Annotated in this window: 52 protein-coding genes and 1 tRNA gene (1 of these 53 only partly in view); 17 read left to right on the forward strand and 36 right to left on the reverse strand. The window is 57.3% G+C overall.

Translation table 11 applies throughout. The features are described from left to right. On the reverse strand, positions 1–644 hold the 5' portion of the coding sequence (agaR, locus tag ACJ8OK_RS17290; RefSeq protein WP_004931804.1) for a transcriptional repressor AgaR. The gene continues 130 nt to the left of window position 1, outside the view; only the first 644 of its 774 coding nucleotides appear in the window; the start codon lies at positions 642–644; its stop codon lies beyond the left edge, outside the window. Positions 645–1,147: 503 nt separating this feature from the next. Here agaR and ACJ8OK_RS17295 point away from each other — a divergent pair. Next, entirely contained in the window at positions 1,148–2,368 is a 1,221-nt protein-coding gene (locus ACJ8OK_RS17295; protein ID WP_085058846.1) for a CynX/NimT family MFS transporter, read from the forward strand. Here ACJ8OK_RS17295 and ACJ8OK_RS17300 read toward each other — a convergent pair. From ACJ8OK_RS17300 to ACJ8OK_RS17310, 3 genes are all read right to left on the reverse strand, one after another. Further along, positions 2,361–2,528, reverse strand: a complete 168-nt coding sequence (locus tag ACJ8OK_RS17300) for a hypothetical protein (RefSeq protein WP_021505683.1) — start codon at positions 2,526–2,528, stop codon at positions 2,361–2,363. The two genes, ACJ8OK_RS17295 and ACJ8OK_RS17300, sit on opposite strands and share 8 nt — an antisense overlap. 23 nt (positions 2,529–2,551) lie before the next feature. Further along, entirely contained in the window at positions 2,552–2,665 is a 114-nt protein-coding gene (locus ACJ8OK_RS17305; RefSeq protein ID WP_049232362.1) for a YmiA family putative membrane protein, read from the reverse strand. A gap of 388 nt (positions 2,666–3,053) precedes the next feature. Next, entirely contained in the window at positions 3,054–4,706 is a 1,653-nt protein-coding gene (locus ACJ8OK_RS17310; RefSeq protein WP_033633588.1) for a multidrug ABC transporter permease/ATP-binding protein, read from the reverse strand. A gap of 363 nt (positions 4,707–5,069) precedes the next feature. Between ACJ8OK_RS17310 and ACJ8OK_RS17315 the strand changes: the two genes are divergently transcribed. Beyond that, on the forward strand, positions 5,070–5,621 hold the full coding sequence (locus ACJ8OK_RS17315; protein WP_033632210.1) for a tyrosine-type DNA invertase: 552 nt from the start codon (positions 5,070–5,072) through the stop codon (positions 5,619–5,621). Positions 5,622–5,842: 221 nt separating this feature from the next. Here the strand turns inward: ACJ8OK_RS17315 and ACJ8OK_RS17320 are convergent, their stop codons facing one another. From ACJ8OK_RS17320 to ACJ8OK_RS17400, 17 genes are all read right to left on the reverse strand, one after another. Then, a complete protein-coding gene (locus ACJ8OK_RS17320) occupies positions 5,843–6,526 on the reverse strand; it encodes a response regulator transcription factor (protein ID WP_033632209.1) in 684 nt (227 codons plus the stop codon). Positions 6,527–6,571: 45 nt separating this feature from the next. Beyond that, a complete protein-coding gene (locus tag ACJ8OK_RS17325; protein ID WP_033632208.1) occupies positions 6,572–7,267 on the reverse strand; it encodes a response regulator transcription factor in 696 nt (231 codons plus the stop codon). Positions 7,268–7,318: 51 nt separating this feature from the next. Next, positions 7,319–7,846, reverse strand: coding sequence for a fimbrial protein (locus ACJ8OK_RS17330; protein ID WP_033632207.1), 528 nt, complete (start codon positions 7,844–7,846; stop codon positions 7,319–7,321). Between the two features lie 61 nt (positions 7,847–7,907). Continuing rightward, entirely contained in the window at positions 7,908–8,966 is a 1,059-nt protein-coding gene (locus ACJ8OK_RS17335; protein ID WP_280597672.1) for a fimbrial protein, read from the reverse strand. Between the two features lie 10 nt (positions 8,967–8,976). After that, the gene (locus ACJ8OK_RS17340) at positions 8,977–11,526 is read right to left on the reverse strand and encodes a fimbria/pilus outer membrane usher protein (RefSeq protein ID WP_060560154.1); all 2,550 of its coding nucleotides are present in this window, start codon (positions 11,524–11,526) and stop codon (positions 8,977–8,979) included. 105 nt (positions 11,527–11,631) lie between these two features. Then, on the reverse strand, positions 11,632–12,309 hold the full coding sequence (locus ACJ8OK_RS17345; protein WP_033632205.1) for a fimbrial biogenesis chaperone: 678 nt from the start codon (positions 12,307–12,309) through the stop codon (positions 11,632–11,634). Positions 12,310–12,406: 97 nt separating this feature from the next. Next, positions 12,407–12,928: a fimbrial protein gene (locus tag ACJ8OK_RS17350; RefSeq protein ID WP_004931785.1), complete on the reverse strand. Its 522-nt coding sequence runs from the start codon at positions 12,926–12,928 to the stop codon at positions 12,407–12,409. 481 nt (positions 12,929–13,409) lie between these two features. After that, positions 13,410–13,958, reverse strand: coding sequence for a tyrosine-type DNA invertase (locus ACJ8OK_RS17355; protein ID WP_004931783.1), 549 nt, complete (start codon positions 13,956–13,958; stop codon positions 13,410–13,412). Positions 13,959–14,498: 540 nt separating this feature from the next. Then, positions 14,499–14,741, reverse strand: coding sequence for an acyl carrier protein (locus ACJ8OK_RS17360; protein ID WP_033632204.1), 243 nt, complete (start codon positions 14,739–14,741; stop codon positions 14,499–14,501). An 11-nt stretch (positions 14,742–14,752) separates the two neighbouring features. Continuing rightward, the gene (locus ACJ8OK_RS17365; protein ID WP_060560155.1) at positions 14,753–16,006 is read right to left on the reverse strand and encodes a beta-ketoacyl-[acyl-carrier-protein] synthase family protein; all 1,254 of its coding nucleotides are present in this window, start codon (positions 16,004–16,006) and stop codon (positions 14,753–14,755) included. A 2-nt stretch (positions 16,007–16,008) separates the two neighbouring features. Beyond that, the gene (locus tag ACJ8OK_RS17370; protein ID WP_060560156.1) at positions 16,009–17,388 is read right to left on the reverse strand and encodes an efflux transporter outer membrane subunit; all 1,380 of its coding nucleotides are present in this window, start codon (positions 17,386–17,388) and stop codon (positions 16,009–16,011) included. After that, complete coding sequence (locus tag ACJ8OK_RS17375; protein ID WP_079007640.1) at positions 17,385–19,343, reverse strand: ABC transporter permease; 1,959 nt, start codon at positions 19,341–19,343, stop codon at positions 17,385–17,387. Before ACJ8OK_RS17375 ends, ACJ8OK_RS17370 begins: the two co-directional genes overlap by 4 nt. Next, complete coding sequence (locus ACJ8OK_RS17380) at positions 19,333–20,460, reverse strand: efflux RND transporter periplasmic adaptor subunit (protein ID WP_033632200.1); 1,128 nt, start codon at positions 20,458–20,460, stop codon at positions 19,333–19,335. Before ACJ8OK_RS17380 ends, ACJ8OK_RS17375 begins: the two co-directional genes overlap by 11 nt. A 40-nt stretch (positions 20,461–20,500) precedes the next feature. Then, a complete protein-coding gene (locus ACJ8OK_RS17385) occupies positions 20,501–22,624 on the reverse strand; it encodes a peptidase domain-containing ABC transporter (protein WP_374930094.1) in 2,124 nt (707 codons plus the stop codon). 19 nt (positions 22,625–22,643) lie between these two features. Then, a complete protein-coding gene (locus ACJ8OK_RS17390; protein ID WP_060560162.1) occupies positions 22,644–23,588 on the reverse strand; it encodes a hypothetical protein in 945 nt (314 codons plus the stop codon). Next, positions 23,588–24,253: a DsbA family protein gene (locus ACJ8OK_RS17395; protein ID WP_033632197.1), complete on the reverse strand. Its 666-nt coding sequence runs from the start codon at positions 24,251–24,253 to the stop codon at positions 23,588–23,590. Before ACJ8OK_RS17395 ends, ACJ8OK_RS17390 begins: the two co-directional genes overlap by 1 nt. 177 nt (positions 24,254–24,430) lie before the next feature. Beyond that, a complete protein-coding gene (locus tag ACJ8OK_RS17400) occupies positions 24,431–24,634 on the reverse strand; it encodes a DUF4762 family protein (RefSeq protein WP_033632196.1) in 204 nt (67 codons plus the stop codon). A 425-nt stretch (positions 24,635–25,059) separates the two neighbouring features. Between ACJ8OK_RS17400 and ACJ8OK_RS17405 the strand changes: the two genes are divergently transcribed. The 3 genes from ACJ8OK_RS17405 to lldD all read left to right on the forward strand — a co-directional run bounded on the left by ACJ8OK_RS17405 (position 25,060) and on the right by lldD (position 29,069). After that, entirely contained in the window at positions 25,060–25,980 is a 921-nt protein-coding gene (locus ACJ8OK_RS17405) for a LysR family transcriptional regulator (protein ID WP_033632195.1), read from the forward strand. Between the two features lie 323 nt (positions 25,981–26,303). Beyond that, the gene (locus ACJ8OK_RS17410) at positions 26,304–27,887 is read left to right on the forward strand and encodes an L-lactate permease (protein WP_060560163.1); all 1,584 of its coding nucleotides are present in this window, start codon (positions 26,304–26,306) and stop codon (positions 27,885–27,887) included. Positions 27,888–27,929: 42 nt separating this feature from the next. Beyond that, a complete protein-coding gene (lldD, locus tag ACJ8OK_RS17415; RefSeq protein WP_033632193.1) occupies positions 27,930–29,069 on the forward strand; it encodes an FMN-dependent L-lactate dehydrogenase LldD in 1,140 nt (379 codons plus the stop codon). A 1-nt stretch (position 29,070) separates the two neighbouring features. Here lldD and ACJ8OK_RS17420 read toward each other — a convergent pair whose 3' ends face one another. Together ACJ8OK_RS17420 and ACJ8OK_RS17425 are read right to left on the reverse strand one after the other, a co-directional pair. After that, a complete protein-coding gene (locus tag ACJ8OK_RS17420; RefSeq protein ID WP_033632192.1) occupies positions 29,071–29,880 on the reverse strand; it encodes a MoaF C-terminal domain-containing protein in 810 nt (269 codons plus the stop codon). A 36-nt stretch (positions 29,881–29,916) separates the two neighbouring features. Beyond that, a complete protein-coding gene (locus tag ACJ8OK_RS17425; RefSeq protein ID WP_060560165.1) occupies positions 29,917–31,182 on the reverse strand; it encodes an MFS transporter in 1,266 nt (421 codons plus the stop codon). Between the two features lie 669 nt (positions 31,183–31,851). Here ACJ8OK_RS17425 and ACJ8OK_RS17430 point away from each other — a divergent pair. Both ACJ8OK_RS17430 and ACJ8OK_RS17435 read left to right on the forward strand, forming a co-directional pair. Then, positions 31,852–32,769: a TIGR03571 family LLM class oxidoreductase gene (locus tag ACJ8OK_RS17430; RefSeq protein WP_004931740.1), complete on the forward strand. Its 918-nt coding sequence runs from the start codon at positions 31,852–31,854 to the stop codon at positions 32,767–32,769. A gap of 158 nt (positions 32,770–32,927) precedes the next feature. Next, complete coding sequence (locus tag ACJ8OK_RS17435) at positions 32,928–33,359, forward strand: VOC family protein (protein ID WP_048324762.1); 432 nt, start codon at positions 32,928–32,930, stop codon at positions 33,357–33,359. 6 nt (positions 33,360–33,365) lie between these two features. On the opposite strand, the gene ACJ8OK_RS17440 is transcribed toward ACJ8OK_RS17435, so the two are convergent. Continuing rightward, complete coding sequence (locus ACJ8OK_RS17440; RefSeq protein ID WP_060560169.1) at positions 33,366–34,910, reverse strand: BCCT family transporter; 1,545 nt, start codon at positions 34,908–34,910, stop codon at positions 33,366–33,368. 158 nt (positions 34,911–35,068) lie between these two features. On the opposite strand from ACJ8OK_RS17440, the gene betI reads away from it, so the two are divergent. Beyond that, the gene (gene betI / locus ACJ8OK_RS17445; RefSeq protein ID WP_033632188.1) at positions 35,069–35,665 is read left to right on the forward strand and encodes a transcriptional regulator BetI; all 597 of its coding nucleotides are present in this window, start codon (positions 35,069–35,071) and stop codon (positions 35,663–35,665) included. A 15-nt stretch (positions 35,666–35,680) separates the two neighbouring features. Here betI and ACJ8OK_RS17450 read toward each other — a convergent pair whose 3' ends face one another. Further along, positions 35,681–37,450, reverse strand: a complete 1,770-nt coding sequence (locus tag ACJ8OK_RS17450) for an ABCB family ABC transporter ATP-binding protein/permease (RefSeq protein WP_033633586.1) — start codon at positions 37,448–37,450, stop codon at positions 35,681–35,683. A gap of 180 nt (positions 37,451–37,630) precedes the next feature. Between ACJ8OK_RS17450 and ACJ8OK_RS17455 the strand changes: the two genes are divergently transcribed. Beyond that, positions 37,631–38,488 carry an AraC family transcriptional regulator gene (locus ACJ8OK_RS17455; protein ID WP_085058848.1) on the forward strand — a complete coding sequence of 286 codons (858 nt, stop codon included), beginning with the start codon at positions 37,631–37,633 and terminating at the stop codon, positions 38,486–38,488. A gap of 34 nt (positions 38,489–38,522) precedes the next feature. Here the strand turns inward: ACJ8OK_RS17455 and actS are convergent, their stop codons facing one another. Together actS and ycaC are read right to left on the reverse strand one after the other, a co-directional pair. After that, positions 38,523–39,272, reverse strand: coding sequence for an amidase activator ActS (gene actS / locus ACJ8OK_RS17460; protein ID WP_025304102.1), 750 nt, complete (start codon positions 39,270–39,272; stop codon positions 38,523–38,525). A 188-nt stretch (positions 39,273–39,460) separates the two neighbouring features. Next, positions 39,461–40,090 carry an isochorismate family cysteine hydrolase YcaC gene (gene ycaC / locus ACJ8OK_RS17465; protein ID WP_033632185.1) on the reverse strand — a complete coding sequence of 210 codons (630 nt, stop codon included), beginning with the start codon at positions 40,088–40,090 and terminating at the stop codon, positions 39,461–39,463. 189 nt (positions 40,091–40,279) lie between these two features. Here ycaC and ACJ8OK_RS17470 point away from each other — a divergent pair, with 189 nt between their 5' ends. From ACJ8OK_RS17470 to ACJ8OK_RS17480, 3 genes are all read left to right on the forward strand, one after another. Beyond that, positions 40,280–41,146: a LysR substrate-binding domain-containing protein gene (locus ACJ8OK_RS17470; protein WP_158526714.1), complete on the forward strand. Its 867-nt coding sequence runs from the start codon at positions 40,280–40,282 to the stop codon at positions 41,144–41,146. A gap of 127 nt (positions 41,147–41,273) precedes the next feature. After that, positions 41,274–41,843, forward strand: a complete 570-nt coding sequence (locus ACJ8OK_RS17475; RefSeq protein WP_004931723.1) for an HdeD family acid-resistance protein — start codon at positions 41,274–41,276, stop codon at positions 41,841–41,843. A 135-nt stretch (positions 41,844–41,978) separates the two neighbouring features. Next, positions 41,979–42,317, forward strand: coding sequence for a hypothetical protein (locus tag ACJ8OK_RS17480; RefSeq protein ID WP_085337097.1), 339 nt, complete (start codon positions 41,979–41,981; stop codon positions 42,315–42,317). Positions 42,318–42,497: 180 nt separating this feature from the next. Here the strand turns inward: ACJ8OK_RS17480 and ACJ8OK_RS17485 are convergent, their stop codons facing one another. Both ACJ8OK_RS17485 and ACJ8OK_RS17490 read right to left on the reverse strand, forming a co-directional pair. After that, positions 42,498–43,106, reverse strand: coding sequence for an OmpA family protein (locus tag ACJ8OK_RS17485; protein ID WP_033632184.1), 609 nt, complete (start codon positions 43,104–43,106; stop codon positions 42,498–42,500). A gap of 3 nt (positions 43,107–43,109) precedes the next feature. Next, the gene (locus ACJ8OK_RS17490) at positions 43,110–43,586 is read right to left on the reverse strand and encodes a hypothetical protein (protein ID WP_021505694.1); all 477 of its coding nucleotides are present in this window, start codon (positions 43,584–43,586) and stop codon (positions 43,110–43,112) included. A gap of 388 nt (positions 43,587–43,974) precedes the next feature. Between ACJ8OK_RS17490 and ACJ8OK_RS17495 the strand changes: the two genes are divergently transcribed. The 3 genes from ACJ8OK_RS17495 (at position 43,975) to ACJ8OK_RS17505 (ending at position 47,098) form a co-directional block, all read left to right on the forward strand. Next, positions 43,975–44,589: a 2OG-Fe dioxygenase family protein gene (locus tag ACJ8OK_RS17495; RefSeq protein ID WP_228392538.1), complete on the forward strand. Its 615-nt coding sequence runs from the start codon at positions 43,975–43,977 to the stop codon at positions 44,587–44,589. Next, a complete protein-coding gene (locus ACJ8OK_RS17500; RefSeq protein WP_060560172.1) occupies positions 44,586–45,818 on the forward strand; it encodes a cysteine desulfurase-like protein in 1,233 nt (410 codons plus the stop codon). Before ACJ8OK_RS17495 ends, ACJ8OK_RS17500 begins: the two co-directional genes overlap by 4 nt. Before the next feature lie 287 nt (positions 45,819–46,105). After that, entirely contained in the window at positions 46,106–47,098 is a 993-nt protein-coding gene (locus ACJ8OK_RS17505; RefSeq protein WP_033633585.1) for a LacI family DNA-binding transcriptional regulator, read from the forward strand. Between the two features lie 119 nt (positions 47,099–47,217). Here the strand turns inward: ACJ8OK_RS17505 and ACJ8OK_RS17510 are convergent, their stop codons facing one another. The 4 genes from ACJ8OK_RS17510 to ACJ8OK_RS17525 all read right to left on the reverse strand — a co-directional run bounded on the left by ACJ8OK_RS17510 (position 47,218) and on the right by ACJ8OK_RS17525 (position 51,697). After that, a complete protein-coding gene (locus ACJ8OK_RS17510; protein ID WP_048324750.1) occupies positions 47,218–48,615 on the reverse strand; it encodes a c-type cytochrome in 1,398 nt (465 codons plus the stop codon). Then, positions 48,612–50,264 (reverse strand): GMC family oxidoreductase, encoded by a 1,653-nt coding sequence (locus ACJ8OK_RS17515; protein ID WP_025304112.1) that lies wholly within the window; start codon positions 50,262–50,264, stop codon positions 48,612–48,614. The genes ACJ8OK_RS17510 and ACJ8OK_RS17515 overlap by 4 nt, the downstream gene beginning before the upstream one ends. Next, on the reverse strand, positions 50,261–50,851 hold the full coding sequence (locus ACJ8OK_RS17520) for a sugar dehydrogenase complex small subunit (protein ID WP_033632180.1): 591 nt from the start codon (positions 50,849–50,851) through the stop codon (positions 50,261–50,263). The genes ACJ8OK_RS17515 and ACJ8OK_RS17520 overlap by 4 nt, the downstream gene beginning before the upstream one ends. A 375-nt stretch (positions 50,852–51,226) precedes the next feature. Further along, positions 51,227–51,697 (reverse strand): YhcH/YjgK/YiaL family protein, encoded by a 471-nt coding sequence (locus ACJ8OK_RS17525; RefSeq protein ID WP_082997430.1) that lies wholly within the window; start codon positions 51,695–51,697, stop codon positions 51,227–51,229. A 571-nt stretch (positions 51,698–52,268) separates the two neighbouring features. On the opposite strand from ACJ8OK_RS17525, the gene ACJ8OK_RS17530 reads away from it, so the two are divergent. Both ACJ8OK_RS17530 and ACJ8OK_RS17535 read left to right on the forward strand, forming a co-directional pair. Then, complete coding sequence (locus ACJ8OK_RS17530; RefSeq protein WP_103687356.1) at positions 52,269–53,219, forward strand: 2-hydroxyacid dehydrogenase; 951 nt, start codon at positions 52,269–52,271, stop codon at positions 53,217–53,219. A gap of 85 nt (positions 53,220–53,304) precedes the next feature. Continuing rightward, complete coding sequence (locus tag ACJ8OK_RS17535) at positions 53,305–54,615, forward strand: MFS transporter (protein ID WP_442530758.1); 1,311 nt, start codon at positions 53,305–53,307, stop codon at positions 54,613–54,615. 200 nt (positions 54,616–54,815) lie between these two features. On the opposite strand, the gene ACJ8OK_RS17540 is transcribed toward ACJ8OK_RS17535, so the two are convergent. The 3 genes from ACJ8OK_RS17540 to prfB all read right to left on the reverse strand — a co-directional run bounded on the left by ACJ8OK_RS17540 (position 54,816) and on the right by prfB (position 57,662). Continuing rightward, positions 54,816–54,889, reverse strand: a tRNA-Gly gene (locus tag ACJ8OK_RS17540). 147 nt (positions 54,890–55,036) lie between these two features. After that, positions 55,037–56,554 (reverse strand): lysine--tRNA ligase, encoded by a 1,518-nt coding sequence (gene lysS / locus ACJ8OK_RS17545; RefSeq protein WP_172574927.1) that lies wholly within the window; start codon positions 56,552–56,554, stop codon positions 55,037–55,039. A 9-nt stretch (positions 56,555–56,563) separates the two neighbouring features. Further along, a protein-coding gene (prfB, locus tag ACJ8OK_RS17550; RefSeq protein WP_096242572.1) for a peptide chain release factor 2 occupies positions 56,564–57,662 on the reverse strand; the annotation gives its coding sequence in 2 pieces (ribosomal slippage) (positions 56,564–57,586 and positions 57,588–57,662; 1,098 coding nt in all). Between the last annotated feature and the right edge of the window lie 9 nt (positions 57,663–57,671).

Raw genomic sequence — 57,671 nt, forward strand, 5'->3', positions numbered from 1 at the left:
CCGAATTTGCTGGCATCCGCCACCGCGATAATCTCGCGCGCCACCTCGCACATCACGCGATTGAGGTGCGCTTCACCGGGGTGAGGCGTGGTGATGCCGGCGCTCAGATCGAACCCGTCGACGCCCAAAAACAGTTTGTCGAAGCGGTACTGACGCAATTGCTGCTCGGCAGCCGGACCGTAGAGCGAGTAAGAGTTGCGGCGCACGCTGCCCCCCAGCACCATGACTTCCACCCCGTCGTTTCCCGAAAGCTCGTAGGCAATGTTCAGCGCATTGGTCATCACCACCAGATCGCGCCGCCCCTTCAGGAACGGCACGATCTGCGCGGTGGTTGAACCGGAATCGAGGATCAGCGCATCGCCGTCGCGCACATAGCCGGCCGCCGCGTTGGCGATCAGCGTTTTGACGTCGCGATTCAACCGCCCTTTGTCCCGCAGCGGCCGATCGAAAGCGAATTGCTGATTGAGCATCGCGCCGCCGTAAGCGCGCAGCGCACACCCTTTTCGTTCCAGAAAGCGCAGATCGTTGCGGATCGTCACCGTAGATACCGCAAACTGTTTGCTGAGCTGCTCCACGCGCACGCTGCCGTGCTCGCATAACAGATCGATAATGTGTTCACGTCGCTTTGCGGTATTCACTGGCATGAGCTGCGGTCCTCAGGTTTCCGGCATCGCCGGGGAGAAGATGGCTTTCGCTCTACTGCGCTGGCATTACAGCAAAGCGAAAGCAATGAAATTGTGATCGGGCTTACAGCCCCGTTTTAGCAAAAAAACCGCCAAAAAACCTTTCGAATCGAAACGGATCGAAAAGCCTAAAAGCGGAAGGGGGGAAAAGTGAAATGCCATGACGGGCGATACCCCCCGGAGCGCTGAGGCGTGGGCTGCACGGAAAGCGAAAGCGGCGCATGGTGCGCCCCGCGCCATGACTTTTAGTTCACTCAGTGACCAGGATCACATAATGGCAATTATCCGTCGGCCGACGGGGATTAACCGCCACCATCCCGCCGGGCCGTACCCTTGTCAGCACGAGACATCTTCCCTACACTGGCGAACGGATACCGTCGATTTTCGGTACGTAAGCGTTAACGTCAATCAACGCATCACGCCATGCAGCACTGATTGACTGCATGCCCTGGTGCGAGGAACCCATGCCGCAACCCGCTTCACCCCCAGCGTCCACCGTGACCCCGCGTCGCCGGTTACACCGCCCTATTCTGCTGATCGTCGGCATTATGCTGATCGCGGCCAATTTGCGCGCCGCCCTGACCAGCGTCGGCCCGCTGCTGGAGCAGATCCAGCAACAGCTGGCGTTGTCCGCCACCGCCGCCGGCCTGATCAATTCGCTGCCGCTGATCCTGTTCGCCATCCTCTCGCCATTGACCCCGGCGCTGGCGAAACGCATCGGTATCGAGCGTACCCTGGGCCTCGCCCTCGCGCTGCTGATCTGCGGCATCGCCCTGCGCTCCCTGCCGCAAGACGCCATGCTATGGCCGGGCAGCATCCTGATCGGCGCCGCCATCGCCTTCGCCAACGTGGTGCTGCCGACGCTGGTGAAAAGAGATTTCCCACATCGCGCCGCCGCGATGATCGCCGCCTATGCGGCGGTGATGTCGCTGGTTGCCGCCATCGCTTCCGGTTTGGCCGTGCCACTGGCTTCGCTGGCCGACCTTGGCTGGCGGTTCTCCTTGTTATGCTGGGGCTTGCCTGCGCTGTTGGCGCTGCTGGTGTGGTTGCCGCAGCTGCGGCGCTCCGCCACACCCGCCGCTAAAGAACCGCAGCCGACGGAGCCGCAACGCTATCGCTCTCCCTGGGGCAGCGCGCTGGGTTGGCAAGTGGCGATGTTCATGGGGCTGCAATCGATCGCCTTCTACACCATCATCGGCTGGTTCAGCGCTTTTGCCGCCATCCACGGCACCTCCGCTCAGCAGGCGGGTTTCGAACTGTTCGTTTACCAGGTGGTGGCGATCGTCGCCAACTTTGTCATGGTGGTGATTTTGCCGCGGGCGCGCGATCAGCGGGCGATAGCGTTGGGCAGCTCTCTGCTGATCTTCATCGGCGTCGGGGGATTATTGGTGCAACCCGCCAGTTCACTGGTGTGGCTGACGTTTGCCGGGTTGGGGGCGGGGAGCTCGCTGGTGCTGGCGCTGTCGTTCTTTGGATTGCGCAGTCAGCATCATCATCAGGCGACGCTGTTGTCGGGTATGGCGCAATCCGTCGGTTATCTGTTGGCGGCGCTGGGGCCCACCCTATTCGGCCTGCTGCACGATCTGACGGAAGGCTGGCGCTTGCCGTTGATCGCCCTGCTGGGCCTGACCGTCTTGCAAATGCTGTTCGGCGCGCTGGCCGGCCGCAGCCGCGTGATCAGCTAACGCTGCGGCGCAATGGGGGCCGCACGGGCTCAGAGTCGGTGTCCTGCCATAAATCATCAATAAAGGCGCGCTGCTCATCGCTCAGCACCCATGACGGCGGAATTTTGGACTGTGCGCGACGCTCAGCGCCCTCACGGTTTTTAGCCTGCTTTTTGTTCACGAATCGCCTTCCTGCTTAACCTGCTAACTCAGTAACCAGTAAATCACGGCGGCGGTTAACAGCCAGAACAGCCCGCTACCGATAAACACACACAGCCATGCTCTACGTTTGATATCCGATCCATCCTTGCTCACCACAGCGCCCTCAACCAATAGATTAAACCATTCAAATAACAATTATCGATCTGTTTTAACGATCGATAAAGTCGTTTTTTCCTATGGAAATTTAAAAAACAGCTGCTAGCCATAGACCTGCATCACCGCCTCAGTAAGAACGGCACCGTGGATATCACTGTTATCGGCAGGCGATAACTTGAATTGATAGGCGAACGAACGTGCAGTGTGCCATACCTTGAAAGGTCAAAATTAAACCACTGGTAAATAATTCAACTATCAATTACTTGACTGGTCATAAGCCAAATCGGCAACAGACAGCGCTGAAGGCGGGGGATAAAATGAAGCGACGCACTGGGATCATACGGAGAGAAGCACCGGCCCGCTTTGGTCTCGCTCGGGCCGGCGTGAGTTAACCGATTCTGCTGACGGAATCCCGGCTGGCGTGTTCACGCTCGCTGCCGGTCAGCTCACGTAAATGACCCGAGCGCATCTCAAGCAGCCGATCGGCATGTTCGAAATAGTGATCGTCATGGCTGATGGCAAACACCGTTTTGCCCAGCGCGCGCAGTTCTGGCAACAGCTCGCGATAGAAAATGCGCCGGAATTGCGGATCCTGATCCGCGGCCCATTCATCCAACAGCAAGATATCGCGCTGTTCCGCCACGGCCAGCAGCAAAGCCAGACGCTTGCGCTGCCCCTGCGACAGTTGCGGGTTGGTCACCCTGGCGCCGTCGAACTGCAGCTTGCTTTTCATATTCAACCGCTCGAGCCAGCCGGCGACCAGTTCCGCATCGGGTTCGCCGCCTTCCGGCCCTTGCAAACGATCGAACTGATGAAAATCGGTGAAAATCGCCGAAAACAGCCGACGATAGTCCGGCATATCCGCCGCGGTCTGCGCGACGCCATCCAGAACGATGTGCCCGCTTACCGGCCGGTACAACCCGGTCAACAGCATCGCCAGCGTTGACTTGCCGCTGCCGTTGCCGCCAATCAAAAAGATCAGCTCGCCACGCCGCAGCGTCAGATTAAGCGGCCCGACGGCAAAACCGGGTTGTTGCTCCGTATCGGCATAGTGAAAAACCACGTCGCGCAGCTCCAGCGTCTGCCAGGAACGGCCGGCGGCGGCAGGGAACGCCGGTTGGTACTCGGCCAGGCGCAGCGTCTTCAGCTTGTTGAAAGCGACTTCGGCGCTGACCAGCGTCGGAAACGCCCCGACCGCCTGCAGTAATGGCGTGCGCAAGAACAGCAGCGTCAGGGAATACGTGGCGGCCACCGCCGAGTTCGCCCATCCCAGGCTGTTAGCCATAAAGAACACCAGTCCGATCGCCCCCAACATCATGATATTTGACCAGTTGAGCGCACTCAGATGGAAGGTATCGGCGCGAATGATATGGTGGCGGTAAGCTTGCGCATCGGGTTGATAGGTCTGTTCGTACAGCGCCTGCGCTCGCTTGCGGTTTAACGTCAGTTCCTTGCGACCGTCAATCACCGATTCGTAATGATGATAGAGGCGCTCTTCCGACTCGCGCAAACTGGCCATATGGCGATAAACCCGCGAGACCAGGCAACCGCTGCCCACCACGGTGACGGCGACCCAAACCGCCGTCACCGCCAGCATTTTCGGTGATAGCCACCCCAGATAGGCCGCCGACCCCAGTGTTAAAATCACCCCTTGCACCAGTTCGGGCAAGCGCACGAAGGCGACGGTGATATTGCGGACATCGCTGGAGAGACTGGCCAACAATGAGGCGCTGCCTAACTGTTCAAGGCGTTCAATATCGGTATCCAGGATGCGCTTCACTAACTGCCCGCGCAGGCGGTAGACGAAGTAATGGCCCAATGTCGTCAGCGCCAATTGCGATCCCAGCGTGACCGCCATCAGCAATGCCAGCAGAGTGAGAAACATCGGCAGCACAGCCAATGCATCGCCGCCGGCGTCCATCAGGTATTGATTGATAAACGCAATGATACCGATACCCAAGCCGGCGCTGGTCATGGTCAATGCCATAACCGCCAGAAATGGCCAACGATACTGGTGATAAACCACCCGTAGCAGTTCCATGAAAAAACCTCTGAAGTCGCGATCTGGCAGGCATTGTAAGCGGCGCGAGAATGAGATCAAGACGAATTCTCATCACAGTTTATTGAGCACTGGTCGGGGAGAGGCGTTGCCGCCTGACGGCGGCCAATTCGCAGCATCGTTCGCTCTGGACGCTATATATTCGCCAATTAAATAAGCTGCTAAAGAAAATAGATCTATAAAATCAAAATTCATTCACTAAAAAAATAAAAAAAACAAAAAGATAAAATAAACCCATGAATTCAAAAATAAAATCATTTATTTCCTTTGCTGCCTATTATGTTCCAATGCTTTAATAAAACTTCATGATGGAAATCGCCAGTACCAGATACGCAGGAAAGGAAAATGAAAAAAAGGAAATTCCTTAGCCAGATTGAAATTGAACAACTGATTGCCGCCGTGCATGAGGGTAAAAATAGCATTCGAGATCGTTGTTTACTATTAATGTGCTTCATTCACGGCTTGCGGGTGAGCGAACTGCGATCATTACGCCTGCAAGATATTGATCTTGCCTCCCATCGGATCCATATATCTCGGCTAAAGAATGGTTTTTCCGTTCAGCACCCCATTCAGCCGCGAGAACGACAGGCGCTGTTAAACTGGCTGGCCCAGCGGGCGAACTATCCTGACGCCAATTCCCCATGGTTATTTCTGTCGCGCCACGGCGGGCAAATTTCACGTCAGCAACTGTATCGCCTAATGAGAATGTACGGTGAAATGGCCGGTATTAGCGTTCAGGTTCATCCTCACATGCTGCGACACTCCTGCGGTTACGCGCTTGCAGATAACGGGGTCGATACGCGCTTGATTCAGGATTATTTAGGGCACAAAAATATCCAGAATACGGTGATCTACACCGCAACCAATGTAGAGCGATTCCGCACGATCAGCATTTAATCTTACGATGGAAATAACGGTGCAGGCGCTCATCTTCTTTTAACATGCGCATCGAGTAAGGTAAAAAATATCGGATGGGAAAATGCAGCCCGGCACGCCAACAACGGTCTAATTCAGCACTATTCCAACGCCGAGCTGCTTTCATCCACCCGCCCAGGGGAACACTTGTTTGATTGTTTTTTCAACGCCTATGCTACCTGCTTATACCCTGTCATTAACGATTAAGTCCCCTTTGACCACTTCCCGCCAAATTGTCGCGTAATATTGCCGTGCAATGAAAACAGTTCGCTGTCATTCTTCACCTGCAGTTTGCGCATGGCGCTACATTTATGCGCGCTGATCGTCTTGATGCTGCGGCGTTGCAATTCGGCAATTTGCCGCAGGCTCATGCCGTTGAACAAAAAGGCCAACACATCAGTCTCGCAGCGAGTCAGCTTTCGGGTGAACACCTCATCTCCGCTAACCGAGGGTGCCAGAAAAGTCCCTATCTGTGGGCTCAACACTCGCTCCCCAAGCAAGACCCGATTAAAAAACTCCGCCACCAGCGGTAAAGCGTCATCTCTGGCGACGATGCTGACATTGGGCTGAGGCAACAATCGCCCTAACTCTTCTGCATTACGGCAACGGGTATAGGCAATCACCCGTAATTCGGGCAGTTGCGTGCACAGGGCCAGCAACGCTTCCCTGCCCTGAGCCACCGTTTCATCGTCACCGTCCAGTTCGGTAATCAGCACGTCGGCCTGCTGATAGACCACGCTATCCACCACGGCACGTACGCTGGTTTCCTTTACGACGACTTTTACCTGGGTTGGCAGCGTTTTTAAAAAACTGGCCAACCCTTCCAGCGTCAATGGACATCTGTCCATTAATGCTATGTTCAGCGGTTGCTGACGCCATAAATGCATAATCTACTCCTATGCTTGCTTACCCGAGAGGCATCGTACGCTTGCCTAGCGAACCAAGGATGAACCTTGCGCAGCCATCCATTTCCCCTGAAGATACAGTTCCCCATCGCTGTGAAACCCCAGCTTCAACATCGCATTGCGTTTATGGGTGCTGACGGTGCGGATATCACGGCACATTGTCAGCGCCACGCTGGTCACGCTCTTACCGGAAAACAGTTGGGTCAACACATCCAGTTCCTTCGCCGTCAGCGGCTTATCGGCGCCAGCCTCATGCAATTGACGTTGGCGTACCCGGTGGCTGAAGCTGCAACTGCCTGTCAGGACTTGCTGAACACAGTGGGTCAATGCAATAGCCGGTTCCTGCTTCAGCATCAGGCCGCGAATACCGGAAGCGATGAGCTGCCGCAACAGCCTCGGTTCATCCAATGCCGTACAAATGACAATCGCGGTGTCCGGCGAGTTTTCCCGCACCTCGGCGATCAGCTTGAATCCCTCCAATACCGACTCTGATTGACCACACAGCTCCATCACCAATAAGCGATGCACATGCTGAGTGAATAAGGTTCTCAATGCCACCAGGTTCGTCACCTGCCGAACGTTGTCGGGCTGCAGGCCGCAGGACTCAATCAAGCGATTTCTCATCCCCAACGCAGTGATAAGGCAGGGCTCCATGATGGCCACGGCCCCCGTCGTTGCCTTACCGGCCGCCAAAGTCGTTGCAGAAGAATAATTACTATTCATATCATCACCTTAAATCTGTCTTTAGCATTCCATTGAGGACGGTCTCTTTGCCTATTGATAGACAAAAGTGACTTGCAGAGCGCCGTCTATCGAACCTGGCGTCGAACCACCATGGGTGCTGTACGCCCGCGCCCGCAAATTGAATTTGGCTTCATGCGTCGCCTGGTTAACTGGCTGGGTCATGTTCTTGCCATTGCCCAGGTTTGCTCCCTGGTTGTTTTGCAATTCAATTTGTACCCGGCGAGCACTGCCGGTGCTTTTGTATAAGCTGGCGCTTTCCTCAGCGGCCGTCCCGCTGAAGGTCGCGACAACCGATGTGGTGGTGCTCGGGCAGTTTTTTAACGTCAGAGGGAATTCTACCCAGGGACTAAAAGCGCCGGACGTAGCCAGGGTCGCAGCGGAAATATCATTTCCCAAATTGACCGAAATCGTGCCGTTCGCGCCGTCGATTTCACAAGGTGCCGCTTTGATGTTGCCGGTAATCACTATTTTCGATACCGCGTGTACCATCGGGCTAGCCAAAAAAAACAGGCTGGCCAGCGCCAATGTGCAACCAAGACCGCCAAAAACCTTCTTCATCCTTTGCTCCTTCTCGTTAAACGCTGAGGCCTGCCCGGCCCACTACCGTTGAAATATCCGTTTATTGGATTTCTGCCTGAATGGTTGCCGTGGCATTGAACTGCCCTACTGAAGGAGCTTGCCCGGTGGTGTTGATCGGATATACGCTGATCCGTGAGCTGCCGCTCTGGTTGGGGTATTGGAAGTTATCGATCGGCAAGCGACCGCTCTGAGGCCGAATCACATTGCCCTGCATATCCTTAATCATTACGCCAATGTCGCGATTACTGGTCTTCAGCGCCTCGGGCATGCTGCCGTCCGCCTCACCGCGAAATGACAGACTGACCTTGACACCGGCAGAAATATTGCGGCAGGCCAGCGTCAACGTTCTCTCCTCTGGAGTAAAACCGGGCGGCATAGCACCCTTGGTTTGGATATTCGACGTCAAGATATCGCCAAAATCGACCGTGACCGTTTGCGGGCTGATTTCACAGCTCTGCGGCACGGTGACGGTGCCGCTCATTGATATCGTGGAAACCGGCACATCGCTTTTCACCCCACTCACCACGGAGACGTAGGTGTCCACCAGGCGAGTGCTGGGGATTGTGGTCACACCCACGAAAGGGCGGCGGAAATACAGATGAATTCGCCCATGAGCGCCACTGTTGTAGGGCGTGCTGGCACAGGATTCGTCATCACCATTCATATCGGTCTTAAAGTTAGACTCATTGGTGAACGGTGCGGCAATAAACTCATTGCGATACCCCGCCACGAAAACTTCACTGGCCACGCCCAGGTATTCATTCAATGCGTAGTACGTTAATCCCCCGTTGCTGAATACCGGCTCACTCAGCAGCATTTTGGCGGTGACATAAGACGCCGTACGCGCCTGACACTCGCACCTCACCCGATAAGAGCCGGACAGGTTCCAGTTACCGCCGTCAGCATTCCTAATAATCCGTCCCACTACGTTTTGCGACGGATCGGTTAAAACCGGGGAAAAAAGGAATGAAAACCCATGGGTCCCCGAAATAGGGACACACTGCCCGAAAGCCGCCTGCGCCAGTGGTGCGCCCAACGTTGCGCACGCCAATAGCCCGCCGACGATGATCCCTCGTTGAATCGATATTCCTGTCGCCATCATATGCACCTTATAAACACTGCCCGTTAACGAGGCGAATCCCACCGCCCTCGGGCTGATTAGCCAATTGATAGTTGGCCTGACATTGCTGAGCCGCGTCATTGCCCCACTTAACCTGCAATCGCCCGCTCTCCGCCAGCCCGGCCAGATAAACCTGGCCGCCATCGCCGACGATGGCGGCATTGTCAGAGGGGCTGTTGAGAGTGCTGACGGTGGCACCGAATGGCACCGGATTGCCACTGCGCGTCAGCAAGGTCAGCAACACGCGGGCACCGACGTCCGGATTGAAACGGGCACGCACCACGGCGCCGCGGGTTGGGATCACCGTTTGGCTGCTCAGCGTCATGTCGACGTCATCGGCGAAAGATTCACCGTCCAATCCGACGATATTGCGCCGATAAGGCGTCAGGTAAGGTACAACCGCATAACCGCGCCAGTCGGTGCTGACCCCGGTCTGGTTCAGGACATCAACCCCCGCGGCACCGGGCGCCTGCACCAACGCCACCGTATCGCCCAACGGCTGCGACAGCGTAACGCCGTTTTGGTGCACCAGAACGCCGCCCTGCACGCCGTAGTTCACCTGCTGCCGATGGCGATCGTAGTCATAACCCAGGTTCCACTCGGCGAGGGCGCCTTTATAATCCGCCTGAATATTGCCGTTCGCCCCTACGCCCCGGCCGGTATAGCCCTGGCTGATGCTGTAGTTCAGGTTGTTGCCCGGCAGGGCAGTACCGCTCAATCCAAGGTTGTTGCTGGTGGCGCCATTGCGGCTGGTGTTCATATTGTAGGTGGCATAGCTGCCTGGCAGCCATTTGCTGAGCGGCACGCTGACGTTGAAAGCCACGATATGGTCACGGATGTTGCTTCGATTGCCGTTACTGTCGTAGCCGTTCTGGTTGAAGGTGTAATTCAGCCCGTAACTGACAGCTTCCCAGCTGTTGTTGTAACTGAGGGTGACCGATTGCGAGCGGCGATTGTCGTCCCAGTAGTCTTCGTTAAACAGGCTGAGCGACAGCGTTCCCCCCAAATCCCACAGGCTCTGGCTCATCGTCAGCTCGGCACGGCTCTTCTTGTGATCGTTATAGATAGCACTGTTGCCGCCGTAACTCTCCAGCGCCTCTTGCAGGTTATAAAAACCGCGCGTGGAGTAGCGGTAGCTGGCCAAGCTGAAGTTGGTGCCGGTCTCAATGAAGTTTTTACCGTAGCGTAGGCGCCATGACTGCCCCTGTTCCTTCGGCCGGGTTTCCTGTTTGGTCCAGGCTTGGGTGACATCGGCAGACAGCGCGCCCATCGCCCCCAAGTTCTGCCCCCAGCCCCACGCCAGAGACTGATATTTACTGGCCGCCTGCACGCCGCCATACAACGTGGCCCCCCATGGCAGACCGTAGATCCCGGTTGCCTGGCTGAACGGGCGTTCATCAACGCCGCCGCTGTATGAACGGTATTTCCCGCTGGTCAGGCTGTATTTAAACCGCCCTTCGCGCTGCAATACCGGCACCACGGCGTAAGGCACCACAAAATGCTGCTCCTGGCCATCAGCCTCACGCACGTTCACATTCAGGTCGCCGCTGCCGCCCGTGGGATACAGATCGGTAATTTCAAATGCCCCCGGCGGCACATAGCTTTGATAAATCACGTAACCGTTTTGCCGGATGACTATTTGCGCATTAGTGCGTGCGATCCCGCGTACTACCGGCGAGTACCCTTTCATGCTGTCCGGCAGGATGTCGTCCTCAGAGGCCAACTGCCCACCGCGGAACTGCACGCTGTCGAATACATCGCTGGACGTCGCGCTGTCCCCCAGGGTCAGGCGGCTTTGCAACGCAACGATATCGCGCTGCAGGTAGGTATTGATTGAGCGCCAGGAAGAAGAGCCGCCGGTGTAATGATTCCAGATCGAATAGTTCCGCAGGCGCCAGGCACCCCAGTTGATGCCCGAACGCAGATTGAGATAATAGTTATTATTGTTTTGCCGTTCGCTGTCGCGCATATGGCTATTGGCGCCGCTGAAGTTGTAATTGACCAACAGCGCCGGTATGCCGGAATCCCATTTATCCGGGGAAACGTAGTCGCGCGCATTCAAGCGCAACGCCGCCTGTGGAATACTCAAATTCAGCCTCAGCTGATTGAACAAGAATACCGCAGAGGCCTGTGGAATGGCCTGCGCAAGGTTGACGCAGCTATCCCCAGGCACCATCGCCGGGAACATAGCAACCCTGACGCCCAATTCAGCCAATTTTTCCGTGCTGAAACAAGGCTGTAGCGCTTGCTTACCGCCGACTCCCGGCATAAGCCGGAACTCGACGTCAAGGCTGTCGATCTGTTCGCCATTCAGGTAAAGATCGACCCGATAGCTCCCGGGCGCCTGGCTGCTGTTCTCCTCAAACACGGAGAGATCGGCGCCTCGCAGCGCCGGATTATCAATTTCCAGCAACGCCGGGTTGAAATAATCGCGAGCATAAGCCGTGCCGATCGGGCTCAGCAGCGCCACCTGGCAAGACATCAGGCCGGCAAGAACCGATCGCGCTCCTGGTAAACCAATGCAATTCGGGTTATTCATCCTTTTAACTCCCTGTCCCGATTGGCTCGGCCCGACGAAAAATCAGGTAAGCCGAACCCCTGCTCCAGCGTTATCCCAGAGCAAAAAATACGCACCGCTGCCCGGTTATAACGTGCTGGTGAAGTTCTGGCCGGTGCCGCCATAGTCGTTAATGATTTGCCAGCTCAGGCTGCCACCTGCACCGCTCGCCGTCGGCAGCGGGAAACTGGCGCTCGCCTGCGGCGCTACCATGGTGTTGCCGGTGATGGCGTGGCCATTCAGCTTCAAATTAAAAAAGGTGAGGTAGTAGGGAGAAGGGTTGGTCACCTGCAGACGATCGCCACTGCGTCGCCACGTCACTTTACCGGCCGCCTCCTCCAGATTGCCGGCGAGCCCCTGCGGGCGGTAAATCAACTTGATGCGGGTCTTGATGGCGATCTGCAACGTGTTTTCTTTCTTTTCCACCGAAGGGATCGCCTTCACATTCAGCCAATACAGCGACTCTCTGTCCGTTGGTAAATTGCCACCTGCGCGCACCACGCGCAGCAGGTTATTTTGGCCGCCGTCTAAACGAAATAGCGGCGGCGTGATGATAAAAGGCGCTTTTGCGCTATCGCCTTCTTGCGCATCGACCCAGGATTGGATCAGATAAGGCACCGCATCCGGATTACTGATATTCAGAGCAGACTCTTTTTTACCGCCGTCGTAGATGAGGCGCGTTCCACCCACTACCACGCCGGCCTGTACCGGAGCCCAAAGCGTCATCAACAACGCCGCCGTCAGCGCAAAGTATCCTGCTTTCATTCTCTTTCTTCCCGTTTCCATCACCGATGAATAAGAGCCAGAGGACACGCTCTCTGGCTCATTTTTCTAGCTGTTCCGCCGCCGTAACGGCATGGCCTTACTGATAAACGATGGTGAAGTTGGCCGTAGCGTTGGCACTACCGACGGAAACGTTGTCATAAGCGAAATAACGCGCGACAAAGCCCAGAACGTTGTCTTTGTTCTCTGCCAGCGTATAGACGCGGGAATCGTTACCGATATTTAACACGTTGCTGCCGTCGTCCAGCAGCTGCACGCCAATACCGCCCGCGACCCCGGCAGTGCCGGCGCCGGTCAGTTGCAACAGCCCGGACTGCCCCTGAACCTGGGTGCCGTCAAAACGCACGGTGGCACCGGTGACAGTGGCCGGGCAATTTTTCAGCACCAGATTGAACGCCTTGGCGCCGGCGGTTTTAGACAGGGTGAAGGCATCTTTGGCGATCTTGCCCAAAGCGACCTGCTTGTTTTGGGAATCCGGATCGACAGTGCAAGACTGATCGGTAATGGTGCCAGTGATATTCAGCGCGCCGTCAGCAGCAAATGCAGAGGGGATAAATGCGGACGCAGTCAGTACAGCTACAGCCAACAGATTCTTTTTCATCCTACTTTCCTTAAAATTATGCAAAATATGCATGGGTTTATTTCCGACATATCCTTAATGTCATTCCTTTTATTTAGTTCCATGAATACGGAGGGCTTTAGCCAGACTGATTAATGGCACCAAGCTCATTCATCCAAACGATTCATTTTGAACTAAAGTGACTCCTTTGGTTTTTAAAACCAAAAAACATTAATTTATCGGAATTAAAAACCAATAGAGTGGTGAATGACTGACAAATCAGACTAAAAAACCAAGGTGTTAGCTCAATGATTTAAAGCCGTGGAACTTTGATTAGGATTTTACTTAGAATCAGAGGGAGGGGCATGACACGCAATTAAATCGCAACATACTGTTTTTTAATTAAATTATCCTTTAAACAGGAAAGGAGGCATGGGAATATTGACATTGTTTTTACGCGTCCTTACAGTATGTTTCAGTTTAGTTCAAAGTGACTCCTTAACGTTATTAACTTAAATCATACTTACCAAATTTCCTTAAAGCGCTGCGCATTGCTGGCGGTATAAATCACCGTATTCTGGATATTTCGGTGCCCGAGGTAATCCTGAATTAAACGGGTATCGATACCGCGGTCCGCCAATGCAAATCCACAGCCATGCCGCAGCATATGTGGGTGAGCGTTGACCTCCAATTTGGCCGCCTTGCTGTAATGGCGAATCAACCCGTAAATCCGTTGACGCGACAGACGGCCGCCGCGGTTGGAAAGGAACAGCCACTCCCGATCGGCCCAGCGGTGCCGCTGACGCTTATCCAACCAGCGCCGCAGACATTGTCTTTCGCGCAGATAGAGCGGATGCACGGTGGAAAAGCCATTTTTCAACCGATGCACATAGATATTACCGCCCTCCAGATCGATATCCGACAAACGCCATCCCCCTATTTCACTGGCGCGACACCCATGAATAAAACACATGTAAATCAAACAATAATCGCGTTCTGGATTCTTTCCATGCAGCGTGACCTCAAGCAGTCTCTCCACTTCGGAAGGCGTCAGATGTTTACGATTAGACATACAACCTCATTACTTTGAGAGGAAAAATGTGGCTGTCATTTTCCTTTTACATCACCACAATGGACACTCAGGGTAGCCCCTGGCTTATGGATAGGTTCCTGCATCCAGCGCGGAGTATAGCGGATTTGCCGAATGCGAACAGCGCGACAGGTGTTATTATCACCGGCGCCTGCCGCCCCTGTGAGGCGCTATTGTGAATGGGTTCCGCAGATCCCCGGTATTATCACCGCGCAGTCCCCTGTTTGCTTTAGCTTGCATTATCACTACCGGGCACGATGTAGAGTAAGATTGATAAATTAACCGGCAAAACAAAGAATATTCCTAAAAAAACATCGCCATGTCATTAACACTCGCCATTAATAACACCGCCAAAATGCGAATAAAAAACCACCACAGGTTCATATTAACCTGACGAATAAGCATTAATAATTATGGATATCGATAACAGAGTGAAACAGGAAGGGTGAGAATGAAATAGCAGTCACAACAGACGAAAAACCCAGGCTTTACCTCAACAAGCGATCGCCTGGGGGGATGAAATTATTGACGGATTATCACGTGGCACAATTCGCCGAGGGTCAACTCAGGATGCTCGATCAGCATTTCCGCAGTGAGCGTAATGCCGAATTCTCGCCGAACCAACAACATCAGCTCCATATAATCCAGGCTGTCCAGTCCAAGCTGCTGTAGCGGCATATCCGCCGACAGCATCGTTCTCTCCAGCCCTCTGGCTTCATGCAACAGGCCGCAAATCGCCTCATATAACCGATGATATTTGTCCATACGTTCTAACGTTATCCACAGTGATTGCCAAATATCAGCGCCGCATTGGCGCCGCCGAAACCGAAGCTGAGGCTCATGACATTACGCAGACGACCGTGCCGATGCCCTTCGCGAATATAATCAAGATCGCATTCGGGATCGGTCTCGTGCAAATGGCAGGTTGCCGGCATCATTTGTTGCTGTAATGCTTGCAGGCAGACGATGGCCTCAAAGCTGCCGGATGCGCCAAGCAGGTGCCCGGTATAGGATTTCGTGCTGGAAATCGGTATGCGATAAGCATCGCGTCCCAGCGCCGCCTTGATCGCCTGGGTTTCGCTCACATCGTTTTGCAGCGTAGAGGTGCCATGCGCATTGATATAGTCGATTTCATGGCTGCCGAGCCCCGCCTGCTCCAAGGCCCGCCGTAGGGTTTTCACCTTAGTCTGAGGATCCTTCGACGGCGCGGTAAGATCGGAAGCGTCTGAAAAATTGCCGTACCCTTTGATCTCCCCCAGGATCGTCGCACCGCGCGCTAAAGCCGCATCCCGTTCCTCAAGGCATAATACGGCGGCGCCTTCCGCCAGGACAAAACCGTTGCGTTCCCGGCTAAACGGGCAACTGGCTTTAGTGATATCCTTCTGCTCCCGGCTCAACAAACGCAACGCATCCATATTCCAGATCGCGCCGTTTCCGCGCAACGACTCCGAGGCGCCGGCCAGCATCATTGAAGCGCGACCGCTGCGTATCACCTCAAACGCATCGCCAATCGCGATGCCGCCGGTCGCGCAGGCCGCCGCCGGCGAGCCTTGATAGCCCCGCAGCAACCAATGCTGGCTACATATGGCGGTCGCGATATTGGGCATCGCGTGAAAACAGCCAAACAGCTGCCCCAGCCCGGATTGCAGATAGTCCGCATTGTTTTGCATGATCTCATCCTGGCCGCCCCAGCCGCTGCCAATAATCGCCCCGCACTCCAACGACGAATAAAAGTGCGCGGGCCCAACAAAACTGGATGAAAACGCCATTTCGATCGCCTCCGCGGCTGCGGCAAGCGCCAACCTGGCGAATCTGGGCAAGCGGCGGCTTACCCGCGCGGCAACGCCCTCCAGCGGTGGTTCAGACTCCAGCAAAGCAAAAAAGCGCGCGTGGATCCCCGCCGCCGATTTATCGTGATAACGATAGGCCAGGCGGCTGGCCATGATAGCCTGCCAGTTTTGCTGCACGTTGCCTCCCAGCGCGGTGACGGCACCGTAACCGGTGACCACCACTCGCCTTATTTTCTCCATGCTTATTCTCCTTGCCCCGATGCGAAAGCCTCGTTGCCGCCCAGTGCCAGCCAGAGCTGCATCGTGGCGTTCAGGTAGCGATATTGCAGCGCCGACAGCGAATTTTCGCTGGTCAACACGGCCTCTTGCGCATCCAGCAGCGTTTGCAGCGCGACGGAACCGGCCTGATATTGATGCCGCGCCAACGCCACGGCTTGTCGGCTCATCGCCAGATGCCGCCGCTGGTTGCCGATTTGCCGCTGTGCTTCCAGACGTTGTCGCATGGCGTTGTCCACATCGGCCAGCGCGCGGTAGACCGCATCGCGAAATTGAACCTCCGCCCGCTGCGCCTGCAACGCCGCTTTGTCGCTGGACAAACGCATCTTGCGCCATTCGATAAACGGCAGCGTCAACGTTGCGCCCAGCGAACGCGAAGGTTCACTGAACCACCGGCGGAAAAGCCCGCTGCCGGCATCCAACCCAGCCTCCAGACTCAGCGCCGGATAAAAACTCAATCTGGCCGCCTCCGCACCGGCCAGCGTCGCTCTCAGGCGGCGCTCTGCCGCCTGAACATCCGGCCTGCGCGCAATCACCTTCGCCGGCTGGCGCTGTACGACAGCCACCTCTTCAAGCGGCAACGAACGCCGTTCGCTATAGCGCAGCAGCGGCGATCGCCCGAACAATAACGCCAACGAGTTACGCGCATCTTCCCGCTGTCGCTCCAGCTCATGCAGCTGATTCTCTCGTGCCAACAGACTTTGTCCCGCCTGCAACAGTTCGAATTGGCCAACGTCGCCGGCGGTGTGACGAGCCGTCACCAGCCGCAAAGTTTCACACGCGATCGCCAGCGCCTGTTGCTGATAGGTGACTTGCTGATTCAAATCGGCAATCTGCCAATACCCGCGCGCGGTCGCACCGATCAAGGTCAACGCGGTATTGCGCCGGTCCAACTCCGAGGCGGCGGCCAGCCATTCGGCCTGTTCGCGAATACGTGCCAGCTTGCCCCATAAATCCAGCTCATAGCTCAGAGAAAGCCCCGCACGGTAGCTTTCCTGCGGCGTATCCGTGCTCCGCAACGTTCGGGTATTGCGGCCGCTCAGGCTGGCGGCCAGATCCGGCGTCAAATTGCCCTGCGCTAATCCGGCCTCCAACACGGCCTCGCGCCACTGCAATCCGGCCAGCGCCAGATCCTGATTCGCGATCAGCACGCCATCGATCAGCGCGGACAGTTGCGGATCATTGAAGTTTTCCCACCAGGCGATGCCCGCCCGCAGTGAACCGGAACGTTCATCGACCACACGCCACTGCAGCGGCAGCGACGGTGGCGACCTGGGGTCGATCGGCCGCCATCCGCAGGCGCTCAGCGACAGCATCACCAGCCCGCAAACCAGAAGTCGGCTCATTCTCGCGCCAGCGCCTCCACCGGCTGCAGGCGCGCGGCGGTGCGAGCGGGAAAGAACCCAAACCCGACACCGATCAACGCCGAGAATCCGCAGGCCAGCAGCAACGGCGGCCAGGTAAAGATCATCGTTACCTGCGGCGCCAATCCGCTCAGAGCCCCTTTAACCAGCGCGGCGCAGGCGATCCCCAACACGCCCCCCAGGCTGCAGATCACCACCGCCTCAATTAAAAACTGCCGCATAATGTCCTTCTCAGCGGCGCCCACCGCCAATCGAATGCCGATCTCATGGGTCCGTTCCGTCACCGAGACCAGCATGATGTTCATTACCCCCACGCCGCCCACCAGCAGCGAGATGGCAGCAATCGCGGTAATCAGCAACTGCATGGAGTCTGAGGCACGCTGAATGGATTGCGTCAGCTGATCGTCGGTCAGAGTGAAGAAATCCCGCCGCCCGTGTTCCACCATCAAACGCCGGGTCACCTCCCTCCCCGCCTCTTCCAGCGTCAGTTTTTCATTCACTCGCATCACAATGGATTCCAGCGGCATATCGCCGGCGATGCGACCAGTCAGGGAGGTATAGGGCAGCCAGGCAAGCGGTTGAGAACCGGCATATTGGGCGCCGCGGCGTTGCGCGACGCCGATCACCCGATAAGGCACACCCGTTATCAGCAACACCGCGCCCACCGGATCTTGCCGGGAAGAAAACAGAGCCTGCTTTAACAAGGGATCAATTACCGCCACCGGTGCGCGCTCACTCAGATCCTGCGCAGTAAACAGGCCACCGGAAAGCAGCCGAATGCCCTGCGTGCGGAAATACCCCTCGCCGACGCCCATCACGGCGAGCGGCACCTGCTTGCCTTCGCGCACGGCCGACAGTTGAGTGCTGATAACCGGCGAGATGCTGTCGACGTAAGGCATCTCCGCCAGCAATGCAGCATCGCGCGCGCTCAGCGAACGCGCAAAATCGGGACGCGATTTTTCCCACCCGAGGCCAGGGCGAATCTCCAACGTGCTGGAACCGAGCTGGCTGATTTCCCTGAGAATGCTTTGACGCGTGCCTTCACCGATGGCGATGGCGGAAACAACCGCCGCAATGCCGATGATGATGCCGAGCATCGATAATAATGCCCGGACCCGATGCCCTAATAATGCCCGCCAAGCCATGCCGAGCGCCTCTCGCAGCGCCGCCCAAGGGCTCATGCGTTTCAGCGGCGCAGCCAACGCCAGCGGCCTCTCGAACGCAAAACGCTGTCGGGCGGCATCATGGCAACGATCCGCCACGATCTCGCCGTCGCCGATCTCAATGATCCGCCGTGCCTGCTCGGCGATCCGCCGATCGTGTGTCACGATGACCACGGTATGCCCGATCGCGTTCAGCTCATGCAAAATGGCCATCAACGCCTGACCGCTGGCGCTATCCAGCGCGCCGGTCGGTTCATCGGCCAAAATGATTTCCGCACCGTTCATCAGGGCGCGTGCAATACTGACCCGCTGCTGTTGCCCACCTGAAAGCTGCGCCGGGCGATGACCGCCGCGCTGCGCCAACCCGAGCCGAGTCAACAAATGCGCTGCCCGCTGGCGACGCTCTGCGGCCGGCATGGCGGTATACAGCGCCGGGATCGCCACATTCTCGCCGGCGGTCAGGTAAGGCATCAGATGATAGCGCTGGAAGATAAAGCCGATATGCCGGCTGCGAAGCTGCGCCAGGCGATCGCCGTCGGCTTGCCCAATAGCCACCCCGTTGATGTGCACTTCGCCCTGAGAAGGCTTGTCCAGACAGCCGATAATGTTCATCAGCGTCGATTTTCCAGAACCGGAGGCGCCGACGATAGCGACCATTTCTCCCCGTTGAATGCTCAGGGAAACGCGCTTGAGGACCGCAATTTTCAGCTCTCCGGCTTGAAACTCGCGCGAAACGTTATCCAAAACGATAATGGGATCCGTGCTAGCTGACATGGCCGTCCTCCGCATCAGGCTGCTGCTCCAGCAGCACCCGTTCCCCTGCGTTCAGCCCTTCCAGCACTTCGGCATAGCGACGATCGCGGGTGCCGATACGTACTCGGCGTACCACGGTCTGCTCACCTTCCAACACCTTGACCTGGTAACCCCCTTCATCCAATGCCGCGCCCAGCGCAGCCATCGGCACCCGCACCACTCCCTGTGCGCGTTCGGTAATGATAACTACCTGCGCCGTCATCGAGGTGCGCAGTCGACGTTCGCCATTGGCGACGGCAAACACGCCGTTGTAATACACCGCCGCCGTTTGCTGGCTTGAATTCCTGCCCAGTGGGTCGGTTTCCAGCGCCTCCGCCGGTGCCTGCTGTATCGCGCCCATGGCCCCCTCATATCGGCGGCGGGGATCGGCGGCGACGTAAAACCACAGCGGCTGCCCCGTCTTCACCTGCAAGATGTCATTTTCCGATATGCGGGTATGCACCATCATCGTATCCACGTCTGCCATCACTAAAATGGTCGGCGCGCTTTGCGACGAGACGATGGTTTGCCCTTCTTGGGTGACGATGCCCAGCACCTCGCCGTCGATAGGGGCAGTAATACGGGTAAAAGCCAGATTGGCCTTGGCCGTTTCCTGTGCGACTTCGGCCTGGACGATCTGCGACTCGTTCACTTTCAACTGCGCCAGTTGCGCGTCGCGCTGCGCCTGCGCTTTTTCCAAATCGCTGGCCACGCCGGCGCGGTCGCGCGCTAGCGCCCTTTGCCGCGTCAGCTCCAACTGGTACTGCTTGAGCTGCGCCTGACTCGCCAATTTCTGCGCCTGCGCGCTGCGTAATTCAGCCTGCGACTTGCGCAGTTCGTTAAGTTGCAACGTCGGATCTATCTCGGCCAACAGCTGGCCCTGAGCCACTCTGTCCCCCTGTTTAACATACAGTTTTTTCAGTTGGCCGTTGACCTGCGCGCCAACGTTCACCTGCCGGGCCGGTTTCAAAATGCCGGTAGCCAACACGCTTTTTTCGATGTCGCCGCGATCGACGCGCGCCGTCTGCGGCACTTCGGGCTCAGGGGAGCGATTCAACAAAGATAGCCCGCCCAACAACAGCGTCAGCAAGACAACCATCAGCCATGCCGCTTGTCCCCAGCGTCTCTTTCCAGCCACGTCACCCTGCCTCAGCACAATCATTTGCCCTGGCATCGACGGTGACTTCAGCCACCAGCCTGCCCTGAGACATGCGCAGCACCCGATCGAACAACGGCAACAGCCGCGGGTTATGCGTCACGGTCACCAGGGTTTTACGGTTTTCGCGGCAATGCGCCACCAGAGCCGACATCACAGCCGCCGCAGTCTTTTCATCCAGATTCGCCGTTGGCTCGTCCAGTACCAACACCGGGCAACGGCTATACATGGCGCGTGCCAGCAACAGACGCTGCCGCTGCCCCAGCGACAGCCCGGCATGGCTCTCCCGTACCAGGGCGTTCACGCCGCCCGGCAGCTGCGCTACCGCGTCCGCCAGCCCCAAGCTGCGCAGCGCCTGTTCCACCTGCCGTTGCTGGCCCGGCGCCGACGGCGCGAACAGCGTGATGTTCTGCAACACAGAGGCATTGAACAGAATGTCCTCCTGGCTTTGCAGGAAGAACAGCCGCTGCGCGGCGGCGTTTGCCAGTGTGCGCCCATCCAGACTCAGCTCCCCCTGCTGCGGCGTCAGCAGACAGGCGAGCACCTTCAGCAAGGTGCTCTTGCCCGCGCCGGAACCGCCGCAGATGGCGATGCACTCGCCCCGTTCCAGCGTCAGCGACAGGTCGCGCAAAACCGGTTGGCCGGCGTCGTAAGCGAAGCTCACCCCCCGATACGCCAACTGCACATCAAAATGGTTCACGCTTTCGTCGCCAGACCCGGTACGCAGAGATACGGCAGGAAACAGATCCCGCGCACGTTCATCGATAACGTGCAGTTGGTTTTTCTGCAGGACGGCAAAAAAGATCTTGCTGGTGTAAGAGGTAAAGATTTCGCGCAGAAAACTGTAGGCGAAGAAGGCCCCCAGGCTGAGCTCGCCCCCTTTGAGCAACGGCAACGCCAGCAGCATGAACACCACCATTTCCAGGCTGCCAATCAGTTGATAAATGCTGCCCTTGACCTGCTCATAGATTTTTTGCCGCTGCAGGCAGTTGAACAGCGAACGGGCATATTCGGCGAACCCTTCCTGCCGCTGGCCAGCCAAACCGGCGGACTTGATGGTCGAAAACCCTTGAATGGTTTCCAGAATAAAATCATTCTGCGCCGCCCCTCTCACCTGCAACTGCTGGGTGAAGTGGCGATCGCGATAAATGGCCCAAACGCTGACCGCCCCCATCAGCAGCATGCCGACAACCGGCACCAGCGCCAGCATCGGGCTCAAATAGCTCATCACCGCCAGTGCGATAGCTCCGATGATCCAGTCGGTGCGCAGGCCGTTATCCAGTTCGATTTTCTGGCCGGCGGCCATCTGCCAGCTGGTGAAACGGCTGAAAATCTCGCCGGGCGCGCGCTTGCTGAAGAAATTCAGCGAATTTTCCAACAGGCGGGAAAAGCCGGCGGCGCCGTGCAGCAACACGAAGTTTTTGATAAAACGCTCGGTGATGATGCGCGCCATCAGAGCCAGCGCCGTGGATGCCACAAACGCCAGCAGATAGTAGGCGTAAGGGAATGCGATCTCACCAGCCATGGCGAACACCTGATTGATCGCGCTGGCGACCATCATCGGCATGATGAACAGCGTCAGCGAGATAAGAAACGTCATCGCCGCCAGGCGATAAATGCCGGCGATGCCGGCGGTATCCTTCAGGCTTAAACTGGCGAAAGCGCCCCGTCGGCGGCTCCGCACGGCGGGGGCGGTGGACGGTAAATCGTCGCGATCGAGCACCAATGCGTAGCCGCTGATTTCCGCTTTCAGGGCGGCGTAGGGCAGCAGCTGTTGCCCCAACGCCGGATTCATTACGCAGACGTAACCGCCCTGACGATATGCCAGCAGTACATAGTGGCCCGCGCCGTAATGCAGAATCGCCGGTAAAGGCAGCGCCGCCAGATCCCGGTGCTCGAACGCCACCGGATAAGCCGGCAACGCCAGCTCCCCTAAAATGGCGCACAGCGTCGCCAGCGAAGTGCCGTGTTGCGAAGCGGGGTAACGCTCACGCAGTTCCGTCAATGGCACGCGAACGCCCTGCGTTTCCGCCAGCATGGCGATGCAGGCCAGCCCGCACTCATTGATTTCGTTCTGCAAGACCGGCGTAGGGAGGGTGTTTTCCATGCGTAGTGATATCCCTGACTTATTCGTTGATAAAAAATAAAGAGTGCGAATGCCACAGCAGCCAATCATCCGCATGTCGCCGCAGGGTGCGCTCGACGATTTCCGGCACGGCGCAGCCGACCTGCTCCGTGGCAATCGGTTCCTCTATGTGAATACGAACGCCGCGATCGTAATAAAGCGAATAGCACACCACCCGAGCCCGCATCGCCCGGGATAATCGAACGATGCCGCTGTGCAAATGCGCCGGCCGGTTGAACAAACGGCAAGCCAGTTTGGCCGAGGCGTCCCGGGTGCTGTTCAAGGTGTAATCCGGCGTGATGTCCGGGAAGAGGATGATATTGCGCCGATGCTCCGTCGCCTCCAGCAGCACCTGCGACAAGGTGCTGGCAATATGCCGGGGATCGTCGTGAATTGAGCAATAGTCTAGCCGCTGCCGCCATTCCCCCTCAGGCGCTCGCCGCGCCAACGTCTGCGCGTCGCCGGAAACGATCACCGTTGCCCGCCCGGGATAAACGCCCGCGCCGACCAGCGTCGCCAACACGTCGGAAACCGTGTGCATCGGCGCCAACAACACCGGCACCCCGGCGCGATGCAGCGGCTCCACCACCTGATTGAGCTGTGAAGTGCACTGCGCCAAATGTTCCATCAACGCGGCGTTGCGGGCCTGAAGCGCCGCCAAATCCAGCCACTGCCGCCGCTGCATTAGCCAGGCGAAGTCCAGCTTGCCCTCCCCCAGCAGGCTTTGGCGATTCGCTTCAGCGACCGCTTGCCGGTGGCGAAAACGGCGTTGCTGCAGACCCCACCTCAACCGCCTCTGCATCTTTAGCCACAGGCGATAATCCATGCGGCGCAGCAGAGCGCACGTCAGACTCCGGCTCACCCCGGTGCGGACAGCCGAGAGACGCGCCACGGCGTCCAGGCCGTTACGCCAGGCCAGATAGCCTCGAACCGCGAGCAGGCGCATCAGGGGGCCAGCGGCTTATCGTGCTGCAACAGCGACAGCAGTTGCTGGCTGAAAGCGGAAAACTCGCGGTCTTGCAACGCCAGCCATTTGCGATTAACGATAAAGCTGGGGGTCGCATTGACCTGGTAATAGCGACTTACCGCCGTCATATACGCCAACAGTTCCTTGACCCGCTCTGAATCTCTGGCCCGCTGATAAGCGGCCTCGTCGATGCCGTTGGCCTCCAACCAGGCGCTGAGCTGCTTTTCATCCGCCAGATTGAGGTTTTCTTTGATAATGGCGCGGTAAGCGGCGGGACGATGCTGCGCCTCGATCCCCATGACCGTCAGGGTGGCGAAGAGGGGCGCAAAGGCCGCCATGCCGGCGTGATCGTCGTCGCTGAGATGCAAACGCACCAATTTGGCACCCGCTGGTAAACGTTTTTCCAGCTCGGCCACGCCGCTCTCATTGACTTCACAATAATGACAGGCGTAAGAGAACACTTCGACAATCGTATTGTCGTCTTGCAACGGGCTTTGCTCGACTTTTTCCGAAGAGAGAAAACTCAGGCTTTCCGCCGCCGGCGAGGCCATAACATAATGCTGGAAATAAAGCGCGGTCAAAAAAGAAGAGGCGAAAATAATAACGAGCGTGTAGCTGATAAAAAGCAAGGGACGTTTATACATAACGGACGCATCCTGCGCATTAATTAATATTCACTTGACAGAGTGAACGTGTGTAAAAAAATTAACACCGTAAATAATAAAAAGCTAAAGACGACTGCTTCGCCCGATATCAGGCGGGACAGCGCGAACGCTGCCCGCCTGCCCACCGTTCATCCAAATGCAGGCGGTCTACCCACCTCAGCTTGGCGTGGTTGGATTAGTCGGGCAGCTCGCAGCAGGTGCCGGCGTATAATACTTTTGCACACCGCCGAACTTATCCGCGCAGGTTTTCACCAGGTTACAGGTTCTGTTGCTGCCGGTTCCCACCCAAGCAAATTCCTTGGAACAAACGAAAGTACCGCCGACGATGTTTTCCGCTTCAGACAGATTGATTTTCTTCATTACAATATCCTTATATATATTAAAATATAAACACACTACCCATCACTCTGCCGGTAAGACAGAGTAATTCTTCAATACATTGAAAAACATTTAATTGATAACAATGAGAGCGCTGCGGGAAAAAGAATAGCCCTCTCGCACAAGCAGATCAATACAATTATTTACACTACGCCGCAGGCTTAGTGGAAGAAGTAACGCTTGATATAAGGACTATTCTAATTTAATTGCTTATAAAAACATGAAAGTTAATTCCACCCCAGGAATAGCCATGATTTATTTGAAGGATAATTCTCAGCTTAAGAGGTAATTAACCAAGAAAATTTCAGATCCGACCAGTTAGCCGGCGCTGGAAACAGGCTGAAAAGATTGCTTCCTGCCGCGCCGGACTTACACTGGGCAACAGGACTCTCACTCTAAGGATGCCCATGCTCGCCACTCACGAATACGCCAACGACCTGATTCTGTTTGCCCTGATTGTCGACTGCGGCTCGTTCAGCAAGGCCGCGGAGAGCGCCGGCATCACCAGCTCGGTGGTCAGCAAACGCATCGGGCGGCTGGAAAAATCGCTGGGTGCCCGCCTGCTGTACCGCACCACCCGCAGCCTGACGCTGACCGAAAGCGGCCAGGCGCTCTACCAGCAGGCCAAAGAGATCGGCGCCAAAGTGCAGGAGGCGCTGTACGCCGTCAGCGAAAAGAGCGAAGAGTTGACCGGCACCATCCGTATGTCGGTGCCGACCATTTCGGGCGAGCTGTTGCTGAGCGAAAGCGTGGCGGAATTTTGCGCCCTGCATCCCAGCCTGAAGGTCGAAATGCGGCTGGAAAACCGCTTCGTCGATCTGGTGGAAGAAGGCATCGATCTGGCGATCCGGACCGGCACCATGCCGGATTCCAGCCTGATTGCCCGGCCGATCTTCGATTCCCGCTGGGTGATCGTCTGCTCGCCGGGCTACCTGGAAAGCCACCCGGAACCGCGCAACGCCGACGATCTGCTGAGCCACAACTGCCTGACCTACACCTACCAGGAGAGCGGCACCGCCAACTGGCTGATGAAGCGGCCGGGGCGCAACGACATCTACGAGCTGCAGGTTAACGGCAACCTGTCGGCCAACAATGCGCGGGCGATCCGCAAAGCGGTGATCGGTGGCCACGGCATCGCCATGGTGCCGCGCTGCATGGTGTATGAAGATTTGCAGGACGGTAAACTGACGGAGATCCTGGCCGGCCACTGCGGCAAAGTGCTGGGCATTTACGCCGTTTATCCTTACACCCGCAATCTGCCGTTAAAAACCCGTCTGCTGATCGAACATATCATCGGTTCCTACCAAAATATCAGCCATTATTTTTGAGTTCCCTGCTCTGATTATTTCCCTGCGGCCGTAAAAAGACGCGGGGATTACCGCATTTTTGGACATGAACTATTGAACATTACCGCTTAATTAATGTGAACTCACGCATTCATCACACAAAAACTCTTCCTATCAAACTGATTTTAAAGCAGTTAGCTTAACGCCTCCTGCCGGCCAGTTTCCCTCCGCCGGCGCCGTTCGCCGATGTTAAAAAATTACCGCATGGCATCGTCGCCAACGTTGTGATTAGAATGAAAATGTTGCAGCAATTAACCTTTCAGCTACATATCTCTGCCCATAAAAATAATAACCCTGAGGATCTTATGCCCCTGCTTTTCAGTATTGCGCCCATCGTCCTGCTGATTTGGATGATGACCAAAAGGAATGGCGTGCCCTCTTATCTCGCCCTGCCGCTGACGGCCGCCGTGGTGTATGTCGTACAGCTCCTGTGGTTCGATGCCTCGCTGCGGCTGCTGCATGCCAATATCATCACCGCGCTGGTGTCGACGCTGACGCCGATCACCATCATTGCCGGCGCCATCCTGCTCAACAAACTGATGCAGGTAAGCGGCGCGGAGAACGTGGTGCGCCGCTGGCTGGAAACCATCAGCCCCAATCCCGTGGCCCAGTTGATGATTATCGGCTGGGCGTTCGCCTTTATGATCGAGGGCGCCAGCGGCTTCGGCACCCCGGCCGCCATCGCCGCGCCGATTCTGGTCGGGCTGGGCTTCAACCCGCTGCGCGTCGCCCTGCTGACGCTGGTGATGAACTCGGTACCGGTCTCCTTCGGCGCCGTGGGCACCCCTACCTGGTTCGGCTTTGCCAATCTCGGCCTGTCGGACGCCAGCCTGCTGGAGATCGGCCGGCAAACCGCGCTGATCCACTTCGTCGCCGGCTTCGTCATTCCTCTGCTGGCGCTGCGCTTTATCGTTTCCTGGCAGGATATCCGCCGCAACCTGCCGTTTATCCTGCTCAGCGTGCTGAGCTGCACCCTGCCCTATCTGTTGCTGGCCCAGGTGAACTATGAATTCCCGGCGCTGGTCGGCGGTGCAATCGGCCTGGCGCTGTCGGTGCTGCTGGCGCGCGGCGGTATCGGCCTCGCCCGCGGCGACAAACCGCAGAGCGCCGGGCAGGCGGTGCCGTTCATGCAGGTGGTCAAGGCCATGACCCCGACCCTGCTGCTGATTGCTATTCTGATAGTGACGCGCGTCCACCAGCTGGGCCTTAAAGCGCTGCTCAACAACACCGCGCTGCTGTGGCGGGAAAACCTCGGCTGGCTCGGGGAGCTGTGCATCAGCCGGGCGCTGATCGTCGAACTGCAGCAGGTGCTGGGCACCACCGCCGCCGCCGGCTACAAAACGCTGTATGTCCCGGCGCTGATCCCGTTCCTGTTGGTGGTGCTGCTGTGCATTCCGTTGTTCCGTCTGAATGGCGGCCAGATGCGGCAAATGTTTAGCGAAACCGGCGGGCGCATCGCGCGGCCCTTTATCGCCCTGTTCGGCGCGTTGGTGATGGTCAACCTGATGATGCAGGGCGGCGACAACGCGCCGGTGATCCTGATCGGTAAAGCGCTGGCGGCGCTGACCGGCGACAGCTGGCTGCTGTTCTCGTCGTTCCTCGGCGCGCTGGGCTCGTTCTTCTCCGGCTCCAATACCGTTTCGAACCTGACGTTCGGCGGCATTCAGCAGTCGATCGCCCAGAGCAGCGGTCTTGACGTCAACCTGACGCTGGCCTTGCAGTCCGTCGGCGGCGCCATGGGCAACATGGTGTGCCTGAACAACATTATCGCGGTCTGTTCGATCCTCGGGATCGGCAACGCCGAAGGCAAAATCATCAGAAAGACCGTACTGCCGATGCTGGCGTACGGCGGGATCGCCGCCGCCATGGCAGCGCTCCTCACGCTCTGACTGAACACTCGTTATCGCAAGCAAGACAAGAAGGTAAACACTATGATCATCTCCGCGTCAACCGACTACCGGGCCGCCGCCCAGGCCAAACTGCCGCCGTTTCTGTTTCACTACATCGACGGCGGGGCCTACGCGGAGCATACGCTGAAGCGCAATACCGCGGATCTGGCCGATATTGCCTTGCGCCAGCGCGTGCTGCGCAATATGTCCGAACTCAGCCTGGAGACCACGCTGTTCGGCGAGCAGCTGGCGATGCCGGTGGCGCTGGGGCCGGTGGGGCTGACCGGCATGTACGCCCGCCGCGGCGAAGTGCAGGCCGCGCGCGCTGCGGCCAAAAAAGGCATTCCGTTCACGCTGTCCACCGTGTCGGTCTGCCCGATCGAAGAGGTGGCGCCGGCGATCGATCGGCCGATGTGGTTCCAGCTCTACGTGCTCAAAGATCGCGGTTTTATGCGCAACGCGCTGGAGCGCGCCAAGGCCGCCGGCGTGAAAACGCTGGTGTTCACCGTCGACATGCCGGTGCCGGGCGCCCGTTATCGCGACGCCCATTCGGGGATGAGTGGCCCTAACGCCGCCCTGCGCCGCGTGCTGCAGGCGTTTACCCATCCGCAGTGGGCCTGGGATGTCGGCCTGTTCGGCAAGCCGCACGATCTGGGCAACGTCTCGGCCTACCGCGGCAAACCAACCAGCCTGGAAGACTACATCGGCTGGCTGGGCGCCAACTTCGATCCGTCGATTTCCTGGAAAGATCTGGAGTGGATCCGCGAATTCTGGGACGGCCCGATGATCATCAAAGGCATTCTGGATCCGGAAGACGCCAAAGATGCGGTGCGCTTCGGCGCCGACGGCATCATCGTCTCCAACCACGGCGGCCGCCAACTGGACGGCGTGCTGTCGACCGCGCGCGCCATGCCGGCGATCGCCGACGCGGTGAAAGGCGACATCACCCTGCTGGCCGACTCCGGCATCCGCAGCGGCCTGGACGTGGTGCGCATGATCGCGCTGGGCGCCGACAGCGTGCTGCTGGGGCGCGCCTTCGTCTATGCGCTGGCGGCGGCCGGCGAAGCCGGGGTGGCTAACTTGCTGGATCTGATCGACAAAGAGATGCGCGTCGCCATGACGCTCACCGGCGCGAAAACCATTGCGGAGATCAACGCCGGATCGCTGGTCAGAAACGCCTGAATCAAAGCGGCTGTACCCCTTCCGGGTAGGCGTTGTAGCTCATCTTGCTGATAAACGCCCCGGCCGGTGACACCAACACCCGGCCGGCGGCGTCCAACCCGAGGAAGGTGCCGGTGCAGCGCCCGGAGATAAAGTCGAAGAAGAACACCGAGCACACCGGGATAATCTTTTCCCGGAAGGTGAACAGGAACATCTCGTCCTCAAACTTGTAGTAAGTGGCGTAGTCCATGTCGCCGTGGCCGAATTGTTCGCCGCGCAGGTTTTGCCAGGCATAGCGCTCGGTGTTGACGTAGAAGTGTTCGTAATAGTGGTTGGGGCTGTAGACATTCAGCGTGCGATAACCGATCAGCTCGCGGGTAAGATGCGGCGCGACGCCGCCCGGCGTGACGCCGTCAATCTGCCCAACGTGGAAGCTTTGCTTAAGGCGAGATCCCTTTTCCACCGTTTGCTCGGGCAGCAACGTGCTGCGCACCAGCAGCGCCCGGCCGCTGTCGCGGTTGAGCACCAGCGTCAGGCATTCGTTGCCCGGCGACTGCAGCGGAATATTGAAGAAATAGCGGGCGGCGGAGGTTTGCACCTCTTCGTAAGCGTCCTCGCCGCTCTCCCCGCCCCAGGCCCACAGCACCCGCTGCCGATCGGCGCTGAAACGCAGCGTGATTTCCCCGCCGTCTTCAAAGGCGATCTGCAACGTTTTGCCGCGCCAGTCCTGAGTGCCCGGCAGCCGGTTGGTGTCGATGCCGCGCGCGAAATCGTCGTAATTCTTCCAGTCCGGTTCGGCATTTTGATTCAGTACGGATGGTTCTGCTGACATCTTCGCTCTCCTTGATTGAATGGGATGAAAACCGCCTCAGACGTCGGCGACGCCCGCCGGTTTCACCGCTCGGCGGTTCGCCACGGCAGGGGCGGTTTCATCGAGAAAACAACTCAGTACGCCGGCGCACACGGCGCCGGCGGCCGCCAGCCACATCACGCTGACCAGCCCGTAGCGATCGGCGATCAGCCCGGCGATAAACGGCGCCAGGCAGCCGCCAACCACCTCGCCAATTCCCATCACCAGCCCCAACGCGGTCGCGATGCGCGCCGGCGACACCGTTTCAGACGGGATGGTGGCCATAAACAACGTGAAACAGCCAAGGCCGGTATAAGACAGGAACACCAGCACGCCCAGTAGCCACGGGTTATCGACGTAGCTCAAAAACAGCGGGCAGCACACCGCCAGCAGCGAAAAGAAGATCAGCGTCGGCTTGCGGCCGAAGCGATCGGAAATCGCCGGCACCGCCACGCCCCAAAACACCCAGGCGGCGCCGATGGCGCTCATGATGCCGCCCATCGTGCCTTCGCCGAAACCGCGGTCGGTCACCAAAAAGTTGGGGGTGAAGGTAATGATGATCATGAACCAGGTGACGAACACACAGGAGATCAGAATGCACAGCGCCACGTTCTTGATTTTGAATAACTCGCCGTAAGCACCTTTGTTCGCCGCCTTGTCGGCCGCCGGCGCGGCGCTGAAAGCGGGATCCTTTTTGCCGTTCACATAGCGATAGATCAGCCACGCCAGAATGATGCCCGGCACGGCGGTCAGGTGAAACGCCATGCTCCAGCCCCACTTCTGCGCCAGATAGATGATCAGCGGCGGCGCGATAATACCGCCCAACAATCCCGGCGCCGCGCCCTGGATCAACCCCATGTTGAAACCGCGGCGCTGCGGCTGCGATTTTTCCACCATCAACGACTGTGCGATCGGCAATACCGGCCCTTCGGCGATCCCCATCAACGCCCGGAAGATCAATAGCATGGCAAAGCCGCTGACCAACCCCGACAGCGCGGAGAACAGCGAAAACACCAGGATCGACAGGATCAGCATCGGTTTACGGATATTAAAACGATCGGCTATCGCCCCCAGCCCGGCGCCAGACAGCGCCCAGGTTAACGCCAGCACCGCCGACAGGGTGCCGAGATGCACGTTGCTGAGCTTGAGGTCGGCGGCAATCATCGGAAACAGAAACGAGATGGTCAGACGATCGACGAACACGCAGCCGAAAACGAAAAATAAAATAATCAGCAACCGGTTCTCTTCACTTAATGCGCTGCGAGGCTCTGGCGATGTATTCATAGCGTCATGTGTCCATAAGTTAACTTATGAATGGCAAGCCGCCATGGCATAAGTGTGTTAAGCGCACGGCCAAGAGAGAAATTGGCCCTCCGTCACGACAACAACTCATTAACATGTTAATGACATAAAATTATCGTAAGCCGGCGGTCTGTCAACCGGCGCTTTCTTAGAGACGAATGAAGTTTTTGTTCGGTACTATTTTAAAATCGCATTATCACAAAAAGATATTTTACCTCTCTGTTTTTACAGAAAATAAAATAATAACGGGTATTTTTCTTCGGTTAAAAACGCCTATTTCCACGCCATTTGCGAATAATCTCAACGATCACTCTTCAGGCTTATTAATTTTTTACCCGTATTGAATGAACGCTGGGGAATATTCAGTTTGACTTTTATCTATTGAATCATTTCGTTTTATTTTATTGCCGCACAACAAACTAACTCTTATGAGGGAAAGGCCATTGGCAAAGTTACATAATTTCATCTGGACAATAGCAAAAGCGCAGAGCGTGACGTAAATCACGGCAATCATGCCGTATCCTGCAAGGTAATTATGCTCGCAACAGCAATTATCTATTGCGATTAGGGCTGTTTATATCAATTAATCGTCATGCAACACTTCGTGCCATCGTTCGACACCGCGCCGCAAGGCCTGAGACGGAGTGACACATGAGCATCGAAAGACTAACCCGGGAGCCGCTTTCCATCGGTATTGAGCTGCCGTTGGACAATGATTGGTCCACCAGTGGGCAGCTGAAACGCCAGCAGGACGGGCGGCCGTTCGGCGTGCCGGACATGAGTGAACACGCTGCGCGCATCAAGCTGGCCGATGAGCTCGGCTTTCGCGCCGCCTGGGTTCGTGACGTGCCGCTGTACGATCCTGACTTCGGCGACGCCGCGCAGGTGTTTGAGACCTTTACCTACCTCGGCTACCTGTCCAGCCTGACGCGCAATATTCTACTGGGCACCGCGGCCGTGGTGCTGCCGCTGCGCCAGCCTTGGCTGGTGCGCAAAGCGGCTTCCACGCTGCAAACGCTGAGCGGCGATCGTCTGCTGCTCGGCGTCGCCAGCGGCGATCGCCCCGTGGAGTACCCGCTGTTCGGCGCCGATTACGCCGCGCGCGGTGAAAACTTCCGCACCAGCGTCGGCATTCTCAAAGGTGAAGCCGACAGCGCGCTCCAGCCCGGATTGCGCCTGCTGCCGGCCACGCCGCCGCCGCCGCTGCTGGTCGCCGGGCTGGCGCAACAAACGCCCGAGTGGGTGGGCAAAAATATGGATGGCTGGCTGTCGTATCCCGGCACGCCTGCAGACCACGTTTCGCGAGTCAAACTCTGGCGTAACGTAGCCGGTGACAAGCCCTACGTCAGCTTTATTCATCTCGACCTCACCGATAACGCCGACGCGCCGATTCAGCGCCATCGCTTCGGCATAAAGAGCGGCCGCAATGGATTGATTCAGGAACTGAGCGCCATGCGTGACGCCGGGGTCAACCACATCGGCCTGCATTTCCGCCGCAACCAGCGGCCGCTGGAAGAGACGATGCAGGAGATCGGTCAACTGGTGTTGCCGGAATTCCATCGCGCCTGACGCCCGCTTTAGCCCGCTATTCCGACCTGAGCGGGTCTTTGCCCCGTTACCGGGGCTTTTTTATTTCCGCCGCTGCTAGTTCATAACAACTCAGTCTAATCCCTGCGGCCAAACGGCGGCATGATGACGGGGCAACGAACCACCATGAGGAATGAGCAATGACGGCAAAACTGACAGAAGCGGGCTTTTGGCGCAAAACCGCCGACTCTTCATCGCTGCGCGAGCCGCGCGTGCTGATCCGGGTCTACGTCGATGAAGGCGAGATTGACCGCGCCATCGCATTTTACGAGCGGCTGCACGGCGTGGAAGCGGATATGCGTTTCGACTTTCCCGAACATCGGTTGGTGCTGGCGGCAGTAGGGCCGTTTCTGATCCTGGAGGGCTCGGAAGAAAGCCTGCGTCCTTTCCGCAGCACCGTCGGCACGTTGCTGGTCGATGACATTTATCCTTACCACGAGCGGCTGCTGGCCGCCGGGGCCGATATCTTCTTTGGCCCGGTGGAAGTGCCCACCGGCGCCTGTTTCAATGCGCGCCTGCCGGACGGCACGATTATCGAATACGTGCATCACCGGCCGCGCGCGGACGAATAAGCCGCCTCAAGGGAGCGCCGGCGTCATGGCGTAACCGCGCAGATCCTTGCGCAGGCTGACCATGTACAACACGATCACCGCCGAGAACGGCAGGCCGCACAGCACCACCGCGGTCTGCATCGCGCTGAAACTGCCGGCGTACAGCAACCCGGCGCAGATCAACGTGGTGACCGCCGCCCAAAATACCCGCAGCCAGGCCGGCGCGTCATCGTGGGCGGAACCGCCCTGGCAGGAGAGGTTCGCTATCATCAGCGTGCCGGAATCAACCGGCGTCAGGAACAGCACGAAACTGATCGCTACCACAAAACCGGCGGTCAGCTGGGTATAGGGCAGGTATTCGAACAGCTTGAACACCGCCATCGGCGGATCGCTTTGCGCCACCTGCCCGAGGATCGCCTGCCCGCCTTCCAACACCAGGCTGATGGCGGTATTGCCGAAGATCGACAGCCACGCCAGCGTGAAGCCCAGCGGGATCAGCAACACGCCGAAGATCAATTCACGAATGGTGCGCCCTTTGGAAATGCGCGCGATGAACAGCCCGACAAACGGCGCCCACGCCACCCACCAGGCCCAATAGAACAACGTCCAGGCGCCCTGCCACTGGCGCGCCTTGCCGTACAGATACATATCGAAGCTGCGGCTGACCAGCGAAGTGAGATAATCGCCGAGGTTCTGCAACATGCCGTTGAGCAGATTCAGCGTCGGGCCGGCCAGAAACACGAACAGCAGCAACAGGCACAGGAAGCCGACGTTGATGTTCGACAGCATCGCAATGCCCTTCTCGACGCCAGTGACCGCCGCCAGCGTGGCCACCACCATCATCACCACGATCAGCGCCAGCAGCACGCCGGTGCTTTGCGGAATATCGAACAGATAAAACAGCCCCGAGTTAACCAGCAGCGCGCCGATCCCCAGGTTGGTTACCATCGAAATCACCGTCACCAGAATACCGAAGCTGTCCACCAGATGGCCGGCGCCGCCGTGGGTGCGCTCGCCGAAGATCGGGTATAACGCAGAGCGCAGCGCCAACGGCAGGCCGCGGCAATAGGCGAAATAGGCCAGCGCGGTGGCGATCAGCGCATACAGCGCCCAGCCGTGCAGCCCCCAATGCAAAAAGGTCAGCGCCATCGCCTGCCGCGCCGCCTGCACGGTGCCGCCGCTGCCTTCCGGTGGCGACAAAAAATGATCCAGCGGTTCATAGGCGCCGTAGTACACCAGCGCAATGCCGATGCCCGACGAGAACAGCATCGCCACCCACGAGGGATAGCTGAACTGCGGCGGTTCGTCATCCTGGCTGAGGCGAATATGGCCGAAGCGCGACAGCGCCAGCCAGAAGACGAACACCATGCAGGCGACCATCAACAGCATGTAGTACCAGCCGAACACGTCGGCGACCCAACTTTGCGCGACGTTCAACCACTGTTTGCTGGCGGCGGGAAACAGCACGACCAGCGATCCCAGCAGCAGGATCACCGCCGCCGAGCCGAAAAATACCGGGACATTCAATCTGACAGGTTCTTCGTCAAGCGATGGAGGAGTTTTTGTTGTCATTGGCAGGCTTCCATGATGCGAAAGACAGACGATTTAAATGCAACTTTTAATTAACATTTTATCGCCATTTATTTGACATTTTCGCAGCATATAGAGTATTGATTGACCGTTCAATCAATCAAATCCAAAGTGTGATTGGCCTATCAGTTGAGGAAAATATGTACCGAAGAGACATTCCGGAGCAGCGTAAGGAGCAGTTGATTAACGCCGCCTTCGAGACCATAAACGTCGTCGGGCTGGCCGGCGTCACCCTGTCTCAGGTCGCGAAAGAAGCCGGGCTGTCGACCGGCATCGTCAGCCACTATTTTGGCGATAAAGAGGGGTTGCTGAGCGCCACCATGCGCAAGATCCTGCGCGATCTGCGCGACGCGGTGGCCGAGTGCCGCGCGCAAGCGGCGAGCGACAGCCAGTCACAGCTGTTCGCCATTATCCAGGGCAACTTCCACCCCAGCCAAACCAACGCCGTGTCCATGCGCGCCTGGCTCGACTTCTGGGCCGCCAGCATGCACCAACCGGTGCTGCGCCGCCTGCAGCGCGCCAACGATCGGCGGCTCTATTCCAATATTTGCTGCCAATTCCGCCGCGAGCTGCCGCTGCAGCAGGCGCGCGACGCGGCGCGCGGGCTGGCGGCGATGATCGATGGGCTTTGGCTGCGCGGCAGCCTGGCCGGCGACGAGACCGACCTAAAGCGGGACTGCCGCATCGCCTGCGACTACGTGGCGCAGCGGCTCAACGCCGCTCAGCCTCTGAGGTGAACGTGAACGGCTCCGTCAGTGCGGTTCCTGCTCTTCGCTGTACTGAGTTTGCCACATGGCGGCGTAGCGGCCGTTCGCGGCCAGCAACGCCTCGTGCCCCCCGCGCTCGACGATCTCCCCCGCCTCCAGCACGATAATTTCATCGGCATCCACCACGGTGGAGAGCCGATGAGCGATCACCAGCGTGGTGTGATTGCGGCTCACCTCGCGCAGGTGCCCCTGGATTTCGCGCTCGGTCTGGGTATCCAGCGCGCTGGTCGCCTCGTCAAACACCAGGATGGCCGGATTTTTCAGAATGGTGCGCGCAATCGCCACCCGCTGCTTTTCCCCGCCCGACAGCTTCAGCCCGCGCTCGCCCACCCGGGTGTCGTAACCGTCGGGCAGACCGACGATAAAATCATGGATATGCGCCAGCCGCGCCGCCCGCTCGATTTCTTCATCGCTGGAGCCGGTTTTGCCGTAACCGATGTTATAACGCAACGTATCGTTGAACAGCACCGTATCCTGCGGCACGATGCCGATCGCCTGCCGCAGGCTGGCCTGGGTCAGTTGGCGAATGTCCTGGCCGTCGAGGGTAATGGCGCCCCCCTGCACGTCGTAAAAGCGAAACAGCAGGCGCGACAGCGTGGACTTGCCCGCGCCGGAGGCGCCGACCACCGCCACCGTGTGGCCCGCCGGAATGGTAAAGCTCACCTGCTTGAGGATCGGCCGGCGCGTGTCGTAACCGAAGCTGACCGCGTCGAACCTCACTTCGCCGCGATCGAGGCGCAGCGGCTGCGCATCCGGGCTATCGACGATCTCACGCGGTTCCTGCAGCAGATCGAACATGTTCTCCATGTCGATCAGCGCCTGGCGCACCTCGGAATAAATAAAGCCGAAGAAGTTCAGCGGCTGATACAGCTGCAGCAGATAGGCGTTGACCAGCACGAAGTCGCCGACCGTCATCGTCCCCTGCGTAATGCCCCGCGCCGCCATGGTCATCATCACGATCAGTCCGATCGAAATAATGGCGGTTTGCCCCAGGTTGATCGCCGTAAAACTGAATTGGTTCTTGATGGCGGCGTATTCGTACAGCCGGCGCGACAGGTCGAAACGCTCGGCCTCGAACTCTTCATTGCCGAAGTACTTCACGGTCTCATAGTTCAGCAGGCTGTCGATGGATTTGCTGTTGGCGTCGGCGTTGGCCTTGTTGAGCTCGCGGCGAAAGCGGGTGCGCCAGCTGACCGCCAGCACGGTGAACAGGATGTAGCAACCGACCGTCGTCAGGATCGCCAGCGCGAACCAGCCGTTCAGCATATGCCACATGATCGCCGTGACCAGCGAGAGCTCGAACAGGATCGGCACGATGGAGAACAGCAGCCGCGACAGCACCGTGGACACCGCCTGAGTACCGCGCTCGATGGACAACGACAATCCGCCGGTCTGGCGCTCCAGATGGAAACGCAGGCTCAGCGCATGCAGCTGGCGGAACACCCGCACGCCCAACAGGCGCGTGGCGTTCTGGCTGACGTGAATAAACATCACGTTGCGCAGTTCCTCAAACAGCGCGCCGCCCACCCGCGCCACGCCGTAGGCGACGATCAGCCCCAGCGGCACCGCCAGCATTTTCGCCGTCTCGCCGCTCAGTGCATCAACCATCGCTTTGTAGGCCAGCGGCACCAGCGTGGTGCTGACCTTGGCCGCCACCATGAATACGAAGGCCACCACCAGATACCAACGCAGCCGCGGGTTATCTTTCGGCCACAGATAGGGCAGCAGGAATTTCAGCAAACGGGAACGATCCATCATGTAATATTCATCTTCTCGGTCGGGATCGCGGCGCACAGCCGCGCGGGGGTTATGAGTTTGGCCTGGCCGGCGGCGAACGCCGCACCATTCCCTTTTCCTGCAGCGATAACTCAGCATCATCCGTCAGGAGAAGCGGCGGCGGCTCGGGCAAAGTTCAGGCATGGAGGAGACAATCACATGACCCAGACGTATGCAAAGCGCTTTGCGCTGGTCTTTGACTATATCGACCGCCACCTGGACGAGGCGCTCACCGTCGAAAAACTGAGCGAAGTGGCCCACTTTTCGCGCTTTCACTTTCAACGCCAGTTTAGCGCGTATTGTGGCATCTCGGTGTGGCGTTATATCCAGTGGATGAGGCTCAAACGCGCCTCGTACCGCCTGGCGTATAACCCGCTGGAGCCGGTGATTGACATCGCGCTGGACGCCGGTTTTCAAAACCCGGAGTCCTTCAGCCGCGCCTTCAAACAGGCGTTCAGCCAAACGCCAAGCCAGTTTCGCAAACGGCCGGCCTGGATCGATTGGCAACAACGCTTTCCCGAGCCGAAACACAAAAGGAAACAACCCATGAAGGTAGACATTGTCGACTTCCCGGCCACGCCGGTGGCGATGATCGAACATCGCGGCCCGTCCGCGCTGGTCAACGAAACCGCCGCACGCTTTATCGAGTGGCGCAAAATCAGCGGCCTGTCGCCGGTCAGAAGCAGCCGCACTTACGGTATCGCGCCGCACGATCCGGCCACCACCGAAGCGCAGGACTTCCGCTTCTTCATTTGCGGCGAGGTCACTACGCCGATCCCGGAGGACAACGCCTTCGGCGTGGTGAACGGCACGCTGCCGGCCGGGCGCTGCGCGGTGCTGCGCCATCTCGGATCGCTGGATGGGCTCTCGGAAAGCGCCCGCTATCTTTACAGCGAGTGGTTGCCGGCCAGCGGCGAGGAGCTGCGCGATTTTCCGCTCTATTTCCACTACCACAACTTCGTGCACGAGGTGGCGGAATATGAACTGGTGACCGATCTTTATCTGCCGCTGAAATAGCTGACATCCGGCTCCGCAAGGAGCCGGATTGACGTTAACAGGACGGCGACGATCCCTGCGGCGGCAGATAGCGCTGCGGATCGAGCGCGGTGGCGCGATAGCGGATCTGGAAATGCAGGAACACCGAATCGGTGCCGGTGCTGCCCATGGTGCCAATCTTCTGCCCCGCTTTCACATCCTGGCCGTTGCGCACCAACGTAGTGTCGTTGTGCGCGTAGGCGGTAATAAAGTCTTCGCCATGCTTAATCATGATCAGGTTGCCGTAGCCGCGCAGTTGGTTGCCGACGTACACCACTTTGCCCTTGGCGGAAGCATAGATCGGCTGGCCGCGTTTACCGGCGATGTCGATGCCCTTGTTGCCGCCATCGGCATTGGAGTACGCCTGCACGATCCGGCCGCTGGTCGGCCAGCGCCAGCAACGTGCGGCGCCCGGCGGCGGCGTTTGCTTGGCGATCGCGGAGGAAGAAGTTTTACGGCGCGTGGCGGCGGTTTTGGTCGGCGCGCTGCCGCTCAGCCGCAGCTTTTGCCCCACTTCCAGGCTATAAGGAGGGCGTATCTTGTTGATTCTGGCCAGATCGCTGACTTCGCTGTCGGTGATCCAGGCGATGTAATACAGCGTATCGCCCCGTTTGACGGTGTAGGACTTGCCGGTGTAGCTGCCCTTCGGCAGTTTGTCGTAGTCGCGGTTGTAGGTGTTTTTACCCGAACATCCGGCCAACAGCAGCCCCAATGTCAGACACACCGCGATGCGGCGCCACCTCGCCAGCTTGCTTCCTGTGCTCAAATCCTGTCCCCAGTCGTCTTTTCGGTTCTGATACGCCTCAGCCACACAGTGTAACATTTGCGCCGGGTCAGTCAAAAAGCGGGGAAGAGGCAAATATCGGAAAACAGCTGGCGCGGAGGCCGCTGCGGCACGATCGGCGGGAGGAAAAATGGCGCCATAAGGCGCCAAATCATGCAGCGATGCCGGGATTACTGTTTACCTGAGGTCAGCAAACTGAAGCTGGTCATCAGATTGCGATAGTCAGGAATATGTTGAGAGAACAGGTTCCCCAACCCTTCGATATCATTTCGCCAATCGCGGTGCAATTCGCACGCCGCGCCAAACCAACTCATCAGTTGCGCGCCAGCCTGGGACATGCGATCCCAAGCCGCATCGCGCGTAATCGAATTGAACGTGCCGGATGCGTCTGTGATGACGAAAACCTCATACCCCTCTTCCAGCGCAGAGAGCGCAGGAAACGCCACGCAAACCTCGGTCACCACGCCGGCGATGATCAGTTGTTTCTTGCCCGTGGCCTTTACCGCCTTGACGAAATCTTCATTATCCCAGGCATTGATATTGCCGGGACGAGCAATATAGGGGGCGTCAGGGAAAGTTTGCTTTAGCTCTGGCACCAAAGGGCCGTTCGGTCCGTTTTCAAAACTCGTGGTCAGTATTGTCGGTAAATTGAAGTATTTAGCCAGATCGGCCAGCGCCAAAACATTATTTTTGAATTTATCCGGATCCTGATCTCTAACCAGGGACAGTAGCCCGGTCTGATGATCGACTAATAAAACGGCGGCCTGTGTCTTATCTAATCGATTATATTTAAAAGTCATTCCCTTCTCCTTTATCATCAAAATCATCAAATTCCGATCGCCCCATGCATTCCAAGCATGTAGCATACTTTCAAACGCTCCGACATCAGGCTAGCAATGAACCAGCCGGGTAAATAGCACGATTATTGGGAATGAGTGTTTCACCACTGGGAAGGTTAATTTTATATGATAGATTTCAATGAGATGGTTATGTTTGCCAGAGTAGTTGAATGCGGTGGATTTCTTTCCGCCAGTAAGAAGTTTGGTATACCCAAATCGACGCTATCAAGGCGAATATCCAATTTGGAAAAAAGGCTTAATGTCAGACTTATTCAGCGCTCAACGCGAAACCTCATGGTCACCGATATAGGAAAAGAATATTTTCAGTACTGCCTGCAGATGATTAGCACCGCAGAGAAAGCCGAATGCCTTATTATTAACAAAAGCGAAAAACCCACTGGGAAAATAAAACTGACCTGCTCAAACATTCTCCTGGATCTTGGCCTAACGGAAGTGCTGGCGAGATTCATGCTGCAATATCCCAAGGTCAATTTGCATGTGAAAATATTTAATCGCAACGTGGATATTATTTCTGAAGGGTATGACCTCTCATTAAAACTCATCGCCGATGAGCCCAAAAACAGCAATTTGGTGATGCGTCGAATTTGCGCTGTGCCCACCGCATTTATGGTCGCCCCCTCTGCAGCTATTCAGTACCAAAGTATAAATACGCCCGAAGATCTCTCCAGTTTGCCAACGGTCGGGTGGTTATCGACCCATCTTCAGGCCGCCTGGACGTTTCAACAAGCCGATCGCGAAGTCAAAATAAACAACGAGTCGCGCATGGTGTGCGATGACATTCGCCTGATCAAGGAATCGATCGTAAAAGGCGTCGGTGTTGGCTGCCTACCGCTGAAATTAGCCCGCCAGGAACTGCTCGACGGCAGCCTGAAAACGCTGCTCGACGACTGGACATTGGAACAACACAAGATTGTCGCGTTTTACCCTTCCAGACAAGGACTCCCTCCTTCGGTAAGGGCGCTGATTGATTTCATCGTTGATGAACTGGCCGAATAACACGCCGCTTCCAAGCATAAACGCCACGCCGGATTTACCGCAGCGATTAAAAAGTGACTACTATAATAGAGCGCTCGGAAAAATAGAGTGCCCCCGAGGATCGCAACAAAGAGAATGGAGCTGTAACATGCTAAACCTTGATCGCAATAATCTGCCCCTCCTGAGCGAAGAACTGCTCAAAAAGCAACGCACCACCCTGCTGATCATCGCCTTCCTGCTGCTGGCGGGCGGCATACTGTGCCTGGTCAACCCTTTCGCCTCCGGCGCGGCGCTGAGCATCGTGGTCGGCGTCCTGCTGCTGTTGAGCGGCGCCGGGCTGATTATCGCCATGATCGCCAACCGGGCGCAGAATACCTGGCCGATGATCGGCGGCATTCTGCTGGGCGTGGCCTACCTGATTATCGGTTATGTGTTCATCACCAGCCCGCTGGCGGGCATTCTGGCGCTGGCGGTGTACCTTGCCGTGCTGTTCGCGCTCGGCGGTATCGCGCGCCTGGCGGCCGGCTATATGCGCCGCGGATTGCCGGGCAACTGGCTGCAGTTCGTCATTGGCGTACTCGATTTGATCATCGCCTGGATGCTGATCGGCTCAGGCCCGGCGGCGTCGGTCACGCTGGTGACGGCGATCGTCGGCATCGAGATGCTGGTCAGCTCCTTTGCGCTGTTCCAGGCGGCGAATCTGTTTAAACGCGCCTGATGCTACCGGCCCGCCATCGCGGGCCTCATCGCTTTTGTTGCTTCCAGACAAAACAAGGCGATACCCCCTCGGCTTGTCCGTGGTTATCTTCATCGGTAAGTGCCAATATAGGCGCAGACAAGGGAGCTGAAACCGATGACAACCCATTCCAACCCGTTGAACTCGCGGGAAGTCTGCCTGCAATTACGCCATTTCAATCAGGTAATCGGGCAACAATGCCGCAATATGGCGCGCCAAAATACCACCTGCCCGTGCTGCCTGGCGGACATCGCCACCGGTTGCGACGCCGGTATCAAACTGTGCGGCCAGCAGTTGGCCAAACCCAACCCGCAAACCCCGTTATTCCGGCAGATTCGCAACTTGCTGCTCGATCTGCGCGCAGAAGCGATAGGGGTTCACAGAATAGACGTCCTAAACCGCACCAATAACGAAATATCCTGGCTGTTGCGTGAGCTGTATTTCGAGACGTTCTGATCCCGCATTTTGTCGGCGCCGCTAAAGCGAAAGCCGAAAGCGAGATACGGGCTTTTGATCATGTTCATCAATCATTAGCGTCACCGGCTCCACGCCATACAGCCTGAACTCCGCGAGCAGTCAGCGAGAGGAGCCCGTTTAAAAGCGGCTCTGGCAAAGGAAACGTCCACCGGCGCGGGGTTAACCGGCGGCAGCGGTTTTCGGCAACACGAAGTCAACCCGCCGATTCTTGGCCCGGCCCGTCGGCGTGTCGTTGGAAGCCACCGGTTCAGCCTCCCCTTTTCCCCGTTCACTCAGACGAGATTTTTCTACCCCGTGTGCGATCAGCCAAACAGCCACCGCACGTGCGCGTCGCAGCGACAGATCCTGATTATATTTATCGCTGCCCACCGCATCGGTATGCCCCTCGATCACCACGTTCCCTACCGGTTCGGCCGCGATAAATTGCGCCACCTGTTGCAGCGCAGGCTCCGCTTTAGCAGCAATCGCATCGCTGTCGAAGGCGAACAGCACATCGCTGCGCATCGATAACGTGACGGCATTTTTGCTGTCTCTGACAGAAATGTCGGCGGATTGTTTAGCCAAATCCGCTGCCTTACTCTGCAAGTCAAGGACGCCGGCATTCAGCCCCGAAGGCAAACCAACCAAATCCAGCCGGGTAGCCTTGAGATCGAGTATCACCGGTTTCCCCACGGATGCCGGCTCTCCGCTGTCAGCCCATGAACCCAATGACACCATCCCAAAGGCTAACATCCCACCCACACAGGCGGCTTTCCTGAGGCCGTTCATCGCTCAACGATCCGTAATGGCTATCGGCCCGAGCGGCTCGACGTTGGCGATCGTCAGGTACACCTCTTTCACATCAGGTGGAGGCGCGGGGAAGCTGCCAAACCAGGTGGCGACATAGGGAATGCCTGAGCTTGAGCTGAATGACACGTTGGGAGAGGCCAGTGGGACATTATTGCTATCGGTAAGCAGCAGGTATTTTTTATTACCCACCAGAATGTAGAAGGATTTCTCAAGACTGCTTTTATCCAGACTGCTATACAAACCTTGTCCATTAAGGTTGTCTTTCAACCCTTTGAAACGCACTTTGATGGTCAGGATTTCACCGTGGCGCACGGCCTCGGTCACTTGCGCTTCGGCTACGCCGCTGCTGACGATCCCGGTAGCCAACGGGGTCACGGGGGGATCCTCCGCGAACGCCATGCCGGGAAGCATTATCGAAGCAAACAGGCAGGAAATGACGAATTTTCTGACATGCTGCATGATCGGAGTCCTTATTCAGGGGGAATTTAAGATTGTTCTTTCAACAACCAGGCAATGCCACTGCGGTCACTCTGTCCCGGAATTATAGTAAAGCACCTCATATTCATGAGAGTTATCCCTGAAAGCGTAACCTTGGTCACGTTATGCTTACGCATGAATTCTCCCCCGTTAGCGCTTATTTTGCTGAATGACCGGCTTCATACCAGCATTCCCTTCCGCTCATCCTCTCCGCTGTTCACCCCACTTTACGACCGCCGTCACACCTCGCCACCGCTAAATTGCGTTGGTTATAGAGTCGTCTACAATTCAATCGAATTACCCCCTACAACATCAGAAATTATTATTATTAGAGGTGATTATGTTACAGAAACACGAAAACGTAATAAGTATGACTGTACTAAGCCCGCAAGCCACCCAACAGCTGATGCCATCGTTCTCCTCCTTGCCCCACACGCAACACGCCGACGGCAAATATCGCCTGCGCCGTTATTCTGTCGTTAAATACCTCAACCCCAACGTCGTCGAAGTGGGGCCGCGCACCTTCATGCAGTCGGATCAGATCAACCACTTCCAGGGCAATGTGGTACGCCGCTTCGAACCTATCGACAGCGCCGTGTTGCAGAGCGCCGGCATGGCAGAGATGTGCAACCTGTTTGCAGAAAGCAACGAACTGCCGGAAGGCGCCGAGATAGAGATCCACCAGATGCGCGTGGTCGCCATCGAGAAAGACACCCAGGTAGCGCCGGAAGGCATTCACCAGGACGGTTTCGACCATATCGCGATGATCGCCATTCACCGGCACAACATCGTCGGCGGTGAAATCATGCTGTATGACGACAGCCACCACGCCCCTTTCTTTAAAAAAGCGCTGGCGGATGGTGAAGCCGTGCTGCTGGCGGACAGCAAACTGTGGCACAACGCCACGCCGATCAACGCCGTGAGCCCGGAAGAAGAAGGTCATTTGGATCTCTTTGTCCTCACCGCGCGGGGGGAGAAAGCATGACCTTTACCCCCGAGCTCGCCCGCGCCCAGTTCAGCGCGCTGTCACAGCAGATCGACGGCAAACCGGCCATCTTTTTCGACGGCCCCGGCGGTGCGCAGGTTTCACGGGGCGTGCTGGAAAAAATGACCGACTACCTGGGAAGGTACAACGCCAACCTGGGCGGCCACTATTTCTCGAGCCGGGTCACCGGCGAGGTGATGGGCCAGGCGCGGGAATCGGTGCGCGCCTTGTTAAATGCGCCGTCGCCCGACAACATCGTCTTCGGCATGAACATGACCACGCTGACTTTCCATCTCAGCCGCATCATCAGCCGCGACTGGCAGGCCGGCGATGAAGTCATCGTCACCGCACTGGATCACTACGCCAACGTCTCCAGTTGGCAGCAGGCTGCCGCCGACAAAGGGGCCGCGGTGCATCAGATACCGCTGGAGAGCGCCGACTGCGCATTGGATGCCGCGAAAGTGTGCGAGCGCATCAACGCCAACACCCGTCTGGTGGCGGTCAGCTACGCCTCCAACGTCACCGGCAGCATCGTCGATATCAAAACCATCGTCGAAGCCGCGCATCGGGTCGGCGCGCAGGTGTATATCGACGCCGTGCACTATGCGCCGCACAACCTGATTGACGTGCAGGCGCTGGGCTGTGACTTCCTGGTGTGTTCCGCCTACAAGTTCTTTGGCCCGCACGTCGGCATGGCCTACATCGCGCCGCAGTGGTTGCAGCGCCTGCGACCTTATAAGGTCGAGCCGGCCACCGACGTCGGCCCCGGCCGTTTCGAGACCGGCACGCAAAGCTTCGAAGCGCTGGCCGGCGTCGCGGCCGCTATCGAGTATTTGGCGCAGTGGGGCACGCCCGGTGCGCCGTTAAGACAGCGTTTGCAGGAGAGCTTCGCCGCCTACCACCGGCATGAAGAGGCGCTGTGCAGTCACTTTTTGCAACGTCTGCAGCAACTCGACGGCGTGCGGCTCTACGGCAATCCCCAGGCGGACAGCGCACGCCGCACGCCAACCTTCGCCCTGACCTTCAGCGGCCATACGCCTGACGCGATCGCCCGCCGCCTGGGGCAGCACAACATCTGCGCCGGCAGCGGGCATTTCTATGCGTTGGGCTTGGTGCAACAGCTGGGGCTGCAGGACAGCGGCGTGCTGCGCATCGGCATGATGCACTACAACACTCAGGGCGAGATCGATACGCTGTTCAACGTGATCGCCGAAGATATTCTCAGTTAACCCGGCCATATCGGCCCGTTCATCTTATTGGGCGGGCCGAATAAGGTATCAAACGGCCGGTCTTTTCTTCCACCGCGCCCACGGCGCACAGATGCGTGCCTTTCTTTTCCCGCGTTACGAAATGCGGAGATAACGGACATATAATGCCGGAACGGGAAAAGAGGCCGGGATCGGCGCATCGTGCGGTTGTCACCGGATACGGCGGAGGCAGCGCATTGCGCGCATTCTCTTTTGACTCGGCAGTGGGCATAATGACAAACACGGTCTGGGTCAGATGAGTATGAATGGTGAAGTCGCAGCGCATTACGTTAAATGACATTGCTGTACTGGCTGGTGTCACCAAAATGACGGTCAGTCGCTATCTGCGCACGCCGGACAGGGTTAAACCGGAAACCGCTGCGCGCATCGCCGCCGTGATCGAGGAAGTCGGCTATCAGGCCGATCCTGACAATCCCGCCCTCTATTCCAATAGCCCTCCCCTCATCGGCGTTCTGGTTCCTTCTTTTAACAATCTGATATTTGCTGATGTCCTCGCCGGCATTGAATCCGTGACGTCTATACATGGCTATCAGACGCTGGTCGTCAATTATGACTACAACAGCAAACGCGAAGAGGAGCAAATTGCCGCGATCCTGGCTTGTAAGATCAAAGGGCTGCTGCTGACCGAGTCGGTCCATAGTCTGCGGGCGGAAAAATTCCTGAAGACGGCAAAAATACCCGTTGCTGAAATCATGGGGCTGTCAGGCAATGCAGATCGAATTAACGTGGGTTTTGATAATGTGAAAGCCGGCTACGATATGACCACCATGTTGCTGGCCAGCGGTAAAAAACGCATTATCTATTTTGGTTCAATGTCTGATATCCGCGATGAACAGCGTTACACGGGATATTGTCAGGCAATGGCTAACCATGATTTACCTACCGGTCGTATTTCCCCCAATAAGATCTCTTCCATTTCAATTGGGACAGGCATGATGACGCTTGCGAGCCAGATGTACCCGGATATGGATGGAATTCTCTGTACCAACGACGATCTGGCCGTGGGCGTGTTACAGGAATGCCTGGCAAACGGTATCAGCGTTCCAGCGCAAATTGCCATTGCCGGATTTCACGGTCTTGAGATCGGGCAGATCATCACCCCTCGGTTAGCCAGCGTACTGACGCCACGGTATGAGATGGGGAAAGTGGCGACAGAGATCATAATAAAAAAAATTAAAGGGCTGCCGACCATTGAACGTGTCGATCTCCACTTCCGCCTGTCAATGGGGGAGACAATATAGCTTTCCCCGCCAGTGACTTCAGCACTGGCCATAGCTACCCGCGCCGTCAGAAGAACGTCACTCGCTATCCCGACCAGAAATTCGGCCAGATGGCGTCACCCACCTGACCGAACGCCCCCTTAACGTGTCTTGCGTCGCCGGAGCCAGAATAGGACCAGCAGAATAATGACGACCGCCGCGACGGCCATGCCAGGCAGAATCATCGGCTGTGCGCGCGCCAACAGCGGTTTCGGGCCCCCGGCGCGCACCTCACTCACGTCGGCCTCGCTCACGCTCAGCGCGCTGTTGCCGTATTTCTGCAGCACGAAGTTAGCGATATCGGCAACCTGCTTATCCGTCAGCTCTCCGACATAGGAACCGGCGCCAAAGCTCGGCATCAGGACGTGCTTGCCGTCAACCCGGCGATCAACCCCCTGCAAAATGGCGGCAATCAGGTTTGACGGATTGCTCGCGGCCGTGGTGGAGTTGTTGAATAGCGAAGGATAGGCCTGGTTCAAACTGCCGCTGCCGTCAGGCTGATGGCAACTGGCGCAGTAGCCGCTGTAGAGCGCCTCGCCGCTATTGAGCGTGTGGTTGGCGTTGGGCGAATCCATGCCGCGGAGATGGTGCTCAACGTTGTAGTGCGCCTGACCAAGGCCATTGCCCTGGCGCCCCTCGCCCTGTGACGGCACGGTCTTCAGGTAAGTTGCAATCGCCCGCAGCTGCCGGTCGGTCAGGTATTGGAAGCTGTGCTCAACGGCTTCAGCCATTGGCCCCGCAGCTTGTGCGCGCCCTTCCGCCCGACCGGTTTTCAGGTAGTCCACTAACTCCTGCTCGCTCCAGTCGCCGATCCCTTCCTGGCGATCGGCGGTGATATTCGGCGCGTACCAAGCCCCCAACGATGCCCCCATCAGGAAGCGCGAATTGTCTTCCGCCATCAGCACATTACGCGGCGTATGACAGGTTCCGCAGTGAGCCGGGCCCTGCACCAGCGCGGCCCCCTCGTTCCACGCCTCACCTTTCGTCTCATCCGGGGTGAAACGCCGATTGTCCAAATAAAGCATGTTCCACACCGCCATGGAGAGGCGGATGTTGAACGGAAACGGCAGATCGGTTTGGCGCTTGGCCGGCTCATCGACCGGGGCAACGCCATGCATGAAATAGGTATACAACGCGTGGATCTCGTCATCACTCAGACGGGTATAGGCGGTGTAAGGCATTGCCGGATAGAGATACGTCCCATCTTGCCGGATCCCAGAGCGCAGAACCTCGGCAAACGCCGCTTCAGAATAGCCACCGATGCCGTATTTTACCGATGGGGTTATATTGGTGGCGTAGATAGTGCCCATGGGAGAAGCAATGCCGTACCCTCCGGCAAAAGGCTTGCCCTGCTGCTGCGTATTCGTATGGCAGGCCATGCAGTCCGAGGCGATAGCCAGCGCTTGCCCTTTAGCGATCAGATCGCCGTCCTGGGCATGCGCCGCGAAGCCGCTTCCCAGCAGCAGCGTCGCTGCCAGCGAGTGGGTGATTTTATTCATTTGCTCTCCAGGGCGCGCAGTACGTCATTGGCCGCCTTGAGTCCAAGAGCCGCCATTGTCAACGTGGTGTTGACAACGCTGGCTGAAACCATGGCGCCTCCACCCGGGATCCAAAGGTTGTCATGATCGTGGGCGCGGCAATTGCCGTTCACCACCGAGTTCGTGGGATCGCTGCCCATGATCGTGCCGCCCATAATGTGGTTGTTGGCATTCAGCTTGTCGTTAATCACAAACTCTTGCGCATCAAACAAGTCGCCAATCTGCCGTAGCTGGGTTTTGACCACTTCCAGCCCTTTGCGCACATAATCGCCGACGTCGTAGTGGATGTCCGGGCAGGCCAGGCCATGCTTGTCTTTGCGGGTGGGGCTCAGGGTCAGACGGTTGTTCGGGTCCGGCAGCGGTTCCAGGCTGATGGAGAGATCCACCGAGCGGCTGGCGCGATCGCGCACTTCATCCTGCAGCGCCTTGCCGACCTTGCCCGTTTTCAGAACTTCAAGGGCGGAGGGGATCACCCGGTTGATATTGTTGATGATGATCTTGTTGGCGGAGTGGTCGCTGCGGAACGCGCCGTCACGATACCCCACCATGCAGCTGCTCTGCGCCGGGCCGCGTCCAACCCACAGAGCCTCTCGCGCCAGGAAGGAGCAGTGCAGGCCAGAGTGATCCATCATGTTGCGCCCCACCTGATCCGAGCTGTTCGCGATGCCATTCGGGTTCTTTTCGTTGGCCGCCAGCAGCAGTAAGCGCGGGTTCTCAATCCCATTGCAGGCCAGAACGAACGTTTTACCGATCGCCCGATGGGAGTTGTGCGCCGTGTCGTACCAGTGAACGGCGGTGACGCGGTTATTATCGTCGGTGTCAATTTTGTACACCACCGCCTCGGGGATCACCTTCGCCCCCTTGTGTTCGGCCCGTTCAACGTGGTGAATGCCGTTGTACATCGCCCCGATCGGGCAAATCGGCTGGCAATTGTTATTGCCGCAGCAGGTGGGCCGTCCGTTCCAGGGCCGGGTGCTGCGGCCTTGCGGAATGGGCACCGATTTAAAACCGTGAGGATTAACAATCTCAGCAATGCGTCTGTCGCCGTAGGCCCAGGGCACCATGTCCATCGGGTAAGGCCCGCTGCGTTCCGCAGGGGACTGCCACTCCGGATTATTCGGGCCGGCAACGCCGATTTCCTCTTCGGCTTTCGCGTACCACGGTTCGATATCTTCGTAGGAAATAGGCCAGTCTCTCCCCACGCCATAGAGGGATTTCATGCGAAAATCATTGGGATGGTTGCGCCAGCAAGAAGCGGCCCAGTGCCAGGTGGTTCCCCCCACCACACGCAAATAGCCCTGTTTAAAGCCTGAGCCATTGGGGCCGGTCAGTTTGATATAGTCGTTCTCCGGGAAATAGAGCGGCGCGGTGGCGTACTCCGATTGCGGGTAAAGCCCCTGAAAATCCGACCCCGCACGATTGTGCAGTGGCATATTGCGCCAGTTTTCCACAGCCTGTGCGCGCTCAATGCGCGGGCCTGCCTCAAGCACCAGCACCGAGTAGCCCTGGCTCACCAAAGCATCCGCCATCAGACCGCCCACAATACCGGAACCGACAATGACGACATCGGCCTCTGCATCGCCGGAAGCATTAATTATTGGGCTTTTCACACGCGGTCCTCATATTTTTTTTTATCGGCTACGGCAGGCAAATCTGTTGCGGGAATGGAAGGTTGGCGGGTAACGCCCGGCGGCAAGCCGGTCCACCACAGCGGGCCAAAATTGCACCAGGTCGGCACAATCAGGGCATCCTGAACCGTGCGATACATCAGCGCCTCTTTATAACTAATCAACTGACCCTGCTCAGCGTTTGAAGGATCTACGGTTCCGGTATACCACGCGGTCACAATTGCCTGGATAAGCTCCCTCTGCCCCTGTTCAATCGCATGTCGGTTCAAGGTTTCCGCATCGGTGGCTTGCTGGCTCAGGATGAACAGGGCGTTGAGTTGCGAGTTCAACTGCGGAAAATGTTCGCGCAGTGCGGAAAAATAGCGGGCGGAGAGTGTGACGTCCAAATCGTCAAACTCGGTAATTTTTCTCGAAATTTGCAAAAATTGCGCGTATTCAACGGGCGAGGCGGCAATTTGCGTCCGTTCGGCATAGGTTATATTTGAATAAGGCAACAGGCTGGCGGCGACGATGACGCCCACCATTTTCCCCAGCGCCTCCCTGCGGGTAAGCACGATTTTCAACGACATTATTAGCTCCGAAATAATTTATTTTTATATAGTTTTTTTAATATCTATCAGAACGCAGGCAAACCAAAATAAAAAATTGTGCTGATGGGGAGGAACCGCATTAAAAGATCAAGGCGTTATGGGATTGGCTACATCGCCTACAGAGGTAAACTCACGGCCTTAATGATGTGATGTGAACCTGAAGCAAATATCCCTGTAAATAATACGGCGTAATCTCTGCCGTAAATTTATTCAACCCAACTCAATCTTTAAAAGTTAGGGGTTATGGCTTTGACGGGAAAGGCGTATTCTTCGGAATCGCTGCAGACGGCGGATGAACGAGGCTTTCCGCCGGGCAGCCTGAAGTAGCGATACCAGCCGCCGTTGAACGTCTTGCTACGTCAGCAGGGTGCCGTCGATTTTCGCCACAATTTTACGCAGAACTGCCGGCGTTGTGCAGGTACTCATCGGGCGATGCAGCTCCCCCGGAAAGATAACGGCCAGTTCACCGGGTTGCAGGTGGATGAGAGTCTCACCGGGGATCGCCGGGCTAAACCCAAGGTCGTGCGCCTCGTTAAATGGCTCACTCAGGGGCAAAGGCAGCCCCAGAACCCCGGCGCCAATCACTTCTCTCCCTTCCAGGACAAGATGGATATCCAGATACTGGCGATGAAACTCCGGCTTCTGGTCGGCCAATAGTTTGGTTTCCCCTTCAACGACGTTAAAGAACATCTGTTTACCCTGCACCTGATAGTGGCCGACAGGTAAATTGTACGGCTCACTGTCAATAATGCTGGCCAGCATTTTTCGAATGGCTACCGGATAGAATTTATTATTTACGGCAGTGGTTAAAGCATCAATAATCATAATATTTTCTCTGGTCAATATCGGCTCGGTATTTCACCGACAAGAACAATGGCTGGGTAGTTTTATGGCAACAGGCAATCTCGGTGTAATTACGGTAGAATCGCTATTAGATCGTTCTACGGGCGCCACTATGAATAAGCAACAAAGCAAACCGCTTTGTTGCTAATATTTACAACCTATCACCACTGTGAGTAAACTCCACCTGAAAGGCTATTCGGCATGGTGAAATAAGTCATGACCTATCTCACGGTTTTTAGCCGCTTAAAACTGTGACAAAAGTCACTTAATTAAGTGTTACGAAACGACGTTACTTATCCTGTGATCCACGGCAGAAAATCACTGGATATTCACCGCCCTCACCAAAATCGATCGATTCCGCCTTCTCCCCCTACGGGCATAATGGGTTATTTTCCCTGATAGTCACTGGCAGAAACCACGAAATTGCACACGAGATCACGCCAGCAGTAACATGCTTTTTTAACACTCTTTGGCGTGATGCAGATCGCAAAAATAAGCGGTAAAAAAACGTCTGATACAGGGTATCCCCTATTTTTCAGACAGGATCGCAACGATGCACACTGACACTCAACCTACCATTTTACTTATCGCGCCGGTGATGGATGCTTTGCAAGCCGCGTTGGACGCCCGCTACCGGGTATTCCGTCTCTATGAACAATCAGATATTCCAGCCTTCCTGGTTCGCCATGGCGCAGACGTTCAGGCGGTGGTCACCCGTGGTGATGTGGGGGTAACCCGAGAGACGCTGGAGCAGTTGCCGCAGGTGGGCATGATTGCTGTCTTTGGCGTGGGAACCGACGCTATCGATCTCAACTACACCCGGGAACGCCATATCAGCGTCGGGATCACCGCCGGCGTGCTGACCGATGATGTGGCAGATCTGGCTCTGGGGCTAATGCTGTCCGCCGGCCGCCGCCTCTGCCAAGGGGACCGATTTGTACGCGAAGGCCGTTGGGAAACGACGCCGCCACCGCTGGCGACCAAAGTGAGCGGTAAACGCATCGGTATTTTCGGCATGGGGAATATCGGCCAAGCCATCGCCCGCCGGGCGAAAGGCTTCGATATGACCATCCTGTATACTGACCGCCAGCGCAAAGACGGCCTGGATTACCAGTGGTGCGCCGATCTGCACACGCTCGCAGCACAGAGTGATTTCCTGGTGATCGCGGCATCCGGCAGTGCGGAAAACCGCGGGATTATTGATGCCAGCGTATTTAACGCCATGCCCGAACGCGCCTGGCTTATCAATATCGCCCGCGGCAGCCTGGTCGATGAGGCGGCGCTGATAAAGGCGTTACAAAATCATGTTATCGCCGGGGCCGCTCTGGATGTCTTTGAAAACGAACCCCATGTCCCGACAGCGTTCTTTGCTCTCGAGAATGTTCTGCTTCAACCCCATGTGGCCAGCGCTACCGTAGAAACCCGTCAGGGAATGAGCCAATCCGTTTTGGATAATCTGGCAGGTTATTTTTCACATCAGGATATTCCTGGGTTAATTCAATAAAAATGATCGTTTGAGTTACGAATAATCATTTTTATCCGCCAACACAATATTCTCTGTGAATGGCGGATATCATCGAGACGCTATTATGACCGATAAAATACCAGGAACTCGCTGGCTGCGGGTTATCGCGCCGATCCTTATCACCTGCATTATTTCATTTATGGATCGCGTTAATATCAGCTTTGCTCTGCCGGGCGGCATGGAACAGGATTTAGGCATTACCAGCCAGATGGCTGGCGTGGCCAGCGGTATCTTTTTTATTGGTTATTTATTTCTGCAAATCCCTGGCGGACGACTTGCGGTTTACGGTAGCGGAAAACGTTTTATAGCCTGGTCGCTCGTGGCCTGGGCGATTGTCTCTATCGCCACCGGGTTCGTCACCCATGAATATCAACTGCTCGTGCTGCGTTTTATTCTCGGGATCTCCGAAGGGGGAATGTTGCCCGTCGTGCTGACCATGGTAAGCAATTGGTTCCCGGAAAAAGAACTGGGGCGCGCCAATGCCTTTGTCATGATGTTTGCCCCACTAGGGGGGATGCTGACCGCCCCGGTTTCCGGCGCGATTATTGCCACTCTCGACTGGCGCTGGCTGTTCATTATCGAAGGCTTGTTGTCGGTCGTGGTGTTGACCATTTGGTGGCTGGTAATCAGTGACCGTCCGGAAGAGGCGCGTTGGCTACCGGCGAAGGAACGCGACTATTTATTGACCGAACTGGCCCGGGAGCGCAAAGCGCGGGAAGGGAGGGTGCCGGCAGCGAAGGCGCCGTTAAAAGCGGTGTTTCGCAACAAGGGATTGATGCGCCTGGTCGTGCTGAATTTCTTTTACCAGACCGGAGACTATGGGTATACGTTGTGGCTGCCCACCATCTTGAAAAACCTGACCGGTGGCAGCATGGCCAATGTTGGGGTATTGGCGATCCTGCCGTTTGTTGCCACTCTGGCGGGGATTTATGTGATTTCGATGTTCAGCGATCGCAGCGGTAAACGCCGTTTGTGGGTCAGGATCTCCCTGTACTGTTTTGCGGCGGCGCTGATAGCCTCGGTGATCCTGCATGAGCACGTGGTGGCCGCCTATATCGCGTTGGTGGTGTGCGGCTTCTTCCTTAAAGCGGCGACCAGCCCCTTCTGGTCAATTCCCGGACGCATTGCGGCGGCGGAAGTGGCGGGCAGCGCACGCGGGGTGATCAACGGGCTGGGCAACCTCGGTGGGTTTTGCGGCCCCTATCTGGTAGGCGTCATGATTTATCTGCACGGACAGAACGTCGCGGTTTGCGCGCTGGCGGCATCGCTGTTGCTGGCAGGAAGTATCACCTTCCTGCTGCCGAAAGAATGCGACCGCTCCTGCGAAGAAACGGACAACCGCCTGCCATCCGGGGCTAAACAGAAGTGGAGTTAAACGGTAATGGCGCGCTGTGGGCAGCAACGGCGGCTCACACCCGCATCAGGATTGGGCGGCGCGTTGTATTATCGCGGTTAAATGCCAGGCCAATGGCTTGAGCGACTCACAAGCCAACCCGCACCAAACGGTGATGCGATCGTTGAGAATCAGCTTTTCTAAAAACTGTTATAACTCAATGGGGTGATGCATAGGGAGATTGGAGCGGGTGAAGGGAATCGAACCCTCGTATGCAGCTTGGGAAGCTGCCGTTCTACCATTGAACTACACCCGCATCGGTGTGCGACAGGCATTATAACCGGTTATCGGCGGCGGGCAAGCGGAGATGGCGCGTAACTGTCGATGTTTTAAGCGGTTAAGTCCCGTAGACGAAAAAAAACCGGCGCAGTCGCCTGCACCGGTTGTTGCACGCTAAACGGGATTATTTCTGTGGGCGCATCGCCGGGAACAGAATCACGTCGCGGATGGTGTGGCTGTTGGTGAACAGCATCACCATGCGGTCGATACCGATGCCCAGACCGGCAGTCGGCGGCAGGCCGTGCTCCAGCGCGGTGACGTAGTCTTCGTCGTAGAACATCGCTTCGTCGTCGCCGGCGTCTTTAGCATTCACCTGATCGGCGAAGCGTTGCGCCTGGTCTTCGGCGTCGTTCAGCTCGGAGAAACCGTTGCCGATTTCACGGCCGCCGATGAAGAACTCAAAGCGGTCGGTGATTTCCGGGTTCACGTCGTTGCGGCGCGCCAGCGGCGACACTTCAGCCGGGTACTCGGTGATGAAGGTCGGCTGAATAAGATGGCTTTCCGCCACTTCTTCGAAGATCTCGGTCACGACGCGGCCCAGGCCCCAGCTCTTCTCAACCTTGATGCCGATGGATTCGGCGATGGCCACCGCTTTGCCCATGTCGGCCAGGTCAGCCAGATCGGTTTCCGGACGGTATTTCTTGATCGCCTCGGTCATGGTCAGCTTCTCGAACGGCTTGCCGAAGTCGAACACTTCGTCGCCGTACTGCACCTGAGAGGTGCCCAGCACTTTCTCGGTCAGGGTGCGGAACAGGGTCTCGGTCAGCTCGATCAGGTCTTTGTAATCCGCGTAAGCCATGTAGAGTTCCATCATGGTGAACTCTGGGTTATGACGCGGAGAAACGCCTTCGTTGCGGAAGTTGCGGTTGATTTCGAACACGCGCTCGAAGCCGCCGACCACCAGACGCTTCAGATACAGTTCCGGCGCGATGCGCAGGTACATGTCGATATCCAGCGCATTGTGGTGCGTGATGAACGGACGCGCGGACGCGCCGCCCGGGATCACCTGCATCATCGGGGTTTCGACTTCCATGAAGCCGCGTTCCACCATGAAGTTACGGATAGCGGACATCACCTGCGAACGCACCTTGAAGGTGTTGCGCGATTCTTCGTTGGCGATCAGATCCAGATAACGCTGGCGGTAACGGGTTTCCTGATCCGCCAGGCCGTGGAATTTGTCCGGCAGCGGGCGCAGCGCTTTGGTCAGCAGACGCAGTTCGGTGCAGTGGATCGACAGTTCGCCGGTCTTGGTTTTGAACAGCTTGCCGCGCGCGCCGAGGATATCGCCCAGGTCCCACTTCTTGAACTGCTCGTTGTACACGCCTTCAGCCAGATCGTCGCGCGCGACGTACAGCTGAATGCGGCCGCCCACGTCCTGCAGCGTAACGAAGGATGCCTTGCCCATAATGCGGCGGGTCATCATGCGGCCGGCGACGGTCACTTCTACGTCCAGCGCTTCCAGCTCTTCGTTGTCTTTATCGCCGTACGCGGCGTGCAGTTTGTCGGAGGTGGAGTCGCGACGGAAGTCGTTCGGGAACGCAATGCCGTTCTCACGCAGGCCGGCCAGTTTCTCGCGGCGGGACTGCAGTTCGTTATTGAGATCCAGCGCCTGATCGGCGCCCTGTACTTGTTGTTCAGACATTTCTATTCCTCATAACCCGGCTTTCAAACTTGCCTCAATGAATTTATCCAGGTCGCCATCCAGTACGGCCTGCGTGTTACGCGTTTCGACGTTGGTGCGCAAATCCTTGATGCGGGAGTCATCCAGCACGTAAGAACGGATTTGGCTGCCCCAGCCGATGTCGGACTTGTTGTCTTCCATCGTCTGCTTATCAGCATTTTTCTTTTGCATCTCAAACTCGTACAGCTTGGCTCGCAGCTGTTTAAACGCTTGATCCTTGTTCTTATGCTGAGAACGATCGTTCTGGCACTGCACCACGATGTTGGTTGGCAGGTGAGTAATACGTACGGCGGATTCGGTTTTGTTGACGTGCTGACCGCCCGCACCGGAGGCGCGGTACACGTCGATACGCAGATCCGCCGGGTTGATTTCGATATCGATATCGTCGTCGACTTCCGGGTAGATGAACACCGAGCTGAACGAGGTGTGGCGACGGCCGCCGGAGTCGAACGGGCTCTTGCGCACCAGGCGATGAACGCCGGTTTCAGTGCGCAACCAGCCGAACGCGTAGTCGCCGATGATCTTGATGGTGGCCGATTTCAGGCCCGCGACGTCGCCGTCGGATTCTTCGATCACTTCGGTCTTGAAGCCCTTGGCTTCGGCCCAGCGCAGGTACATGCGCAGCAGCATGCTGGCCCAGTCCTGCGCTTCGGTGCCGCCGGAGCCTGCCTGGATATCCAGGTAGCAGTCGGCGCTGTCGTATTCGCCGGAGAACATGCGGCGGAATTCCAACTGATCCAGCTTGCTCATCAGTTGATCCAGCTCGGCGACCGCTTCGTTGAAGGTCTCTTCATCGTCGGCTTCCACCGCCAGTTCCAGCAGCCCGCCGACGTCTTCGCCGCCCTGCTCCAGCTGATCGATGGTTTCAACGATGGCTTCCAGCGCGGCGCGCTCTTTGCCGAGCGCCTGCGCGCGCTCCGGCTCGTTCCAGACGTCCGGCTGTTCCAGCTCGGCGTTGACTTCTTCTAGGCGTTCCTTCTTGGCATCATAGTCAAAGATACCCCCTAAGAACCGCAGTCCGCTCGGACAGGTCCTGAATTCGGTTTTTTACCGGGTTAATTTCAAACATGGTTTCGTT

Source organism: Serratia sp. CY71090 (assembly GCF_052166845.1).
Lineage (GTDB): Bacteria > Pseudomonadota > Gammaproteobacteria > Enterobacterales > Enterobacteriaceae > Serratia > Serratia nematodiphila.

Coding starts and splice junctions, on each gene's coding strand:
- ACJ8OK_RS17475 (WP_004931723.1), top strand. CDS start 41,274: ATGCTAAACCTTGATCGCAATAATCTGCCCCTCCTGAGCGAAGAACTG.
- ACJ8OK_RS17310 (WP_033633588.1), bottom strand. CDS start 4,706: ATGGAACTGCTACGGGTGGTTTATCACCAGTATCGTTGGCCATTTCTG.
- ACJ8OK_RS17395 (WP_033632197.1), bottom strand. CDS start 24,253: ATGTATAAACGTCCCTTGCTTTTTATCAGCTACACGCTCGTTATTATT.
- ACJ8OK_RS17390 (WP_060560162.1), bottom strand. CDS start 23,588: ATGCGCCTGCTCGCGGTTCGAGGCTATCTGGCCTGGCGTAACGGCCTG.
- ACJ8OK_RS17500 (WP_060560172.1), top strand. CDS start 44,586: ATGACCTTTACCCCCGAGCTCGCCCGCGCCCAGTTCAGCGCGCTGTCA.
- ACJ8OK_RS17410 (WP_060560163.1), top strand. CDS start 26,304: ATGCCCCTGCTTTTCAGTATTGCGCCCATCGTCCTGCTGATTTGGATG.
- ACJ8OK_RS17380 (WP_033632200.1), bottom strand. CDS start 20,460: ATGGTTGTCTTGCTGACGCTGTTGTTGGGCGGGCTATCTTTGTTGAAT.
- ycaC (WP_033632185.1), bottom strand. CDS start 40,090: ATGACTTTTAAATATAATCGATTAGATAAGACACAGGCCGCCGTTTTA.
- ACJ8OK_RS17490 (WP_021505694.1), bottom strand. CDS start 43,586: ATGCAGCATGTCAGAAAATTCGTCATTTCCTGCCTGTTTGCTTCGATA.
- ACJ8OK_RS17405 (WP_033632195.1), top strand. CDS start 25,060: ATGCTCGCCACTCACGAATACGCCAACGACCTGATTCTGTTTGCCCTG.
- ACJ8OK_RS17485 (WP_033632184.1), bottom strand. CDS start 43,106: ATGAACGGCCTCAGGAAAGCCGCCTGTGTGGGTGGGATGTTAGCCTTT.
- ACJ8OK_RS17350 (WP_004931785.1), bottom strand. CDS start 12,928: ATGAAAAAGAATCTGTTGGCTGTAGCTGTACTGACTGCGTCCGCATTT.
- ACJ8OK_RS17385 (WP_374930094.1), bottom strand. CDS start 22,624: ATGGAAAACACCCTCCCTACGCCGGTCTTGCAGAACGAAATCAATGAG.
- ACJ8OK_RS17320 (WP_033632209.1), bottom strand. CDS start 6,526: ATGCATTTATGGCGTCAGCAACCGCTGAACATAGCATTAATGGACAGA.
- ACJ8OK_RS17360 (WP_033632204.1), bottom strand. CDS start 14,741: ATGGACAAATATCATCGGTTATATGAGGCGATTTGCGGCCTGTTGCAT.
- ACJ8OK_RS17335 (WP_280597672.1), bottom strand. CDS start 8,966: ATGGCGACAGGAATATCGATTCAACGAGGGATCATCGTCGGCGGGCTA.
- ACJ8OK_RS17340 (WP_060560154.1), bottom strand. CDS start 11,526: ATGAATAACCCGAATTGCATTGGTTTACCAGGAGCGCGATCGGTTCTT.
- ACJ8OK_RS17535 (WP_442530758.1), top strand. CDS start 53,305: ATGACCGATAAAATACCAGGAACTCGCTGGCTGCGGGTTATCGCGCCG.
- ACJ8OK_RS17520 (WP_033632180.1), bottom strand. CDS start 50,851: ATGTCGTTGAAAATCGTGCTTACCCGCAGGGAGGCGCTGGGGAAAATG.
- ACJ8OK_RS17440 (WP_060560169.1), bottom strand. CDS start 34,910: ATGACAACAAAAACTCCTCCATCGCTTGACGAAGAACCTGTCAGATTG.
- ACJ8OK_RS17375 (WP_079007640.1), bottom strand. CDS start 19,343: ATGTCAGCTAGCACGGATCCCATTATCGTTTTGGATAACGTTTCGCGC.
- ACJ8OK_RS17330 (WP_033632207.1), bottom strand. CDS start 7,846: ATGAAGAAGGTTTTTGGCGGTCTTGGTTGCACATTGGCGCTGGCCAGC.
- ACJ8OK_RS17325 (WP_033632208.1), bottom strand. CDS start 7,267: ATGAATAGTAATTATTCTTCTGCAACGACTTTGGCGGCCGGTAAGGCA.
- ACJ8OK_RS17470 (WP_158526714.1), top strand. CDS start 40,280: ATGTTTGCCAGAGTAGTTGAATGCGGTGGATTTCTTTCCGCCAGTAAG.
- ACJ8OK_RS17510 (WP_048324750.1), bottom strand. CDS start 48,615: ATGAATAAAATCACCCACTCGCTGGCAGCGACGCTGCTGCTGGGAAGC.
- ACJ8OK_RS17370 (WP_060560156.1), bottom strand. CDS start 17,388: ATGAGCCGACTTCTGGTTTGCGGGCTGGTGATGCTGTCGCTGAGCGCC.
- ACJ8OK_RS17450 (WP_033633586.1), bottom strand. CDS start 37,450: ATGGATCGTTCCCGTTTGCTGAAATTCCTGCTGCCCTATCTGTGGCCG.
- ACJ8OK_RS17525 (WP_082997430.1), bottom strand. CDS start 51,697: ATGATTATTGATGCTTTAACCACTGCCGTAAATAATAAATTCTATCCG.
- lysS (WP_172574927.1), bottom strand. CDS start 56,554: ATGTCTGAACAACAAGTACAGGGCGCCGATCAGGCGCTGGATCTCAAT.
- ACJ8OK_RS17365 (WP_060560155.1), bottom strand. CDS start 16,006: ATGGAGAAAATAAGGCGAGTGGTGGTCACCGGTTACGGTGCCGTCACC.
- ACJ8OK_RS17530 (WP_103687356.1), top strand. CDS start 52,269: ATGCACACTGACACTCAACCTACCATTTTACTTATCGCGCCGGTGATG.
- ACJ8OK_RS17400 (WP_033632196.1), bottom strand. CDS start 24,634: ATGAAGAAAATCAATCTGTCTGAAGCGGAAAACATCGTCGGCGGTACT.
- ACJ8OK_RS17435 (WP_048324762.1), top strand. CDS start 32,928: ATGACGGCAAAACTGACAGAAGCGGGCTTTTGGCGCAAAACCGCCGAC.
- ACJ8OK_RS17420 (WP_033632192.1), bottom strand. CDS start 29,880: ATGTCAGCAGAACCATCCGTACTGAATCAAAATGCCGAACCGGACTGG.
- ACJ8OK_RS17430 (WP_004931740.1), top strand. CDS start 31,852: ATGAGCATCGAAAGACTAACCCGGGAGCCGCTTTCCATCGGTATTGAG.
- betI (WP_033632188.1), top strand. CDS start 35,069: ATGTACCGAAGAGACATTCCGGAGCAGCGTAAGGAGCAGTTGATTAAC.
- ACJ8OK_RS17345 (WP_033632205.1), bottom strand. CDS start 12,309: ATGAAAGCAGGATACTTTGCGCTGACGGCGGCGTTGTTGATGACGCTT.
- ACJ8OK_RS17355 (WP_004931783.1), bottom strand. CDS start 13,958: ATGTCTAATCGTAAACATCTGACGCCTTCCGAAGTGGAGAGACTGCTT.
- ACJ8OK_RS17495 (WP_228392538.1), top strand. CDS start 43,975: ATGACTGTACTAAGCCCGCAAGCCACCCAACAGCTGATGCCATCGTTC.
- ACJ8OK_RS17455 (WP_085058848.1), top strand. CDS start 37,631: ATGACCCAGACGTATGCAAAGCGCTTTGCGCTGGTCTTTGACTATATC.
- ACJ8OK_RS17295 (WP_085058846.1), top strand. CDS start 1,148: ATGCCGCAACCCGCTTCACCCCCAGCGTCCACCGTGACCCCGCGTCGC.
- ACJ8OK_RS17480 (WP_085337097.1), top strand. CDS start 41,979: ATGACAACCCATTCCAACCCGTTGAACTCGCGGGAAGTCTGCCTGCAA.
- ACJ8OK_RS17425 (WP_060560165.1), bottom strand. CDS start 31,182: ATGAATACATCGCCAGAGCCTCGCAGCGCATTAAGTGAAGAGAACCGG.
- lldD (WP_033632193.1), top strand. CDS start 27,930: ATGATCATCTCCGCGTCAACCGACTACCGGGCCGCCGCCCAGGCCAAA.
- ACJ8OK_RS17315 (WP_033632210.1), top strand. CDS start 5,070: ATGAAAAAAAGGAAATTCCTTAGCCAGATTGAAATTGAACAACTGATT.